This window comes from Microlunatus endophyticus (assembly GCF_014646195.1).
In the GTDB taxonomy this organism is placed as follows: Bacteria; Actinomycetota; Actinomycetes; order Propionibacteriales; family Propionibacteriaceae; genus Microlunatus; species Microlunatus endophyticus.
Window position 1 is genome coordinate 1 of sequence record NZ_BMMZ01000006.1, and the last position, 56,451, is coordinate 56,451.

Genomic DNA, 56,451 nt, shown 5'->3' on the forward strand with positions numbered 1-56,451 from the left:
GGACCAAACCCGCCGACGAAATCCTGCCTCACGCCACCCGTCAACGAACTTCAGACGCGCGACACTAGCTGCCGTCAGGCGGAGAATCCACCGTCGGCCTTGATCAACTGGCCGTTGATCCAGGACCCCTCGTCACCGACGAGGAACGCCACCACGGCACCGATATCGTCCGGTGTCCCGAACCGGTGGCTCGGCTGCTGGGCCAGACCGGCGGCGCGTACCTCATCGGTCATCCAGCCGGTGTCGACCGGCCCGGGGTTGAGCACGTTCGCGGTGATGTTGCGATCTGCCAGCTCACGGGTGCAGGCCAGGACCAGGCGGTCGAGAGCACCCTTGGTGACGCCGTACGGAAGATTGTGCACGTAATGATCACTGGTGAGCGCGATGATCCTTCCCCAGCCCGGAGCCTGCTGGGCGAATCCCTTGATCAACAGCCAGTTCGCGCGGACATTGACCGCATAGTGGCGGTCGAAGCTCTCGATAGTGGTGTCCATGATCGACGAGTCGACGCTCTCCGTGTGGGACAGCACCAGCACCGAGGCCGGCCGCCGCAACGCCGCTAACACATCATCGATCGAATCCGGCTCGGCGAGATCGGCCTCGACCAGCGTCACCGCCGATCCCGCGGACTCCAACTCCGCACGGATCGCGTCGGTCTGGCCGGACTCGCCGTGCACCCGGTTGTCGTACGCGCTGGAGTGGACCAGCACCAGGTCATGGGTCGGCGCGAGCCGACGCGCTATCCCGGTGCCGATGCTGCGTGCCCGTCCCACACCAGTGATCAGTGCGAGCGGACGACCTGGGCCTTGGACTGCCGACATGAACCGGAACCGTAGCTCAAACCGCCGACGTCACCCACCGGTTTTGCGATCAGGGCAAGATCGTCCGGCCGGTGAGCCTCAGCCGTCGGTTTCGGCACTGATGATCACGAAGTTCGGCAGTGCGACGTAGGACTCGGTGCCTTCGACACCGCTGTCCGCGGCGACCTGCGGATCGAGTCCCGGCTCGCACACCTCCGTGATCCGACAGCCCAGGGAGATGATCTGGTTGAGGTAGGCCGACAGCGGGCGGTGAAAATCGGGCGCATAGTCCCCAGGCATCTCATAGTCATCCAGATACCGGTCGAGCCGGTAGTGCCCGTACTTGCTCCAGATCCCGAAGAGGTCCTCGAACGCCGGATGAGTGAGCGAGAAGACGAATCGACCACCCGGCTTCAGTGCCGCGACGCACGCCGCCATCGCCGCCTTCCAGTCGGGTACGGCCAGCAGCACCATGCTGCAGACCACGGCGTCGAACGGTCTGCCGAGATCGGGCAGCTCCGCCAGGTCGGCCTGCACGAACGTGATGCCCTGACCGCGGTCCCGTTCGATCTCCCGGGCTCTCGCCCGCAGCGCGTCCGCCGGCTCCACCGCGACCACGTCGGCTCCGCGATCAGCCAGCAGCCTGCTGAAATAGCCTTCGCCGCTGCCGGCATCGAGAACCCTCCGACCGTCGAGGGCACCGAGCATCCGGAGCAGGTTCGCGTTCATCAGGTGGCGCTTGGGATAGTCACCCTGATCGTCATAGGCGCTGACCACATCGGCCGGCATCGTCGACCACGCGGCGATCGCCTCGGCGTTACTGATCTTGGACATGCGGACACACCTCTGCATTCAGAGTCAGCTGGCGGGATGAGCCCTCAACCTATCGCCACTCGCGCCGGATCACCGTGCTGACATCGAACGGGTCGCTCCCCCGCTGGGCAGCGAGCACACCGGCACCCTCGGGACTGCCGGTGTAGATCGCGTCCCCGCCGCCGATCCAATGGTCCCAGGCCTGGGCGAAGAGCCGAGCCCGGGCCGCGTTGGTGCCGAGCACCGACGGCACGGAGTGCCACACCACGCCGTCGGGCACGATCGACTTGCCGGCCCCGATCCGGGCCAGCTCCCGCCACGTTCGCTCCCGGGTGGTCACCACCCAACGCGGCAGGACGTAGCGAGGCTCCGCGATCGGGGCCAGCAACTCCTCCAGCGCCCTTGCGAAAAGCTCCGATTCGCTTTCGGTCACACCGTCCAGCCGGGCCCGGTACTCCCCGTCGGACTCCATCGACACGACCAGAGCGTCTGCTGCCCGCCGGACGAGCCCAGCCTCATGGAGCGCATCGGCGAGAGCCGACGCGATCCGGGCGACCGACGGTTGCTCAGTCGCTGCGGCGACCACCCTGCGGCCCTCCGCACCCTGCGCCCGGACCCGGGCGGCGTACGCGAGCGGCAGCGCGATCAGGGCGAACAACGACCACCCGTGGGTCAGGACGCCGGCCAGCACGCCGATGACCAGCACAACCAGGCTCGGCACCACCATCCGGGCGAACCACGGCGCCGGGGTGGGGTGCCGGATCTCGATCGCGGATTCCCGGATGACGACCTCGGCAGCCGCGTTGGCGGTGCCGAGACGTTGCCCCGGACCGGGCCGTACGCGGACGGTCCGGCCGGCCACATCGTCGTACGGCTGCCCGACGCGCCACCGCTCGCGGACCTCTTCGCGGTTGTCGGCCCGTACGGCCATCCGGGCGTTGATCGTGTCGAAGTCGGCACGGGATGGTGGCGCATACGGAGAGAACGCCGGGTCGATGTGGGCAACCCCGTCGACGACGACACCTGACTCGTCGACACCGAAGAACCCGGTGTGTTTGCGCACCAGCCGTTGCCAGTCGTTGTCGCCGCGCGGGTGGCCCTCGGCGACGCAGACGACCGTCCAGTTCAGGGCGACCTTGTCCGGTGCGGCCGGATCGATCCGCAGTGCCCGCCCGCGGGTCTGCACGACCGCCGTCGGGGTCGTGGCAGCGGTCAGGTCGACGACGCCGGTCACCCGTTGCGCGTCCCAGCCCTCGCCGAGCAGGCCCCTGGTGCCGACCAGCACATGACAGCCGCCGGCCTCGAAGAAGCGGGTCACGTGCGGCACCCAGGCGCGACTGCTCCACGGTCCGGTCAGGAGACAGAAGCCGGGCCCGTCGTCGATCTTCAGCTCCACGTCCGGAACCGTCTGCGCGAGCCGGGTGAGCGTGTCGCGTGAGCCGGCGATCGTCGAGGCGGTGACCAGCAGCGCGTCATCAGCCTCGAGATCGTTATCTGTGAGCAGGGCTTCCAGCACCGCGTAGGCGGACCCGGACTGCTCGTCGAGTACGCCGTCGAGATCTGCGGGCAGGGTCGCGCTGGCCCGCTCATGATCGGTGAGCACCAGCAGGCGTAACCGCTCGCCGAGGGCCAGTCGCTCCTGGGCGACGATCGCCGCGGTGGCGACGGTCTTCGACTCCGACCGCGCCAGCACCCGGTCGACCGGTGAGCGGCCGGCCCGGATGCCGTTGCGGGTCAGGACCTGGCCGACCGACGGGAGCGCGGCGCGGATCGCACCGAGGACATGATCATTCCCGGCTGCCCTGCGCAGACATCCGGTCACCCAGTCGTCGATCAGCAGCACCCAGTCCTGTGAGGTCGGGTCCCGCCGGTGTTGTTCGACCAGCACCGCTCCCTCGGGCATCGCCAGCAGCCCGGCGTGATGGAGGCGAAGGGCGGCGTCTGCGAGCTCCGGCTCCGATCGCATCAATCCATCCCACGACGACCCGCCCGAGCGGGTCACGAATCGCCGGTCCAGCCACACCAGGAACGGTGTCGTGCCGAACGCCGGATCCGTCAGCTGGGTGACGAGTTCGGTGAACCGCTCCGCGCTCTCGGCCAACCATGTCGACTCTGCCGCCGTCGGTTCGGTGAGCCAGACCAGCTCCGCGAACGGCGCCAGGTCGCCCTCCCGGACCACTGCGGGAATCGATGCCTCGAAGACCACCGCGCCGAACAGCTCCTCGACCAGCTCCGCTTCACCGGCGGTCATCGCCGCGGGCGGGGTCGCGGTCAGTCCGAGGACGCGCGCCTGCGGCAGCATGGCCAACAACTCGGCCAGCAGTCTGCCCCAGACCTCCAGCAGGTGGTGACACTCGTCGAGCACCAGCAGCAGCGGACCAGCGTGCTGCAACCGCCGTACGAGCTCCTTGCCGTTGTCATGCAGCTGCTCGATCAACGGTGCATCGTCCTCGGCCGCCGCATCGAACACGGCCAACGACTGGTAGGTCAACGAGCTCAACGCCGTGGCCAGGTCGCGATCGTCGCCGGCCTCGAGACCGGCCTGCGCCGACGCGTCGACCCACTGGTTCTGGATCGCCGTGTTCGGGCTGAGCACCACCGTGGGCAGCCCGAGCAGGTGCGCTGTCTCCACACCCAGCAAGGTCTTTCCGGCACCCGGAGGCAACACCACCCAGGCGCGGCGGCGGCCTTCGGACCAGGCCCGGTCGAGTGCCTCCATCGCGAGCCGTTGGTGCTTGCGCAGCGTCATGCCGCCATTCGAATCAGTCACGTCGGATCAGTCGCGCCGGTCAGTCGGCCTGGGGAACACCGGTCAGGATCTGCTCCAGCTGATCCCGGTCGGCCAACCGGTCGGGGCGGATGATCCGGTCCTCGGGCACCGAGTAGAAGATCGCGTCGACCTGATCGACATCGACACCGGACAGGCCAGCCCAGGCGACCCGGTAGATCGCCAACTGCAGCGGATCGTGGCTCTCGCCTCTCGAGGTCTTCCAGTCGACGATCCGATAGCGCACGGCACCGGACTCGTCATCGGCGACCCGGTAGACGGCGTCGATCCGGCCGCGGATCACCCGGCCGCCGAGCACCAACGTGAACGGCGCCTCGAGCGCGTACGGGCTGGACTCGCCGAACTGCCCGGCGGCGAACTGCTCGCACAACTCCCGGAATTCGGCCTCGCCGTCGACGTCCAGGTCGGCCCGATCGGCGAGCTCGTCGGGATCCAGCAGCGACGGCTGGCCGAGCATCCGACTGCCGAGCCGCTGCTCGATCCACTGGTGGAAGCGGGTGCCGAACCGCTGCCGGCGGGACGGCCGTCGCGGCATCGGCCGGGCCAGGTCGGTCGCGAATCCGCTCTCGTCGGCCCGGAGCTTGATCAACTCCGTCGCCGACAATGATTCCGGCAGGGTCACCGCGCCGGCTCCCCTGCGGGCGGCCAGGCTCTCGGCCAGCAGTCGATCGATATCGGAATCCCAGGCGGCAACGGTCTCCTCATCGTCCAGCAGCAAAGGTTCGGTCGCACCGGGCGACGGCTCGTAGCTGCCCGCACCGGACTGCCGGCGGCGGGCAGCCTGCACCAACTCGGCGGCGTGCCGGCGCCGGTCGAGCGCTTCCGGATCGAGCGGCCTGGGCCACGGCACCGGTGGCGCCTGGGTGTCGTGCGGGTTGGCGTCGCCGGGCGGCGGCGCCTGCGCGCCGACCCGGTCCTGGCGTACGGCCTCGGCGATAATCACCTGGAGGTAGCGGGACGGCTTGCGTGGTTTGACCAGCTCGGGGCGCCAGTTGTGGCCGCTGCCGACCAGCACCCTGCGGGCGCGGGTCGCGGCCACATAGGCCAGCCGGTCCTCGGCCAGGATCTGCTGGTCCTTCAGCCGCTGTTTGTAGTCGGTGATCGCCGGGTTGGCCGCCTCCGACAGTTGTGGGATCGACGCCCGATCGCCGCGCAGGTCGGCCGGCAGCACGCCGGCTGCGGTCACCCAGTTGTCGGTGACCCGATCACTGGGGAAGGTGCCCTGCATCAGGGCCGGCAGGAAGACCATGTCCCACTCGAGTCCCTTGGCCTTGTGCATGGTGAGCAGCTTCACCGATTCCCGGTCGGTCGGTACGGCCTGTTCGAGCCCGACACCGTGCTCGGATTCGGCACGCAGATAGGACAACAGACCGGACAGCGACGCCCGCCCGTCGACATCGGCGTAGTCGGCGACCGCGTCCAGGAACGCGCCGAGTTGATCACGTCGTTGGGTGCGGCCGAAGTCCGGTGTCGCCAGCAGTTCGACGTCCAGTCCGAGCACGCCGACCACCCGGCGGCACAGGTCGAGCAGCGGCTCGTCGCAGTGGGCCCGCAGGTAGCCGAGCTCGCCGGCGAAGTGGGTGAACCGGTTCCGGGTCTCCTCGCTGAAGCCCTCGCCCGGATCCTCCACCGCGTCCAGCAGACTGATCACCTCGGTGGGGTCGATATCGGCGACCGCCTCCTCCAGCGAGCCGAGCAGGCCGCCGACACCGTGATCGCCGTCCTCGTCGTCATCGTCATGATCAAGAGCGCGACCGTGATCATCGACCTGGGCCAGCTCCCGGGCGCGGCGGCCGAGCTGGGCAAGATCACCGGGGCCGACGCTCCAGCGCGGTCCGCTCAGCAACCTGATCAGCTCCGGGTTTGCGGTGACATCGTCGACCAGCCGCAGTGTGCTGACCACATCCATCACCTCCGGCAGCCCGAGCAGTCCGCCGAGGCCGACGATCTCGGTCGGCACGTCACGGCCGACCAGCTCGGCATACAGCGGTCCGATATCGGCGTTGCGGCGGGTCAGGATGGCGATCTCCGACCAGTGGTCGACCGTCCGGCTCTCGCGGGCGGCGATCACCTGGTCGGCGATCCAGCTGACCTCCTCGCCCCAGGTCTGGAAGGTGGCGGCCCGGACCTCTGCCGCACCGGCCTCGGGCGGTGCGAACAACATGCCGAGTCCGGACTCCTGCCCTTCGACAAGCTCAGGGCCTGTGAGTGAGTCGTCGGCGCGCAGCGGTTCGGAGAGTACGTTCGCCACGTCCAGGATGGTCTGGCCGCTGCGCCGGTTGACGGTCAGGGCGAAGCGGCGGCTGCGTCGGCCGTCGGTGCGCGGGAACTGGTCGGCGAATTCCAGGATGTTGCTGGCCGCCGCACCGCGCCAGCCGTAGATCGCCTGGAACGAATCGCCGACCGCTGTCACCGGATGCCCGCGTCCAGTGCGCTCGTCCGGCCCGGAGAACAGCCCGCGGAGCATGATCGCCTGGGCAGCCGAGGTGTCCTGGTACTCGTCCAGCAGTACGACCTTGAACTCGTTGCGGAGCAGCGCCGACACCTCGGGCACCTGGGTCGCCAACCTGGCCGCGACCGCCATCTGGTCGGCGAATTCGACGACGTCGAGACGGCGCTTGAGCGCCTGGTAGTCGTCGACCAGGCTGGCCAGCTCCAGCCGTTCGTCGAGGGCAGCCAGCGCTCGCTTGACCTCGGCGTACACCGCGCCGCGGTTGTTGACCGGAGCGGCCTCGAAGGCCAGCCGCCAGTGCCGGGCATGGCGATCCAGCGCGGAGGTCGGCACCAGATGCTGCTGCAGGTCCGAATCCAGTTGCAAGACGCGTTCGGTGACGGTCTGCGGTCGCAACCGCGAGATCTGTTCGAAGGGACCGGCGGCGGCCTCCACCACCCGAGAGGCCAACCGGAACCGCGCCGCGCCGGTGATCATGGTGCTCTCCGACTCCACACCCAGCCGCAGCCCGTGCTCGATGACCAGCCTGGCGGCGAATGCGTCATAGGTCATGATCACCTGTTCGCCGGCCTCGTCGACTCCCTGCTCGTCGATCACCGCGGCGCGGAGCAGCGCGGACCGCACCCGGGCCGACAACTCGGCGGCCGCCTTCCGGGTGAAGGTCAGCCCGAGCACCTCCTCGGGACGGACCTGCCCGGTGCCGACCAGCCACACCACCCGGGCCGCCATCACGGTGGTCTTGCCCGACCCGGCACCGGCAATGATCACGCCCGGCTCCAGCGGCGCGGTGATCGCGGTCAACTGCTGCAGCGAGAACGGGATGCCGAGAGCTTCGATCAGGTCGTCGGTGGATTCGAACCGACGGGGACCGCCGGCCGGCACGGCCGCCTCGGCTGTCACGAGACCACCTGCTTCCCCTCAGACTGGGCCGGGCAGCTGCCGCGGAACGGGCAGTACCGGCAGGCCGGACCGATCTTGGCGTCGAACGCCTCGCTCTGTACGATCCCGGCCGCCTCGGTCAGTCGCTGGTGGACCCAGGTCGGATAGCGGTCCCGGTCGGTCGGGTCGTCTGGCTCGATCGGGAACGGCACATCCGACAGCGCCGCCTGCTCGAACACCTTCGGCAGCGGCCCCTGGCCGTCGGGTAGCCGGAGATAGACCAACTCGGCTCCCCCGGTCTGGGCACCGGCCCCGGTGACCTCGGCGAACGCGCCCTCGGCCACCGCCAACTGATAGACACCCAGTTGATCCTGGACGGCGATGTCGGCGGCGGTCGGTGGACGCTTGCCGGTCTTGAAGTCCACGATCCGGATCCGGCCCAGCCGGTCGCGTTCGACCCGGTCGGCGGTCCCGGTCAGCCGCACCCGCTGGTCGCCGAGATCGATCTCGGTGCTGAAGGACACCTCGGTGCCGAGCAGCTCCCGGTCGGTCCGCGAGGACTGCCAGAGCGCGAACCGCTCCAGCGCCGACTCCGCCTCGATCCGCTCCGTGGCCGACAGCCAGTTGGCGTCGAAGTCGAGTTGGTCCCAGACCGAGTCCAGGTTGCGGGCCAAGGTCTGTTCGTCAAGTTCCTGCGTCGCGCCGTGTTCGGCCAGTACGTGGACGACCGAACCGAAGCTGGCGGCCGTGCCGCGGACGGATTCGCCGCGCGCCTTGCGCGCCAGGAACCACTGCCGCGGGCAGGCCAGCAACAGCGCCAGCTGGCTGCCCGACAGCTGGACCGGCGCATCCGGATGCTGGACCGGACTGATCGCCTCACTGAGCGGACGCATCCCCCACCAGCGCGACGGCCGGGCCGCGGGCGCCAGCGGCCGACCATGATCATCTTCGGCATCGGTCAGGCGTGCCAGCCGGACCGCGGCCGCATCCCGCAGCCGCGGCGGCGCCTGCGGATCGACGCTGATCCGACGAAGATCACCGATCAATGCCGGCAGCGACAGCGGCCGGGCCGGGCGGCCCGCCAACCTGCGGACCGTCACACCCAACTCGGTGATGAACCGGGACGGCTGGTCGTTCTCGCCGTCGGTGCCCTCGACCGCGGTGACCACCAGCCGCTGCGACGCGCGGGTGCAGGCGACGTAGAAGAGCCGCCGCTCCTCGGCGATCCGCGCCGCCGGCGGTTGTTGATCAGCCAGCCCGTGCCGGCTCAGCCGGTCGGCCTCCAGCAGCGATCCGCGCCGCCGGATGTCCGGCCAGCTGCCCTCCTGCACCGACGCGACCACGACCAGCGGCCACTGCAGCCCCTTGGCCCGGTGTGCGGTCAGCACCCGGACCGACGAGCCTCGGACGCCGGCCTCGTTGCGGGTGTCGGCCGGGATCTGCTGCCCCTCGACCTCGGCCAGGAAGCCCGTCACGCCCCGCAGCCCGGAGACCTCCTCGGACCGTCCGGCGACATCGAACAACGCAACGGCGGCGTCAAGATCACGATTGGCCCGTTGGCCGGTGTCGCCGCCCAGCCGGGCCTCGGCCCGCAGCCGCTCCGGCCAGGTCGTCCCGGACCACAGCGACCAGAGCGCCTCCTCGGCGGTCGCGCCGCCGACGATCTCCTCGCCGACCTGGCGCAACAGCACGGCCAGCCGCCGGGCGGCGTCGATCTCGGGCGCCTCCGGCAGCTCGTCCAGCCGGGACGGGTCCTGCAATGCTTCCTTGATCAACTCCGGCGACCGCCGGGGCAGGCCGGCACCGGCGAGCTCCTGCCGCTCAGCATTGCGGAGCATCCTGCCGAGCCGACGGATCGCCATACTGTCCAGCCCGCCCAGCGGCGAGGTCAGCAGCGCCTGGGCGTCCTCGGGTTGCAGGGTCTCGAGGCCGGCCGCGATCCGCAGACCCAGCAACAGCGGTCGGGTGGCGAGCTCGGCGGCCAGCGGAATCTCGTCGCCGGCCACTTCGACCGGCACGCCGGCCGCGGTCAGCGCCCGGGTCAGTCCCGGGATCCGTTGCCGTCCGTGCCGCACCAGCACCGCCATCTCGGACCAGTCAAGTCCGTCGGTCAGGTGCGCGCGGCGCAGCAGGTCGGCGATCTGCTCGGCCTCGGCCCCCGCCGTCACACAGGTGTACGCCTCTACCCGGCCGCGCGGCAGCGTGTCGGCCGAGACCGGCCGCCGGAGACCGTCGAGGACCGTCGCCGGAAGCGCCCGCTGGATGCCGAGCCGGTCGGCCAGACCCCGGCTGGCGGCCTGCAGCGCAACCCCACCGCGGTGGTTGGTCGGCAGCGCGATGACCGGTGCCGGCCTGCCGTCGGTGCCGAACCGGTCCGGGAAGTCGAGGATGCCGCGGGCCTCGGCTCCACGGAAGGCGTAGATCGACTGGTCCGGATCGCCGAAGACGATCACCTCCCGACCGTCCCCGGCCAGTTGGTGCAGCAGCCGGAGTTGGGCCGGGTCGGTGTCCTGGATCTCGTCGACCAGGACGGTGTCGATCTCGCTGCGCAGCGTGCCCAGGATCGCCGGGTCGGTGAGCAGGATCCGGCAGCGATGGGTGAGTTCGGCGTAGTCGATCACGCCCTCGGCATCCAGCACGTCGAGATATTCGTCGAAGAACTCGCCGATCGCCGACCACTCCGGACGGTCGGCGGCCTGACCGGCGTCGACCAGATCCTCCGGATCCATCCCCAACTGCCGGGCCTTGGCCAGCACCGCCCGCACCTCGGCGGCGAAACCGCGGGTCCCGAACGCCCGCCCGACCGATTCGGGCCAGCCGACCCGACCGGACTGCAGGCTGCCCTCGAGCACCTCACGCACCCGGAACTCCTGCTCGGGGCCGGTCAGCAGCCGCGGGCCGACCCTGTCGCCGGCGGATTCGGAATCGGCGAAACGGCGGATCATGGCATAGCAGAAGCCGTGGAAGGTCATCGCCCGGGGACTGCTGACCGAGCCTCCGAGCCCGGCGGCGATCCGGACCCGCAGGTCACTCGCGGCCCGGCGCGAGAAGGTGAGCGCCAGCACCCGCTCCGCGCTGCTGCGCCGGATCCGGTCGACCGCGGTCTCGACCAGGGTCGCGGTCTTGCCGGTGCCCGGACCGGCGATCACCAGCAGCGGGCCGCCGCGATGATCGACCACCTGCTGCTGGACCGGATCCAGCGTGATCTCCTGCCTCTCGGCGGGACGCCGGACGAGCGCGTAGGGCCGGCCAACGCCCGGCGCCGACGGCTGCTGCTCGGTCCGCGTCAGGCTCATGGGGCTATTGGAACATCCGCCGCTGACAACTGTCGGACCGGCGCACCGAGAGGTCCCGCTGGCGACACCGGTCGCTCAGTCGCAGGACCGTACGGGTCCGCAGGTTGTTCCCGACCGGGCGGAAGGGCCGGGCGGGTCAACCGGCACGGTGGATTCCCGCTGGCACAGTGACGAGATCCTCGCCCCGGTAGAGCAACGGCTTGCGGAGCCGCTGGTTTTGTGACCGAGGATGGTCTGCCCCGGGGCGACACGCCGTGGCGGCTCGATCGTCGGCGACAGAATCAGCGGAAATGGAAACAGCGACGTTGCCCGGACCAGGATCCGGTGCGGGCATCCGAGGGGGCGGCTCGGGTTCTCCGGACGCTGGTCAGATGGGGCCGCTCTCCGGACTGCTACAGATGTCTGGTCGGGTCCATGCGTTGGTGCAGGATGCGGACAATGTCGACGGTCTCGGCAGTCTCGACGTAGAACAGCAAGTGGCTCTCGATCCCGTAGCGGCGGTAGCCCTCGCGGATGTCGTCGCAGGGGCGTCCGCGTTCGGGATCTGTGGCAATGCGTTCGATTGCCGTGCGGATCTCGGCGGTGTACTTCTCGGCCTGGTTCGTGTCCCAGTGTTCTTCGGTGAAGTCCCAGATGTCGGACATGTCATGCTGCGCGGCGGGTGTCAGCCGATAGGTCTTCACTGCTTCTTCGAAGCGACGAACGCGTCAAAGTCGAAGGTCTCGGGCGTTCCGCTTGTTTCGCCGGCGACAAGGGCGGCGCGCAGGCTGGCGAGGTGCGTCTCGTGGTCCTCCAGCAGGCGCAGGCCTGCTCGGACGACCTCGCTGAAGGAGCGGTAACGCCCCGAAGCGACTTCGCGGGAGAGGAAGTCGGTGAAGTGGTCGTCGAGGCTGACTGAGGTGTTCTGAGCCATGCGTCGAGAGTACCAAAGATTGGTACTCATCGTTCGCTGGTCCGGCGACAGGTCGGGGTTCGATGGGCTGAGCAACATCGCGTTGCTTCCCCGGCTGAAATGCCGGGGTTTGCTCAGGGGGCTGACTGATGACGGAATTGCTGGTCGGCTATGCACGGGTGTCGACCGAAGATCAGGATCTGACCGGCTGGCCCGGTCAGTGCCGGATGCGTGGGCGATCGGGGAGGAACTGACGGCGACTGGTGTCCGGTTGAGTCTGGGTGGCAACTCGGCATACAGGCAGCGCGGACCAGGCGGGCCGGCTGAGCGTACGGTATCGCCTCACCCAGGCTGCCCGGGCCGACATCGTCTCGATTCTGGCGTGGTCTGAGGAGCAGTTCGGTGAGGAGTCACGACGAGCGGTACCAAGCCTTGATCGCCGCTGCCGCTCGCGATGCGGCGTCGCGCCCCGACTCTGTCGGTCGGAATGACCGTGCGATGATGAAACCGATGATGTCGATGATTTGATCGGCCCGGGTTCGACAGCTCGGGCGACGACGGAGCTTTGCGCAGACACCGAGTCTGCTGCCAGCACGTGGACCACCTGGAGTCCACATGTCCGATCCGTTGTCCCCAATGCCCATACAGAGCCACCCCGGTCGTGGGTGCCGAGCAGACCTTGATCATCTTCCAGGAGCCAGAAAACATGTCACGCAATCCATCCATCCCGCCCGTCCCGCATGGGTATGAGCTCGACCCGGAGCTGCATCGCATCCTGCGCGGAGACCCACCTGCCGACGCGTTGGCCTGGGTGTGCCGCCAGGTCGGCGCGTCCCAGGTCGTCGACGTACGGCCCCTGCCCGGTGGGACGTCGTCGGCGGTCCATTACGTCCTGCTCCGCAGTCGGGGCGGGACGATGCTGCCGGTGATCCTCCGCCGATACGTACTGAACTGGATCGCCGAGGAGCCCTGGACCCCAGCGAATGAGGCCGACGTGTTGCGGCTGCTGGCAGACAGTTCGATCGCGGCGCCGCGACTGCTGGCCGCCGACCCGGACGGCAGCGCGACCGGTACGCCGACGATCGTGATGTCGGCGCTGCCCGGCGAGGTCGACTGGCGACCAGCTGATCTGAACGACTGGTTGCGGCGGCTCGCCGAAGCGTTGCCGGAGGTGCACTCGGTCCCGGTGGCCGCAGGGTTGCGCCGGTTCGCCCCCTACCCGCCGGAACAGCGGCTGCCACCCCGGTGGAGCAAGCACCCGGCTGCGTGGGAGCGGGCGATCACCCTCTTCGAAGGCGACCAGCCCGAGGTGCCGCAGGTCTTCATCCATCGCGACTACCACCCGGGCAACGTGTTGTGGTCCGGTGGACGGATCAGCGGGATCGTCGACTGGACCAGTGCCTGCATCGGCGGCGCAGCGGCCGACGTCGCTCACTGCCGGGCAAACCTGGTCGGTCATTTCGGTCAGCAGGTCGCAGATCGCTTCCTGAGCATTTGGATGTCGGTGTCCGGGACAACCGAGTACCACCCCTTCTGGGATCTGACCGACGTCATCTCCTGGACCGGGGATGACGACAAGCCGGACCCGGCACTGGACGAGTTCGTCGCCGCGGCGGCCGCGAAGCTCTGAGGCCGGCTGACGGTCGGAACGGCGTGAACACCGATACGGTCGGCGCACCAGCTGGATCGATCAGCCGGCTGCTGGCGTCTCGTGAGCTGGCAGCCGTGAGGTCAGGCCGTGCTCCCGGCTGTAGCCGGTCTCCAGATCGCTGATCCGGGCGGAGATGATCCCGCTGGCGTCGACGGCGGCAGCGAAGCCGTACGCAAGTTCGACGCCGGTGTCGGCAACCACACAAGGGAAGTAGTCCTGGGTATCACCGTCGGAATCGGTGAATCCCAGCACCGGGTAGTTGCCCCGGTCGACACCACGGGCCCAGGGTCCGATCGGGCGAAGGTATGGCACTGCCGTTGCATGCTGGTTCCCGGACCGTTACCCGCGCCGTGTGCAAGTCAGCTGACCTGCGTGATGTCTGTCTGCGCGAAGTCGCTGCCCTTGAAGAGCAGCGGTGCGCCGGAGATCTTGGCCAGGGCGTAGGAGAAACAGTCACCGAAGTTCAACGCCGCGGGATGACGGCCCTTGCCGAATCGCTGCCAGGCAGCAACGGCGACCAAAGCCGTCTCCCCGTCAACAGGCACGACCTCGGCACCGATCTGTTCGATCAGCAGCCGAAGGTCCTGAGCAGCGCCGTTTCCCTGCCTGGCCTCGACCACGATGGCCGCCTCGACCAAGGTGGCTGCACTGATCAGACAGTCACCGGCATTTCCAAGCATCGCGGTAGTGAACCTCTCTGCATCGGATTCACCGAGGATGACGGCCACCAGCGCGGAGGTGTCGAGCGTGATCGTCATCTCAGACGGGTATCCCGTGCCGGTCGTATCCAAGGATGTCTTCGGCAGAACGCTGGTCGAGCATGGGGCGTGCCCTGCCGCGCTGGACGATTGCGTCCAGTTCTGCGGCCTGGGCAGCGGTGTTGCTTCGCGCGCGAACGCGCGCAAGCCGCTCCGCAAGAGCAACTCGGGCGGCGACGGTGATGCTCTCCCCGGTCGCCTGCGCCAACTCGCGGGCCAGCCGATCAGTCTCGGCATCCTTGATGTTGAGAGCCACGATTCCACCGTATCAGGCAGAAAGGAACATCTGAAGGTGGAATGGCCGCAACGTCAGCGCGGTAGCCGTCCGTCCCGCAGCGCTTCGATGAGGGCGGCCAGCACCGTGGCCACCAGCGCGGTGCCGACCAGCCAGTCACCCAACGATGCCCACTGACCGCTGTCCGGGATCGCCGCCGGGACCACCCGCGCCATGGCGCCGAACGCGACCACCAGCAGGCCGAAGACGCTGTTGGCGAACAGCAGCATCACCCGCGACGGGATCCCGATCCGCCGGCCGGCCGTGTTGGCCCACGCCGAGCCGGTCAGCAGGTCCCAGGTCAGGCCGAACAGCGCCAGCCCGACACCGGAGTAGCCCAGGACGGCGCCGACCGGGTCGGAGATGAAGTCCCGGGAGGCCACCAGCCCGGACAGGACGACGGCGACGGTCAGCACGGCCGCCCGCTCCCGGGTCAGCCGGCGGGCGACGGCCAGCGCGATGATCGTGATCAGGATCCCGGCACCCGCGACCAGATCGAAGACCGAGAGGTTGAAGCCGTCCTCCTGCCCGAGCCCCGGCACGAGGGCGAGCAGCCCGGCCCCGAGCAGTATCGCCGTCGCACCGAGCAGCATCGCGATCCGCCGGTTCCCCCGCCGGGCGGACCTGATCGCGACGGCAAGGACAACGGCGCCGACCACGGCACGCAGTGCTCGGACGACATCGGGCGAGCTGATCCGGGCGATCAGTGCGGTATTGAGCCAGCCGATCCGCCCCTGCGGGTCAAGCGCGATCACGATGGTGAGGCCGAACACAGCGATGGTCAGCGGCAGTTGGACCGCCACCAGACCGACGCCGATCGGAAAGGCGGTCCTGCTGGCGTGCTCCGACAGGTCGGCGAGCTCCTCATGATCATCGCGTTGCCGATCATGAACCGCGATCCGGTCAATCATCAGGAGCGCCGCCGCGAGCGCGATCATCACGACAACGGAGCTGATGATCGTCGGCGCCGCGATCTCGACCCGGTCCCAGCGGCTGAAGTCGTACACCAGCTTGGCCAGCCGGGCTGCGGCCACGACGCCGAGGATGGGATAGAGCACCCTGCGGCCGGCGATCCGTTGCAGGAGTTTTCCGGCGGACACGCTGGCGCGGACGGTCAATTCGGCGACCGCAGTGCCGGCCGCGAACAGCGCCGGGACGGCCAGCACGCCCAGCAGGCTGAGCGTTTCGAGCAACGAGGTGCGGGCCAGGTCGAATCCCAGCGGCGCAACACCGAAGGAGTCCTGCAGCACACCGCTGATGATCGCGGCCCCGACCAGCACCAGCACCAGCGGGAATTCCCACCAGGCGTAACTACGGCCGGCTCTGATGATCACCAGCACCAACATCCCGATCATGATCAACACGACCGGGACGAACAACAACCGTGCGGGGCCGAACCCGGTGACGTGCAACCCCCAGATGCCGATCACGATCTCCGTCACGGCAAGGCTGAGCAGCCGCAGCCACCAGGGACCGTGCAGCCCCGCGGACTGGACCAGCGCGACGATCCCGATCAGCATCACCATGATCAACCCGAGCAATGGTCGCGGCAGCGCGGATGCCGGCAACGACGGGTCGACGCTGAGTGGCAGGGCCGTCCGCGAGGTCGCGGCCAGCACGGTGGTGATCAGCCCGAGGACGTACAGACCGCTGCCGACGACTGCGACGCCGGCCAGACCGTACGGCCAGGACCGATTGCGGAGCCTGCCCTCAAGGATCGGCTCGACGATGACCATGATCACGAACGACCGCAGCACCACCATGATGCGATCGCGGAGCCGCGGCCGCAGACCCGGCCGAGATACCGGCGCCGTACCCGTGGTCACGACGCTGTCCAGACGTGAACACTGGCCCAGTCCGCGCCGAAGATCCAAGCGCCGGTGGGATCGACCAGCGGTCGCGGATCGTACGATCCGGCCGGCACCGGGATCGTGATGGACCTTGCCGTACCGTCGGGATGATCATGGACATCGACGGAACCCTGCCGCCAGCCCAACCAGCTACGACCGTCGGCCGACACCGCCGCGTACGCCGGTCCGGTCCATTGCGGCACACCGTTGCCGGAGAGCAGCGTCGTCCGGCTGGTGCCGTCGACGAGGAGCCGGGATCCCAGCGCGAGGACCTGCCGTACGGAGCCCGGCAGGCCCCGGCGCCACAGGTGGGCACCGGTCGCTGCGTCGAAGGAGTGCACGTTGTGGCCTTCGGCCACCACGAACCGGTTCCCGGCGCTGATCAACCCATCGACGGCGGGCAGGCTCACCTGCCAGCGCTGCCGACCGGTCTGTCGATCAAGTCCGACGAGTCCGCCCGGACTGGTCGGGACGGCGATCACGCCGGCTGCTGCGGCGAGTGGCATCCCCGGAACAGCACCCACATGCTGCCGCCAGCTGACCACTCCCCTCGCGCTGTCGATCATGACGACCGTGCCGTTGCTGGTCAGGGTGGCCACCGCGGAGTTCGGTCCCGGGATGATCACCGGGGCGGCGACTGCGACGTCACCGAGGTCCTGCCGCCACAGCAGTCGGCCGTCGGAGCGATAGCTGACCAGTTGCCGCTGCGAGGTCACCACGACGATCTGATCACCGGAGGCCGTCAGCCCGATCACCGTGCCGCCCGGATGCACCCGCCAGGCCGCGACCTGGCCGCCGGCGCGATCGTTGCTGTCCGATCGCAGTCCGACCAGGTCGCTGCCCTGCTGGGTGGCCCGGACCTGGACGCCATCGGCGGTCCGCACCGGCTGCAGCGTCGACGGCTCGCCGAGCAGAGCGGCTCGCGGATCACCGGGAGCGGGTTGGACGGGGACGACCCGTTGCGCCGACCAGTCGGCACCAAGTGGCCACAGGTCGTGGGTCTGGTGCGTGTCGACTCCGCCCACGCCGGGTGCTTGGACCAAGTGCAGCCTGGCCGGATCTGAGCCAGCTCCGACGGCGACGACGCCGCTTCCCGGACACCAGGTCCGGGTGGAGTCCTGGCGATGATCACCGAGGCGCTCGGTGATCGTCACGGAGCCGGTGATCTCGACGCAGTCGTGCGGGATCGGCACGCTGCTGAACGTGCCGGAATAGCGGCCCGCGTAGGCCTCGGGGCCGTCCGTGCCGGTGATCGTGCCGCGGACGCTCCATCGGTCCGCCGCACCGCCGCCTGGTGCTGTCAGTTGCAATGCCGGACTGTAGGAACGCAGCCGGTCACCGTCCGATTCGGCGATCAACGCGATCCCGTGATCGGTCCGATAGACCGAGACCGTCGCCGGCCGGTTGTCCGTTGCGGCGGCCGGCGCGGACCGGGTCCGCCACAGCTGCCCGCGGTAGCCGACGCCAACGGATCCGAGCACGGCCCGGGACAGACCCGGTTCGACCGACTGGGCGGCCTCCCCCACACCCAGGACGGCCGTCTCCACGCTGGTCACCTGGGAGGTAGGGCTCGCGCCCAGGTACTTGACCTCTCCGTCGGGTGGCACATAGGCCGACTGCGGCCGACTGGACCAGGCCGGCACGTCGGCCGCGTACAGACAAACCGCGACGATCGCGAGGCAGGCCAGACAGAAGACGACCGGGAACAGGCTCTCAACCGTGAGCCGGCGCGTGCGTCGTTGACCAGTCGCCCCCGGCCCACTCCCGTCCCCCACGGAATCCACCTGCTCTTGATACTTCATCGGAAGGGCATCCTGGGTGCCGATTCGGCAGATTGGGTGAACTGCCGCGCAAGCGTGTCAGAACCGCCGGTTGGCCAGCACCGGGATGATCTTGCGGACCTCGGAGACCTGACCCGGATCGATATCGGTGATCAACAACTCCGGCTCCGCCCCGGCGCCGGCGATCGCACCGCCGGACGGGTCGATCACGGCGCTATAGCCGACCCCGGTCGGCGCACTCCCGGCCTGGCGGTGTCCCTGGGTCGCGGGGTCGGCCTGTCCGGCCGCCAGGATGAAGCAGGTGCTGTCCAGCGCCCTCGCCTGGGTCAGCAGCTGCCACTGCTCGACCTTCCCGGGCCCGGCACCCCAGGACGCCGACACGATGATCACCTCGGCACCACGTTCGGCCAGGGTTTGGTAGAGGCCGGGGAAGCGTACGTCATAGCACAGGGTCAGGCCGATGCTGGTGCCGGCGACCTCGATGATCACCGGTTCGGTGCCGGCGACGACCGTGTCGGACTCGGCGAAGCCGAAGGCGTCGAACAGATGGATCTTCTGGTAACTGGCCAGCCCACCCGGCCCCGTCGCGACCAGGGTGTTGATCACCTTCTGCCGTCCGTCCGGTCCGGTCTGACCACCTGGGGTGAACATGCCTGCAACGATCGTCGGCCCGTACGTCTGGGCGATCGTCGTCAGCCGGCCGACCCATGATCCGTCGAGCGGTTCGGCGACGGTGTCCAGGCGATTTCCGAAGGCGCACATCATGGCCTCGGGGAAGATCACCAGTTCGGCACCCCGCTCGGCAGCCCGCCGGGTGGAGTCCTCGACCAGGTCCAGGTTGGCCTGCGGATCGGCGGTGCTGGTCAGTTGGGCGAGCGCAACGCGCATCAGGCCACTTCTCCTTTGTCGACGTCGGTGCCGCGCAGTCCGAGCATGAACAAGATCGCATCCAGATACGGGACCGAGACCGTGACCGCAGCCTGTTCGCGGACGGCGGGTTTCGCATTGAATGCGATGCCCATCCCTGCTGCGGCCAGCATGTCCAGATCATTGGCGCCGTCCCCGACCGCGACGGTCTGGGACAGCGGAACCCCTTCCACGGCGGCGATCTCGGCGAGCAGCGCGGCCTTGCGGGCACGGTCCACGACTCCTCCCAGGACCTCGCCGGTCAGCCGGCCGTCGATGATCTGCAGAGTGTTGCCGAATGCATGATCGAGATCGAGTTGCTGTTGCAGCCACTCGGTGAAGACCGTGAATCCGCCGCTGACGATCGCGACCGCGAAACCCAACCGCTTCAGCGTCCGAACGAAAGTCCGGGCGCCGGGGGTGAATTCGATCCGTCCCTGCACCCGCGCGATGGCGACCTGGTCGAGCCCGCGCAGCAGCCGGACCCGTTCGCGCAAGGAGCCCTCGAAATCGAGCTCGCCGCGCATCGCCCGCTCGGTGATCCCGGCCACCTGGTCCGAGCAGCCGGCCTCCTCGGCCAGCAGGTCGATCATCTCGTTCCTGATCAAGGTCGAGTCGACGTCCATCACGACCAGCCGTTTGGCCCGGCGCTCCAGACCTCCTGCCTGGACAGCGATGTCGATCTGTTGATCACGGGCGATCTGCAGCAGTTGCCGGCGTAACCGGTCAAGATCACCGGCGATCACCGAGAAGTCGTAGGCCGTCACCGGCTCAGTGGCCAGCCGCAGGATCCGGTCCACGGTGCCACCGGTGTCGGCGACCGCACCCGCGACCGCGGCCAGGGCCTCCGGGCTGAGCCGCTCGCCCAGCACGGTGATCGCCTGCCGCGGCAGCATCGAACGTTGCGAGGTGGATTCGACGTGCTCGAATTCGACCGACAACGCGTTGGTGTGGCCCCAGTAGAGGATGTCGCGCACCAACCCGGAGTCGGCGCCGTCGATCCGGGCCAGCACGTCCAGGGTGAGCCGCTCGCGGACCACTAGCTGTTCCATGTCCTCCACGGCAGCACCGGCATCGGCCAGCAGGGTCAGCAGCCCGTGGATCACCCGAGGCCGGTCCCGGCCGGAGACCCTGATCAACAACGGCACCGCGCTCATCCGGCCAGCTCCCAGGCCAGCAGTTCACAGTCGGTTGCCGCGGTGATCGTCAGCGGCTGGGCTTCGGTGATCCGTACGGCATCGCCCTCGGCCAACGCGCCCACCGCCTCGACCTCCACCGCACCACGAGCGACGTACAAGTGCACACGGCCTCCGTCGACCGGCAGCGTCCGGCTGAGGCCCGGCGCCATGATCGTCGACCACAGCGTCGATCCGCGACTCTTGATCGTGATCGCGGCGTCCGCGCGGGATCCCGACGCCACCGGCACCCACTCGGCTGAGAGTGCAGCCGCCGGCACGTCGTGCTGGTCATAGGAAGGATCCAGCCCGGATTCGTCCGGCAAAATCCACATCTGGAGATAGTTGGCCGGCTGCACCACCCGGTCGGGCTCGATCCGCCAGCCGTCGGTGCCGCGGTAGGCGTCATTGCGTTCGGAGTGCAGGATCCCGCTGCCGGCGCTCATCCGCTGTGCCAGACCTGGATAGACGATCCCCGAATGGCCGCGAGAGTCCTGGTGCACCAGTGCTCCGGACAGCACCCAGGTGACGATCTCCGCCTCGGCGTGCGGGTGCGTGTCGAATCCGGCCCCGGCGCCGACCAACTCGTGGTTGTGCACCACCAATGGACCGAAACCGACATTGTCCGGGTCGTAGTGCGGGCCGAAGGAGAAACTGCTCGCCGACCGCAACCAGTCGGTACGGGTCTCGAAGCGGCCGTCCGCGCGGCGGATCTGGATCGTCGGTGCGGGCACGGCCCGATTCTCCCATGCGACTCCACACCCACACGCCTGCAGCCGAAGGATGGGAGGATGAGCGCGTGCGCGAGGACTTCGTCGAGGCGGTGCTCAATGCGGTCGAGTCGATCCCCGCGGGCCAGGTCGCGAGCTACGGCGACATCGCCGAATTCGTCGGAGCGGGCGGGCCACGGCAGGTAGGCAGCGTGATGTCCCACTACGGCGGCGCCGTCTGCTGGTGGCGGGTTGTCCGGGCCGACGGCAGGCCGGCTGACGGACTCCAGGAGCGGGCACTGGCGCTACTGGCCGAGGACGGGGCGCCGATCCGCAACGGCCGGGTGCTGATCCGCCAGGCCCGCTGGCAGGGTCCGCGCCGAGTTGAACCCGCCTGAACCCGCCTGAACGGGCACGTACGGACAAAGCTCACGTCCTGTTCCGGACACGGCCGGGTCGTCCAACCGCTGTGGGGTTCCGCCTGGTTCGATCTTGTGACAGGCTAGGCCTGCTGTTGCAAGTGCTCTGTGTCGTGGTAAGTGCTACGCCCGGTGACTTTTGCATGGGCCCCCGAGACCCCGAAAGGGTCGAGACCCAACCCGGGTGGGTGCCCGGCAGCGCTGGAGTCGTGAGGTGCGGCTCTGGATGCAAGATGCTAGGAGATGTATTCATGGCGCAGGGAACCGTCAAGTGGTTCAATGCCGAAAAGGGTTACGGCTTCATCGCCGTTGACGGCGGCGGCCCCGACGTATTCGTGCACTACAGCGCGATCGAATCAACCGGCTTCCGTACCCTTGATGAGGGCCAGCGGGTGGAATTCCAGACCACCCAGGGTCCCAAGGGTCCGCAGGCCGACCAGGTCCACGCGATCTGAGCAAACCACACACACGACGAAGCCCCCGGTCACCGCAGTGCCGGGGGCTTCGTCGTACGGGCCGGGCTGATCAGTAGCAGGCCACTGATCAGTAGGACGCCTGGGATGGGTCGATCTGGGAGACCCAGGCCGAGACTCCGCCGCCGACGTGCACGGCGTCCTTCAAGCCTGCACCGTGCACCAGCGCCAGCACCTCGGCCGACCGGGTGCCGGCCTTGCAGTAGAGCACGACCTGCTTGTCCTGCGGCAGACCCGCCAGTGCGGACCCGTTCTGGAAGTCGCTCTTGGGAATCAGCACCGAACCGGGGATGGTGTTGATCTCCCGCTCGACCGGCTCCCGGACGTCGATCAGCTCGAAGTTGCGCTCGCCCTTGTCACGGTCCTCCAACCACTCCTTGAGCTGCTGCACGCTGATCGTGTTGCCGGCAACGGCCTCGGCGGCCTCGTCGGTGATCGCACCGCAGAAGGCGTCGTAGTCGATCAGCTTCTCGATCGGGTCGGCGTTGGGATCCTTGCGCAGCTTGAGCGTCTTGTAGCTCATCTCCAGCGCGTCGTAGACCATCAGCCGGCCGAGCAGCGGCTCGCCGATGCCGGTGATCAGCTTGATCGCCTCGGTGACCATGATCGAGCCGATCGAGGCGCAGAGCACGCCGAGCACGCCGCCCTCGGCGCAGGACGGCACCATGCCGGGTGGCGGCGGGACCGGGTAGAGGTCACGGTAGTTGGGGCCGTACTGGTCCCAGAAGACCGACACCTGGCCCTCGAACCGGAAGATCGAACCCCAGACGTACGGCTTGCCCAGCAGCACCGCCGCGTCGTTGACCAGATAGCGGGTCGCGAAGTTGTCGGTGCCGTCGACGATCAGGTCGTAGTCGGAGAAGATGTCCAGGACGTTGTCGTTGTCGAGCCGGACATCATGGGTGATCACGTTGACAAGCGGGTTGACCTCGGCGATCGACTCCTTGGCCGACTGGGCCTTGGACTTGCCGATGTCGGACTGGCCGTGGATGATCTGGCGTTGCAGATTCGACTCGTCGACGGTGTCGAATTCGACGATCCCGAGGGTGCCGACGCCGGCCGCGGCGAGGTAGAGCAGCGCCGGGCTGCCCAGGCCGCCGGCGCCGATCACCAGGACGCGCGCGTTCTTCAGGCGCTTCTGGCCGATCATGCCGACATCGGGGATGATCAGGTGGCGGCTGTAGCGCTCCACCTCTTTCTGGGTCAGCTCTTCGGCTGGTTCCACCAGCGGCGGTAGGGCCACCATTCCTCCTGCAGTACGAGCGTGGGCCGCCTCATCCGGCGACCATCCGATCTTCGTTGCCAACATGCCACCGCGGACAACTATTCCGCCATCCGGACGAAGCGCCGGCCTGGGCCTGCCGTCCGCACTCCCTCGCCGCCAGTCGGTGCCCGGGCCGCCCGAAACTCCAGTTGTCACGGATTCCACGACCGAACCGGGCCGTATGGCCCCGAAACTCGCGTCGTCACGGCTTCCACGAGCGCCAGGGTCGGGTCCCCGTCCTGCTGACCCTCCGACCGGCGGCTCGGGCTATAACATTCTCCAATGGCCACCAACATGACGCGGATGCCGCGAGAGCAGCGCCGCGCCCAGCTCCTCGACTCGGCCAGCGAAGTCTTCACCCGCAAGGGCTACCACGCTGCGGCGATGGACGACATCGCTGAGGCCGCTGGCGTGAGCAAGCCGGTGCTGTATCAACATTTCGGCTCCAAGCTCGACCTCTATCTGGCACTGCTCGACCAAGCGTGCGACCGGCTCGTCGACCTGGTCAGCGAGGCGCTCGCCTCGACCGACGACAACGCCGAGCGCGTGGTGGCGACGATGACCGCCTTCTACGACATGGTCTCCAGTGAACGGGCCGAGTTCCGGCTGATCTTCGAGTCCGACCTGACCGGTGAGGCGGCCGTCGAGGAGCGGATCTGGCGGGTCAACAACGACATCGCCGACCGGATCGCGGCCGTGATCGCCGACGACACCGGCCTGGGCTGGGACCAGTCCAAGCTGCTGGCGATCTCGCTGGTGGGGATCGGCCACGTCAGTGCTCGGTACTGGGTGACGGCCGGTCCGGTCCCGGTCGCCGAGGCCCGACAGCTGGTCAGTGACCTGGCCTGGCGCGGGATCAGCGGCTTCCCGCTGACCCAGGATGCCGAGCACCATCACGGGCATCACCCGAAGGACCGCCCGGCCGAGCACGCACCGGTCGAGCAGGAGGAATCATGACGACCCACCCCGAGGACCCAATCCAGGACAGCCCAGTCCAGGACAGCCCAATCCAGGACAGCCCAATCCAGGACAGCCCGATCGCCCGGGCGATCGCGGCGGCCAACACCTGGGGGGTCGAGTTGGCGGTCGATCCTCACTGGTACGCCGAGCAGAAGGTGGCCGATCCGCTACCGGCCGACGAGCCGCTGGTCTTCGCGCTGCGTACGCCGAACGCCCTGATCGGGCGCCGGTCCCCCAGTCAGAATCCGACTCCGGAGATCGACTGCGGCGAGGACGGCGGCGTCAGCCGCCGGCAGGCGCAGCTGTCCACCGACGGCAAGCACTGGTGGATCGAGGATCTGGGGTCGGTCAACGGCACCTATCTGAGCACGCTGGACGACCAGGACGCCGGGGCCGGGCTGCCCCAGACGCCGCTGGAGATCGGCATCCGGCACGCGCTGCAGCCGTACGACCGGATCTATCTCGGCGCCTGGACCCGACTCACCCTGTTGCCGCCGATGGACGCTCGGACCGAGGCGCTGTAGCGCTTCGGCCACCAACTACGCTGATTCCCGGCCCGCAGAACGGGTCAGCCCAGGCACAGGAGGAAGTAGTGGAGATCAAGGTCGGCATCCAGCACATCAACCGCGAGGTCGTGTTGGAGGTCACGCAGTCCGGGGCGGAGATCGAGAAGGCGGTCAACGACGCCTTCACCTCGTCCGACCCGGCGAAGGCTGTCCTGGTCCTCACCGACGAGCACGGTCGCAAGGTTTTCATCCCGTCGGACAAGATCGGCTACGTCGACATCGGCGAGGAGAACGGCCGCCGCGTCGGTTTCGGCGCCGTCTGATCGGATCCGGGTGCTGAGCCTGTCGAAGCGCTTCGACGAGCTCGGTGCCCGTTGTTCAGCGCCGATAGGCCGCGGCCTGGATGCCGTACAACTCGGCATACAGGCCGCCGGCCGCCATCAACTCCGCATGTGACCCCGCCTCGACCAGCCGGGCGCCGGACAGCACCAGGATCAGGTCCGCCATCCGGACGGTCGAGAACCGGTGCGACACCAGGACGGTGATCCGGCCGGCTGCCTCACCGGTACGGGCCTGCCCGGCGAACGACTCGAAGAGCGCATGCTCGGTCTCGGCATCGAGGGCCGCGGTCGGTTCGTCCAGGATCTGCAACAGCGTGCCGTCCCGCATGAAACCCCGGGCCAGCGCGACTTTCTGCCACTGGCCGAAGGACAGGTCGACACCATCGGGCCAGGTCGGACCGAGCTGGGTGTCCAGCCCGTGCGGCAACCGGTCGACGACGTCCTCGGCGCCGGCCCGCCCGATCGCAGCCACCACCGCCGCTCGATCGTCGGAGCGGGGCAGGTCGCCGAGCCCGATCGACTCGCGGGCGGCCAGTTCGAAAGTGAAGAAGTCCTGATATGCCCCGGTCATCCGGGCACGCCACGGTTCGGCCGGGATCTGCTCGAGATCAAGCCCGTCAACGGTGATCCGACCGGTCGTCGGCTGGTAGAAGCGCGACATCAGCTTCATCAAAGTGGACTTGCCGGCACCATTCTCCCCGACCACCGCCACCACCGAGCCGGCTGGGATCCGTACCGAGATGTCACGCAGGGCGTACGCGTCGGTGCCGGGATAGCAGAACGAGACGTTCTCGAACACGATGCCGTCGGTGAGCCGGTCCGGAATCGGGCCGCTGGCCCGGTCGGCGTGCCGGGTCGCGTACGCCTCCAGCCAGACCAGCCGCTGCGAGGCGTCCAGGCACATCCGCAGGAAGTCGGCATTGCCGGCGGTCATCGCGACGTACTGGGAGAGATGGCTGCCGGCAGTCACGACCAGCAGCACCTGGGCGGCAGTGCCACCGAACACTGTCGCCGTGACCACGATCGCGGCGATGTAGGCGACCGCGAAGACCGTCCAGCCAGCTGCCTGCCAGCCGGCTGAAGCCCACCGGACCCGGGCCAGTGGTGCATACCAAGACTCCCAGGCTGTACGACGACGCCGGACCACGTCAGTGCCGATGTTCCAGATCCGTACCTCTTTGGCAGCCTGCTGGGTGGTGCCGATCATGAAGAAGTGCCGATGCCGGCGTTCGTGCGGCGCTACCCGTTCGGTGGCCTGCTGGGTGATCGCCGACCGCTTGCTGGAGATCCACACCGTCGGCGCCGCGAAGATCACCAGCACTGTCAACAGCGGATTGACCGACGCCACCAGTCCCAGCGTGATCACCAACCGGACCAGCGATCCGACCACACTGAAGAACGCCAGATACAGATGATCAAGCTGCCAGACCTGTTCCTTGAGCACACTCAGCCGGTCGAGGTACTCGGGGCGCTCCTGATGCTCGATCGTCGGGACACTGGCCTGCAGTCCCGCGACATGCGCTTCGAGCTGCGCTCCGACCCGCATCCGGAAGGTGCGCTGGACGCGGGATCCGACCGTCTGCAGCAGCCAGGCGCCGACCGCGGAGGCTGCCAGTCCGAAGCAGCCGACCATGATCATCGGAGCGCTGCCCTTGCTGGCACCGCTGCCCAGGATCATCAACCAGACGGCGAAAAGGCTGTCGGGAACCGCTTCCAGGAGTGCCATGGCCAGCGACAGCGTGATCAGTCGCGGCTCGGCCCGATAGGCCAACTGCATCGTCCGTGCCAGGGTCCGTACGGTCCCGGGCAGCTTCTGCTCCGGTTCGGTGGCCGGGTCGGTGATCACGGTCGCGGTCATGCGAGCTCCCCCTGATCATCGTTGAGGCCGTCGGCGAGGTCATCATCGAAGTCATCATCGAACTCATCGTTGAGGTCATCGTCGAACCGCGAGGCCTGCAGATCGAACATGGTCCGGTAGCGCCCGTTGATCGCCATCAGGTCGTCGTGGCTGCCCGATTCGATCACCCTGCCGTGCTCGATCACGCAAATCCGGTCGGCATGTCGGACGGTCGAGAACCGGTGCGAGACCAGGATCGTGGTGATGTCCCGGGTGGCCTGGAGGATGCGCTCGAAGACCTCGGCCTCGCCGCGGACATCCAACTGCGCGGTCGGCTCGTCGAGGATGATCAACTTCGCTCCGGCCCTGACCCTGGCCAGCGCCCGGGCGAGCGCGACCCGCTGCCATTGGCCGCCGGACAGGTCGGTGCCACCGGCATACTGTTTGGACAGGACGGTGTCCAGGGCGGCGAGCCGGGACGCCCCTGCCTGTTCCAGCGACTCCATGATCAACTCGTCCGATCCACCGGCGGGGGCCACGTTGTCCCGCAGCGGCACCTGGTAGCGGACGAAGTCCTGGAACGCCGCCGAGACCTGGCCGCGCCAGGAGTCGACGTCCAGCTCGCGAAGATCAACTCCGTCGACGGTGATCCGGCCGGCGGTGGGGTCGTACAGCCTGGCCAACAGCTTGACCAGGGTGGTCTTGCCCGCCCCGTTCTGCCCGACGATCGCCAGCGACTGCCCGGCCTCGATCGTCAGGTCCAGTCCGTCCAGGATCAGTCCGCTGCCGTGTGGGTAGCCGAAGCTGACATTCTCGAAGCGGAGCTGGGAGGCCGGCAATCCGGCGGCGGCGCGGTGGCCTACGGGCAGCCCCCCGGCGCCCTGCATCCGTCCGAGCAGACCGTTGACCAGCGGGACGGGCCGGGACGCATCCGAGAGCCACCAGTCGAAGTCGAGATTGGCCAACGCACTGACGCCCATCGCCGTGCCGGCGTAGGCGATCAGCCGGGACAGATCAAGATCACCGTTGATCGCCGCTCGTGCCAGCGTTGCGAAGACGATCCCGTTGCCGACCACGAGCGCGAGCAGTGACAGCCCGACCGAACGTTCCCGCATGCGGAACGCAGCGAGCGCGATCTCCAGGAGCTTGGTCCGTCGATCGCGGAACCGTCCGGCAGTCCAGCCGGCAAGTCCGAACAACCGGATCTCCTTCGCGGCCGGGGTGTCGACCGCCATCCGGTAGGCGTACTCGGCGTGCCGCTGGTGTTCCTTGATCTCCGCCGAGCCCCAGTCCTTCCAGGCCAGGCTGTCCCGCAGCAGGAAGTGCGGAGACAGCCAGACAACCAGCAGCACCAAGCCGGCCCACCACGCGAACCCGCCGACGACCACGGCGGACACGATGCCGGCGCCGAAGCCGGCGAATCCGGACCCGATGTTGGGCATCGCATCCCGCATCCGCACCGCGGTCAGCCCGAGATCGAAATCCCGCGCCAGCGTGAAGTCGGAAGCGAGATCAGGATCCTCGAGGTGGGCGATCCCGGCCGGTCCGGTGGTCGCGACCATCAACCGGTCCTGCAGCGCCGCCGACGTCCGGTCTCCCAGGTTGGTCGCCAGCTGGGTGTGCAGCGGACCGAGCGTCTGCATCGCGACGAACAGCACTCCGACGGTGACCAGCGGCGGCAGCAGCCGGTCATGATCACCGACGACGCCCACCAGCCAGCCGATCGACACCGAGAGCCCGGGCGGCAGCATCGCGCGCAACACGACCAGGGCCCACCAGCCGACGGTCAGCTTGCGATCGGCTGACCAGATCGCCCCGAAGAGGAGCTGCCACTCCGGCGAGTCCCGGAGCTTGTGCCACCATCGCGCGACCATGATCAACTGACTCTGGCGATCGGTCCGTTGAGGGTCAGCGCGTTCCCGTCGGGATCGGTGAGGTTGGCCTCGCGGACACCCCACGGGGCATCGCTCGGCTGCTGGGTGATGGTGAAGCCGGCCGACTGTGCGCGGGCCGCGACGGCATCGACGTCGTCGACGGCGAAGTAGCCGAGATACTGGCCATGGGATTCCTCGGTGGCCGGATGCAGCAACAACCACGCACCCTCGGCGTTGCCCTTGGTCGGCAGGTGGAACTGGACGTGGTGGTCGTCCTCCCAGTCGCGGGCCAGGCCGAAGGCCTCCTCGTACAGCTTGGCGGCCTCCCGGACGTCGGCCGTGAAGGCGATCAGCCCGGTGAAAGTGAATGTCATCGCACCCCTGTCGTATGCAGCTTGCGCATTGCGCATACTAGTCACATGGGTACGACACTTCCAGAGTTCGTCGCAGCGGCACGGCCGCGGACGGTGCTACGAGTCGGCGCACCGAGCCTGGCCGCAACGGTCCCCAACGCCATGCTCCTGGTGGACTACGCGCTGCACCAGAACGCGATGCCCAGCTCGGAATTGGCCGCCCTGGCGCAGAGCCTGCCGGACGACCTCGTCGATGCGACTCGGACGATCCGGGTCGCACTGGCGCACGGTGCCGTCCTGCGCGGCGTGCTGCTGCACCAGCTCGACCCGGATGATTTCGGCCACCGGCATTGGGATGCGCTGCGCAGATTCATCGCCGGCTGGTCCGACGGATTCGTCAACGCGGTGATCGACCACGGGATCGACTCCAACCTCCGCTGGGAGCATCCCGAGCTCGGGCCCGGGCCGAGCGCCGCGACCCTGATGCCGATCGATCAGCCGACCGATCTCGTACGCGACCGGGGCCTGGAGGTGCTGCGCAGTTGGCGGACACCGGATGCCGAGGACCGCGCGCCCGAACTGCTCGACCCGGCGGGTCTGCGATCAACGCTGCTGGAACTGCTGGACGCCATCTGGGACGGCTGGCTCGGTACGGCCTGGGCGGATCAGCTGCCGGCACTGCAGTCGGCCGCAGCCTCGGCACCGACTCCCCCGCCCGGCTGCGGGGCGACCCAGTGGATCAGCCTGGTCACCGGACTGCAACCGGATCCGTCGTATGCGGACGCTGCCGAGCAGGCGGCCGAGTTGATCATCATGCCCTCGGTTGGGCTCGGGCGGAGCCTGTCACTCTTCGCCGACCAGTCGACCTGGGTGCTCTACAGCCCGCAGCCGACTGATCATCGCCGGACCGGGATCTCGATCGGCCGGCTGGGTCAGCTGGCACCGGCCATGACCGCGCTCGGCGACCGGACCAGGCTGTCGATCATCCTGCAGCTGCTCGATCATGGTCCGCAGACCATGCAACAGCTCGCCGACGCCCTCGAGGTGCACCAGAGCACGATCTCCCGCCAGGTCACCGTGCTCCGCAAGGCCGGCGTGGTCGCCGTCCGGGACGATCGCCGGGTCGAGGCCGACCGGACCATGATCAGGAGCACCGCGGAGACGCTGCTGGCGACGCTGGAGTGATCAGCGCCCGGGCGTGCGGCTCGCCCTCGGTAGCCTCGAGGCGACGACCAGCGCAAAAGTCAGGAACAGGATCCCGATGCCGGTCAACAGGCTGCCGGTCACCGTCTGCGCGGCGAGGGTCTCGAGGACGGTGTCGTCGTCCGCCCCGACGAGCACCCTCGAGAGGAGCAGTTGGTAGGCGTAGCGATTGAGCACGCCCAGCAGCAGGAATGCCGATCCGATGATCCCGGTCACCTTGGCACGGCCGTGGATACCGGCGGCCAGCAACCACACCGCGACGACGACTCCGAGCGCGGACAGCCCGAGCGCGACGAATTGACTGGCGGGCATCAGCTGCTGCTCCGGAATCGTCGGTGCCGCCGGTAGACGACCAACATCGCGGACACGAGCAACACCAGTCCGGCCGCACCCACGACGGCGATCACGATCGAAGCGAGCCCGTACGCGTTCGCTCCGTACATCGCTGTCAGCCAGGCCTGGACCGAGCCGTTGAGGGCACCGAGAACTGTGCTGGCGAAGAGCGCGAGCACTCCAGTGACAGCCAGTGCCCGCGAGGTGCCCTCGGCCTGGACAAGGATCACGATCAACGCGATCAGGTAGCAGACGCCCAGCACCGCGCAGGCGATGACATCCGCCACTGGAATCAGGTCTGCAGCCATCGAACAGACCATAACGCCTCTGGAGGGGCCGCACCTCTCGATATTTCGGGCCGGGCAGCATTCGGTGATCAAGCAGTCGTGCTCGACCCCAGGATCTGCCGGATCGCATCGGCGGCCGAGCCTGCGATGACGGAAGGGCTGACGTCGATGCCTGGATGTGCTCCCGATGGGCGGACCCAAGCGGTCCGCAGGCCGACGGCGGCACCGCCCGCGACATCCAGGTGCAGGCTGTCCCCGACCATCCACCCGTCCAACGGGCAGCCGAGTTGCCGGGCGAGCGCGTGGAAGATCGCCGGGTCCGGCTTGCGCACGCCGACCGCCTCGGAGATCACCCAGCCGTCGACCAGATCCGACAGGCCGGTGGCCCGGATCTTTCCCTCCTGATTGTCAGCCATCCCGTTGGTCACGATCCCGATCGTCCAAGAGGACTCTCGAAGTGCCCGTAGTCCGTCCTTGTCCTCATCCGTGCACCGCACGAGTCCGGGCATCCGGTGGCGGTACGCGGCCCAGATCTCGGCCCCGCTCACGGGCAGTTCCCAGCGCCGCGCCAGCTCTGAGAAGACGTCCCCCTTCGGCCGGGTCTCGGACAGCGCGCGGCCGATCTGCCCAGAGGCTCCGTCCGGCAACTGCCACTCCGTGGCGAATTCCGCGGCCCAGGCGCGGGCGGCGCGACCCTGATCGACAAGGGTCCCATCGAGATCGAACGCAACCAGCGGCACCGGCCCAACCTAGAGCATCCCGTACCGCTGATCCCCGGTCTGGAAGGATGCTGGACGTGACTGCCCGTACCTTGATCGTCTTCGACTGCGACGGCGTGCTGGTGGACAGCGAACGGCTGATGCAGGACATCGATCTGCGAATGATCGCCGACCTCGGCTGGCCGATCACCCGCGAGGAGATCTTCGAGCAGCACCTCGGGCGCTCCGAACCCTTCGTGGATGCCAACATCGCCCGACACATCGGACATCCCGTACCGGAGTCGTTCGTCCTGGAGCGCCGCCAGGCCCATGCCGAGGCATTCAGGCAGAGCCTGGCCGCGGTCCCCGGTGTGGAGACCGTGATCGCGCGGCTGCAGGCCGCCGGATTCGGTACCTGCGTCGCGTCCTCCGGCACTCACGAACGCATCCGGCTGGTCCTCGGCTTGACCGGTCTGCGGCACTACTTCGCCGACCGGATCTTCAGCGCCGATGACGTCGAGCACAGCAAGCCGGCCCCCGACCTGTTCCTGCACGCCGCGGCAAGTCTCGGCTACGAACCGAGTGCCTGCATCGTCGTCGAGGACAGCCCATCAGGTGTGACCGGGGCGAAGGCGGCCGGGATGCGAGCCGTCGCCTTCTGTGCGCTGACGCCGGTTACCGCCATGCGGAGCGCCGACGTGGTGATCACCGGAATGGCACAGTTGGGGGCGACGATCGAGAACTTGGTCGGACAGCGCCAAGCACCGTCCTCCTCAGCGACTCGGACGGATGGCACACTCCCGTGACGGCGATCAGGCAGGCGGATGCCGCGGATGCCGGAGACGTCGGCGGCCTTGCCCTGTTGCTGTGGCTCGACACGCGTGACGAGGAGCCGACCGGGCCGTCGCTCGACGCATTCACCGCCGAGCTGGACCGTTGGTGGACCCGGCACCGCGATACTCATCGGGCATTCGTGGCCGCGCTTCCTTCCGGCCGGGAGGGCGGGGCCGAGATCATCGGGATGGCCTGGGTGGCGCTGGTCGACCGCATCCCGAGGCCCGGGGCGACGAGCCGGATGTCAGCAGATATCCAGACTGTCTTCGTGATGCCCGACCATCGGGGTCGCGGAGTCGGCTCGGAACTGGTCGAAGCCGCAGCCGCCCACGCGACCCGGCTCGGAGCGATCCGGGTCACCGTCCACTCCGGCAGCCGGGCGGTACCGGTGTACGAGCGGCTGGGATTCGCGTCCTCCCGACAACTCCTGCAACGACCGCCGGGCTAGCCCGGGCGATCGGCTGAGTCGTGCGAGTCGAGCAGACATCGCTGCATCAACAGACACTGGCATCGGTAGAGGTAGGTACGCCCATCAGGAGACTCCTGCTCCCACTCGGCCGCCTCGGTGCCGAACACGTCGTAACCCAGACGACGATACAGGCGCAGAGCGCCATCGTTCGATTCCTCCACCGCCAAAGTGCAGCGGTCGCACCCGTGATCCCGCACGACCTCTTCGGCGTGCATCATCAACGCAGCGCCGATGCCCTGCCCCGCAACTCCTCCACGACATCGAATTGGAAAAGATTCCCGGCACCCGGGTGTTCGTCGTAGCGGATGCCGATCTTGCCCACGATGCGGCCATCTGACATCACTGCCGCCAGATAGTCACCAGAGTTCTCCAGTGCATCCTGCAGCTGGGCTCGTTGGAGCTCGGTACGAGCCCAGCGGTCGACATCATCCATTGCGAATGGTCTGATCTGCAGGCTCTCGATGCCGGTCACGGCCCGGAACTTTGCCACAGCTCGTTCACGATCACCAAGGGATATTGCGGCACTGCGGCTCATGATCACCGGCCGGTCGCCCATACTGGGCTGATGCATGTGGCTCCCGGCTCGTCTGAACCGACCGTCACTGATTGGCGGCCTGTCACGGTCGACGAACTCGTCGGCGAATTCCCGTCCGCCGGGGCAAGTACGCGGATCGTTGCCGTCGATGGTCGGAGCGCGAGCGGCAAGACCACGCTCGCCGAACGGCTCAATGCGGCGATCGCCAACTCTGCGATCATTCACACCGACGATGTGGCCTGGTGCTATTCGATGTTCGACTGGTCACAGCTTCTGGAGGACAAGATCATCGATCCGGCGCGGCAGGGCGAACCGGTGCGTTATCAGCCGCCCGGTTGGGAGCCGAACGGCCGATCCGGTGCCCTCGAGTTGCCGGCCGGACTCGACACGGTGATCATCGAGGGCGTCGGCGCGGGTCGCCGGGAACTCAGTGCGGTGCTTGACGTCCTGGTGTGGGTGCAGTCCGACTTCCCGACCGCGCATGTTCGGGGTCTGGAGCGCGACATAGCCAGCGGGGTCAATGGCGGACCGGTTGAGTGCCAGGAATTCTGGGACCACTGGATGAGGTCCGAGATTCCCTTCCTCGACAACGATCGTCCCTGGGAACGGGCCGACTTCATTGTCGCCGGAACGGGCGGCCCTGTCGGACCCGACGCTGGGGACCTGACCGTGGCGGTTCACCCGACGACACCGCCCTCCGACCGGTAGGCTTCAACCATCGCTTGTGCCACGGTCGACTGCCAGCGGCGACTGGCCTCCCACGCTGCCGTCAACGAACAGGTCCCGTGCAACTGGCCGTCGCCGCGTACCGCCGTCACCCGGACCCCCGCGGACCGCAACCGTTCGGCGTAGGCCTCACCTCCGTCGCGGAGCGGATCGAATTCGGCCGTCATGATCACTGTCGGCGGTAGGCCGGCAACGTCGGCCTCCAACGGCACGGCGTACTGATCAGGAACGCCCGCGGACAGGTACGCCTCCCCGGCCCCTGTGATGTCCTTCGGCGCGACAGCGACCGGGCCCTCGTCGAGATCGAATTCGCGCATCGAGTCGCCGAATGGTTCGAAGATCACCAGCGGCACTTCCAGGAGCTGATGCACCAGCGGCGCAGTGCGCGTGTCGCGGATCCGCAGCGCCGATGATGCGGCGATCGTCGCCCCTGCGGAGTTCCCGCCGATCCCGATCCGCTCCGCATCGACCGACAGTCGCTGATCCTCGATCGCCGCATCGAAGACCGCAAGCACATCGTCGATCGGTGCCGGGTAGGCATTCTCCGGCGCGAGCCGGTACTCCACCGACAGCGTCTGGACCCCCGTTGCCGCGGTCCGCGACGCACACAACCGATCGTTGACCAACTCGTCGACCTCCCCGAACGCGAACCCACCGCCGTGCATCCAGATCTGCGTCGGCAGAGCACCCTCGGCAGCAGACGGCCGATACCGCCGGACCCGGAGCCGCCGGTCAGGATCAGCCGCGATCGTGAAATCTTCGATGACAACCTCCGTCGGCGCAGGGGCTGTATAGATCTGCGCCAGCTGATCGGAAAGCTGCCGGGCGGCTGCGCGGACGACTGTCAAGTCAGTCGACTGCAGCCCAGGCAGGGCAGAGCGGAGTCGGCGGGCATCGCTGATCCATCGCGGACCGGCTCGGCGACACTCGCGCCCGGCACATCAGGTTTCGGATCGGACGTCGTATCGGACATGCGATCAGCTTAAGCATCGGACCATGGATCGGCGGCGGCTCCGTACTGGTGCCGCGATCGCAATCCTCATGACGGCTGCGCGGGGAGAACCTGTGTAGCCGGTTCGGAGCCCGGGTAACGTCCGGCGTGATCGATTCGAAGAATCTCAGGACCGTCGGCGTCGAGGAAGAATTGCTGATCGTCGATCCCGAGACCGGCGCACCTCGGGCCGTCGCGGGCACGTTGCTGCATCGGGCGACTCAGGACGCGCCCGCGGACGGTGACATCGAGTACGAGTTGCAGCAACAACAGATCGAGGTCGAAACCAGCCCCAGCAGTGATATCTCTGAGATCGCACGCCAACTCAAGCAGTGGCGCCGACATACCGACGCTGCGGCACGGGAGACCGGTTCCCGGATCGCGGCGCTGGCAACCTCGCCGCTGCCGGTCGATCCGCAGACCACGTTCAAGCCGCGCTACCAGACGATGGTGCGGCGGTTCGGGCTCAGCTCGATGGAACAACTCACCTGCGGATTCCACGTGCACGTCGGAATCAACGACGAGGACGAAGGAACGGCTGTCGTCGACCGGATCCAGCGGTGGCTGCCGATCCTGGTCGCGCTATCGGGGAATTCGCCGTTCTGGCAAGGCCGGGACAGCGGATATGCGAGCTTCCGGACGCAGGTCTGGTCCCGGCTTCCGACGGCGGGGCCGACCGACCGCTTCGGAGAGGCCGCCGAATACCACCGGGTGGTCGACCGACTGCTGGCATCAGGAGTGCCGCTGGACAAGGGAATGATCTACTTCAACGCCCGGCTCTCCCACCGGTATCCGACTGTCGAGATCAGGGTCTCCGACATCTGTGCTCGGGCCGACGACGCGATCATGATCGCTGCACTCTGCCGGGCACTTGTCCAGACCGCCGCCCAAGATTCCACCGATGGCATACGCCATGATCATCCATATGGAGAACAGCTGCGGCTGGCCCAGTGGCGGGCCAGCCGTGCAGGCCTGGCGGAACCGCTGCTCGACCCGTGGACTTTCACTCCGCGGCCTGCCGAGGAGGTGGTCGAGGCGCTCCTGGACCACGTCGGACCGGCCCTGGCCGCTTCCGGCGATTCTGATCTTGTGGCGGAGAGCATCGAGCGGCTGCGGAAGTCCGGCACCGGCTCAGATCTGCAGCGTGCAGCGTATGAGGCCGGAAACGATCTTGGTGCGGTCGTACGAAGACTGATCGACGTGACCGCGGAGCGTCTCGACTGATCAGCTGGAACGTTTGCCCGCCTGACAGATGTCGGGCCTTGGCGTTCGTGACTGCCCTAGGATCTGCGGGATGACGACGAAGTCGGCGGACCTGGAGGAACTCGCGCAAGAGGACCGAACCTGGCTGAAATCCGTCTCGGTTGCCGAGACTCTTCCAGCTGTGCCCCAAGACACCGAACTACTGCAGGTCCTCGGCGATCTTGCGGTACCCGGGCCAGAGCTCGACGAAGCCATCCGGCTCCGCGCCCGGATTGACGATCATGAACTCCGATACGTTCTCGAGCGCGTACTGACGATCCTCGTCGGCGGGATCGGATCCTCGACCGGGCCGGATCGACTTCCTGATCTGAGCGGTTGTGACGACCCATTGGCCCGGTATCTGTACCTCTACGCCTTTGCCGCCTGCTTTCCGCTGACGCGGCAATGGCACCGGGACCGCGAGATCCCGGACGAGGTCGGGCGCCGGACACTTGCCGATCTCGGACGACAGATGACCCACCAGCGACGGAGGCACGGCCGGAGTGGACTGATGATCAATACGGCCTGGCTCACCCATCATTTCCAGGGCAGGCTGTTCCAGCTCGGCCGGCTCCAGTTCGAACTGGCCGGACTCGGTCGCACCACCAGCACGGAGATCCGGGCTGCTGGCACCGACGTGGCGCCCGGAGCACCGACGCTCCTCGTACACATCCCGGGCTACTGCGGGCCGATGGACCCGGCGTCGGTCAGGGAATCCATCGAGGCAGCCCGCCGGTTCTTCGGCAGGCACTTTCCCGAGCACCAGCCGGCCACCCTCACGTGCCACTCCTGGCTGCTCGACCCGCAGCTGGCCGGCTATCTTCCGGCGGACTCCAACATCATCAGCTTCCAGCGGCTGTTCACGATCAATCAGCGGCCGACCAGACCCACCGCCAGCGACGCCGACACCTTCGAGTTCGTGTTCGGCCGAAGAGACGTCGAGGCGCGGGATGAGCTGCCGCGAGACACCACACTGCAACGGGCTCTGATCGATCACGTCGACGGTGGTGGCCACTGGTACGGCGGTGTCGGATGGCGACCGTTCCAGGCAACCGAGGCGCGTGAGCTGTGAGGGTGCTCGAGGCGACCGGATCGATACCGATGGATCACACCAGGTGAAGGAGCCCGGACTGCGGAGGCGATGAACCGCTGGATGTGCGGCATCGCCCGGAGAAGTTCGGCACCCTCGGATTTCATCGCCTCGAGAGCCGGCGTCGACGTCGGTTCCGCGAGGACGGCCCGCCACAACCGCTCCTCCGCGGCCAGCCAGTCGGGGCGGGCACTGATGCGGACACCGGTCCAGCCAGCGTCGATCAGCGCTTCCTCGATCGGCGATGTCGCTGTGTCCTCCAACCACGTTCGGCGCATCGCGCCGGTCAGGACGAGTCGTCCGCCGGGTCGGGTGATCCGCCGCGCTTCGGAGAACAGCGCTCCCACGGAGGATGCGAACTGATACGAATCGATGCACACCACCGCGTCGGCGATCCCTTCGGGAAGTCCGGTCGCCTCGAAGTCGGCCACCTGGAAACGGATCGGTCCGGTCACGTCGTCCTGCCGCAGGTCCGCGCGAGCCTGACCGATCGCGACGGCCGACGCATCGATCCCGATCAGCTCGCTGTCGCCGACACGCGCGATCTCGCGACTGTAGCCACCGCGCCCGCAGGCCAGGTCCACCAATCGCTGTCCCCGGGACAGCTGCAACGTATCGATCACCTCGGCCAGTCCCGCCGCGGACAGCAGGCCGGTCACCCGCATCGACGCCGGCAGCCCCAGACTCTCTGCGACCAGGCGGTGCCGCAACTCGTCGTCGGCCATCTCCTCGTACCAGCCGTCGAACCTGTTCCTGCACGGGTCAGCCATGGTCCGATTCGATCATGATCCTGGGGTGCCCGCACGTGCATTGCGGAGGCCCGGCCCGAGCCAACCCGAGGCCGCAGTGATCAGTCGTCCTGCTTCGACCACGTCCAGGCAGGGACTTCCCGGATCGGGTGCAACTCGTCGTCGTTGGTGGCATTCGAGTTCTGCATCGCCACCTCGGTGCCGAATTCGACATGTTCGACCACGGCTTCGCGGAATTGCGGGTCCTCAGGCATCCCGACCAGATCGAGTGCCCGCAGGTAGAGCTCGACGAACCGCCGGCGTTGTACCTCGGTGATGTCCAGACCGCGGTGGACGTCGATCAGGTGCTGGAATCCCAGCTCGCGGCTGAAGCGGTCCGACCGCCGAAGGACTCGGCCGTGAACCAGGTCAGATCGTCGACATGGTGCGGCTTACCTGCACCGAAGAGCGGCTGCAGCACCGGATCGGCGAGCACGCTCGTGTAGAACACGTCTTCCAGCCGGTGGAGCGCGTCTTCCCCGCCGGCGAATTCGAACAACGAGGGCACGCCGCCGAACTACGCCTGCCCAGCGCGGGCGGGCTGACGTTCGAAAAGCCTTCGGATGAACAGATCGCGCCAGGTGGTGCCAAACGCACACCCCGGCTACGCGACCGAGTGACCATCCACGCCACGTGGCACCAAACGCACGGGCGGCGTACGGAATCCGACCACGGCCGGGAATGTCCGCCAAATCGCGGGAGAACGCGTGCGTGATCCGACCAGTGCGGAGAGGTGTGTCCGCCGCGGTGACGCAGGAAGGCGACGCCGATGCGAAGCCGGAGCGCGCGCTACGCCGAGAGCCCCAGCCGGGCCATCCGGGCGGTGTGATTCTCCATCAGCCGGGACATGATCCGACTGACCTCGGCGAGGCTGCCGTCGGGAGCACCGGTGAGCAGGCCGGCCAGGGCCGGCCGCTCGGCGAGCACTCGCTGTGCCTGGCTCATCGCCTCGCCGACCAGCCGCCGTCCCCACAGCGCCAGCGGTCCGGCGATGTCCGGATCCGCCCCGATGGCGTCCCGCACCCGACCGACGACGAAATCGTCGAACGCCTCGTCGGACAGCACACGGTGCACGAGTTCCCGGGTGGCCTCGTCCGCCAGGTCGGAAACCTCGCGGTAGACGTCGGAGGCCAGCCCGTCGCCGATGTAGACCCCGAGCAGACCCTGGTGCCAGTTCTTCGGCCGGGTCAGTGCATGGAAGTCGTCGAACGGTCGGCGGAACGGCTCCATCGCGGCCAGGACATCGCCGCCGAGAGCGACGATCCGGTCGGCTGCCGTACGGAAATGGCCGTACTGGACCGCTGCCATCGTGGTCATTTCCACCCGGTCGGCCAGCTCGGGAGCAAGTCGGGCATCCTCGGCGAGCCGGTCGAATGCCGCCAATTCGCCGTAGGCGACCACACCCAACAACTCCAGCGCGCCAGCGGGCGCCACATCAGCGGACATGTCGTGAAGCTTAGAAGCTGGGCCTGACAAGCTAGAATGCGTTCGGACCACAGACTTTGAAAAGGCGAGACTCTGACTACCGAAACCAGCAGTACCGAATCCCCCAGCGATCCCCAGCCCGTCGCGCAGACCACATTCGCCGACCTGGGCATCCTCCCCGACATCGTCGACGCTCTGGCCGATGTCGGAATTGTGCACCCGTTCCCGATCCAGCAGATGGCCATCCCGGTCGCCCTCACCGGTGCCGACCTGATCGGCCAGGCCCGGACAGGCACCGGCAAGACCCTTGCTTTCGGCACCACGATCCTGCAGCGGATCGTCGTTCCGTCCGACCCCGATTTCGAGTTCCTGGCCGAGCCCGGTGCCCCGCAGGCGCTGGTCGTCGCTCCGACCCGGGAGCTCGCCAGCCAGGTCGGCAAGGACCTGCAGACCGCATCGGCCCGGCGCAAGGCCCGGGTCCTGACGATCTACGGCGGGGTCGCGTACGAGGACCAGCTCTCGACCCTGAAATCAGGCGTCGAGGTGGTCGTCGGCACCCCGGGTCGGTTGCTCGACCTGGCCGACCGCGGCGCGCTCGACCTGGCTCACGTCAAGGTGCTGGTGCTGGACGAGGCCGACGAGATGCTCGACCTGGGCTTCCTGCCCGATGTCGAGCGGATCCTCGCCAAGACCCCGGAGCTGCGGCAGACCATGTTGTTCTCCGCGACGATGCCGTCGGCGATCGTCTCGCTGGCGCGACGGCACTTGCGGCATCCGCTGAACATCCGCGCCGAGTCCGCGCACGAGCAGCACACCGTGCCGACCACGGCGCAATTCGTCTACCAGGCGCACGATCTCGACAAGCCCGAGATCGTCGCGCGGATCCTGCAGGCGGAGTCGCGTGACCGCGTGATGATCTTCTGCCGCACCAAGCGCAGTGCACAACGGCTCACCGATGACCTTGTGGAGCGTGGCTTCAAGGCTGCCTCGATCCATGGTGATCTCTCCCAGGTCGTCCGGGAGAAGGCGCTGCGCCGCTTCCGCGAGGGCTCCGTCGACATCCTGGTCGCCACCGATGTGGCGGCCCGTGGCATCGACGTCTCGGGTGTCACCCACGTGATCAACAACGAGTGCCCGGACGACGAGAACACCTACGTGCACCGGATCGGCCGCACCGGTCGGGCCGGCGCCTCGGGTGTCGCGATCACCTTCGTGGACTGGGCCGACCTGACCCGCTGGAAGGTGATCAACAACGCCTTGGGCCTGCCCTTCGAGGAACCGCAGGAGACGTACTCCACCTCCGAGCACCTGTATCACGATCAAGGTATCGACCACTCGGCCAAGGGGCGGATCGTGCCGCAGCGCGAGCAGCCCCACGATGATCACCAGCCCGACCGCGACCGCAGGCGCCGGGATCGTCCCCGACGCAACCGGACGCGACTGCGCAACGGTGTGCCGGTCGGTGACGGCGATGCGGCGACATCCGAGGCTGCAGCATCCGAGGCGGGCCCGGCGTCGGAGCAGTCCACCGACACCGAAGCGACCACGTCGTCGGCCCCGCGCCGTCGCCGCCGGCGTCGCAGCTCCACAGGCCACGGCACGAGTGCCTCCGAAGCCTCCTCGGATGAGACGGCTTCGGACGGCGCGGCCTAGCCGATTCGCCGAATGATCTCGGCCAACACCTCCGGTGCGGTGGTGTTGACGCCGAGATCATGATCGGTCTTGCCGGTCCCGTGATAGTCACTGGACCCGGTGGCGAGCACTCCGAGCCGGCCGGCGAGCGCCCGCAGTTCAACCCGGGTCTGCGGGTCGTGATCCTGGTGGTCGACCTCGAAGCCGGCGAGGTCGTGGTCACGGACCAACTGCTCCAGATAGTCCGGCGGCAGCACGTGCTCGCGTCCGCGGCCCCAGGGATGGGCGATGATCGGCACACCCCCGGCGCCGTTGACCAGATCGATGCCATGCGGCAGATCGATTGTGTAGCGCTCCACATGCGCAGGCCCGCCGTCGGCGAGGAAGCGATCGAAAGCCTCTGTACGGTCCTTGACATAGCCCGCCGCGATCAGCGCGTCGGCGATGTGCGGCCGGCCGACGGACGGGCTGTCCCCGACCTGGGCCAGCACTGACTCCTCGGTGAGTGGGTATCCCAATTCGGCAAGCTTGGCCAGCACCGGACGCAACCGGTTGGAGCGACCCTCTCGCACCTTCGCCATCTCGGATTGCAGCGCCGGGTCGTGCTCGTTGCCGCCGTACATCAGCAGGTGCACGCTCTCCCGATCGGTGCCGCAGGACAGCTCCATCCCCCGGATCACCTGAATCCCGATCCGCTCGCCCTCGGCGACCGCCTCGTCGAGCCCGTCAAAGGTGTCGTGGTCGGTCAGCGCCACTGTGTTGAGCCCGGCGGACCGGGCGTTGCGGACCAGTTCGGCAGGAGTGTCGGTGCCGTCACTGACGTTGGAATGGGTGTGCAGGTCGATCGTCATGCCTGCCATTGTCGCTGATCGATCACCGATCACCCGGAACCGCGTGTTGCCGCTCGTTCTACGTTATGTAGAATCCTGCGGACGGCACGTTGTCGGCGAGTACAGGGAGGACCGGTCATGATCACTTCGGTGGCACCGCTGATCATCGCGCTCTTCGCGCTGACCGGTGGTTACTACCTGGTACGGCTGGTCCGCGATCGGAGCTGGGACGACAGGATCCTCGACACCACCCACCTGCTGATGTCGATCGTGATGATCATGATGCCGCTCGGCGTCTCGACGAGGATCCCGGCGGGGGTGCAGATCCTGGTCTTCACCGCTGCCGCACTCTGGTACGCCTATCTGATCCTCTTCCGCCCGAGCGCGGTCTCCGAGACCGTCGGCAGCCACCACTCAGGTCGGCCCCGGCTGCTTTATCACGCGGGCATGATGCTGGCGATGGTGTGGATGGCGGTGCTCATGGCGCCGTTGCCGGGCACCGGAGCCGCAGCCGCCCCGTCGATGCCCGGTATGTCGATGCCCGGTATGTCGATGCCCGGTATGTCAACGTCGGGCACGGGTGCAGCACCGACTCCCGCCGCCCCGGCCGTGCACGGCTGGTCCGATCCGGTGTCGATCATGATCGGCATCGGATTCGCGATCGCGACGATCTGGTACGCCGTCCGCCTCGTGCTCGTCGGCGGTGCGCCGGGCCGGGCGGACGTACGGAAACTGGCCGACAACGGTGCGGCCGCATTGATGGCGGCCGGGATGGCCCTGAGCAATCTGGTGGTGATCACATGATCCGATACGGCTCAGGCCGTCGGACTCCTTTCCGGATCCTCCTCGCTTCGGCTGCGGCGATCATGATCATGATCGGCCTCGCGCCGGCAGCGTCGGCCCATGTCCGGCTCAGCGCCACGGATGCGGCTCCGGGCGGCTACGGGTTGCTGACCTTCAGGGTGCCGACCGAATCCGACACTGCCACCACGACGGAGATCGTGATCAGCTTCCCCAAGGACACCCCGATCACGTCGGTCTCCACCGCCGCGGTGACCGGATGGACCGCAACCGTCGTGACCGCCAAGCTGGACAAACCGATCCGGACCGACGACGGGCCGGTCAGCTCCTACGTCACCCGGGTGGACTGGAAGGCCGATTCGGGCCGGACGGCGATCCCTCCGGGGCAGTTCGGCCTGTTCAACCTCACCGCCGGGCCGCTCCCCGAAGCAGCGACGGTCGCCTTTCCGACCGACCAGCACTACAGCGACGGGACCGTGGTGCACTGGAACCAGCTCCAGACCGGCAGCGCGGAGCCTGATCATCCCGCGCCGCTGCTGCAACTTGCCTCCGAAGCGACCACCTCACCGTCACCGAGTCCGGCCGCCGCGAGCCCGGCCGGCAGCAATTCCGAAACTCTCGCGGTGATCGCCATCGCCCTCGCGGCGGCTGCTGTCGTGATCGCGATCATGGCCCTGCTCCGCACCCGCCGGGCCGACTGAGCGCCACGAACGTGCTGCCCAGGACCATCAGGATCATCGGTGCGCTGCTTGCCACGGTGCCGGTGGCACTGCTGATCATCGTCGCCGGCTCGCCGGCCGCGTCGGCGCACGCCGTTCTGGTCGGCAGCGACCCGCTGGACGGCAGTCGGCTGGCGACCATCCCGGCGCGGGTGACGTTGCGCTTCGATGAACCGGTACAGATCATCGATGGCGGGACCACGGTGATCTCGACCGCAGGCGGTCGCGTCGAGACCGGCGCTCCGGTGGCGGGCGACGGTGGCCGATCAGTGATCATCAACCTGGATCCGGCACCGGGGAAAAAGCCCGCGACCTACCTGGTCAGCTACCGGATCGTGTCGGCCGACAGCCACGTCGTCGTCGGCTCCATCCGCTTCGGAGTGGCCCAGGATCCCACGGCCATCGACCAGCCGGCGCAGGCCGGTGCCGGCCCGCCGGGGGTGGTCTCGGCGATCGGCACCGGCCTGACCTATGCCGGAGTCGTCGGCGCGATCGGCTGCCTGGCGGCGGGATTCCTGCTCTGGCCCTCCGCGCTGCGGTCCCGGCGCCTCAATCCGGTGATCATCGGCGGTCCGGTGCTGATCATGGTCGGTACGCTCGCCCGGCTGATCGCCGCGGCGCCGGCGGCCGAAGGCACCGGCTGGTCGGGAATGCTGCAGCTGGAGGGGCTGCCATTCACCCTGATCGGCTACCTGGGGCGGATGCTGGCGGTCCAGTTCACGCTGGCCGCTGCGCTGCTGCCGCTGTCGCGTGCGATCCGACCACGGCGGGGCGACCAGGCGGCCGATCCGGTCATGCAGACGGGGTGGGCACTGGCCGCGATCGCACTCATCGGCGTGATGGCCGCGTCCGGCCATGGTGGCGCCGGGAACGGGCGGTGGTTCGCGCTGCCGGCGACCGCGCTGCATCTGGCCGCAATGGCGATCTGGATCGGCGGAGTGATCGACCTGCTGCTGGTCGTACGGCCCCGGCTGCGGACGCTTCCCCGGACGACGGGAATGATCATCGACCGCTGGTCGCGGCTGGCGTTCGCCGCGGTCGCAGCCCTGGCACTGTCCGGCGAGCTGCTGGCCTGGCGCCAGATCCAGCCGATCGAGGCGTTGTGGCGGACGCCGTACGGCATCACGTTGTTGATCAAGCTGGGATTGGCCGCGGTCGCGGTGATCATCGGCTGGTTCGGGAGCCGGGTCGCGGCTCGGCGCCGGGACCTCACACACACTCGGCGGATGTTGGTCGCGGAGATCATGATCATGGTCCTGGTGATCGCCGCCGCGACGGTGCTCAGTGCCACCCCGGCGGCCAGGGATCAGTACGGTCCGTCGGCCCAGCTGTCGGCGCCGTTCGGCGGTGACCAGCTCAACGTGCGGGTCGCCGGCACCCGCCGCGGACCGCAGCAGATCATCGTACGGGCGGTGGACGCCGCCGGCCGACCGCTGCCGATCCGGTCGCTGTCCGGGCAGCTGTCCTCGGTGCAGGCCCAGGTCGCTGCGGTCGATGTCAGGTTCCGATCCGGGAGCGGGGAGTGGCACAGCACGGACGCCACCATGCCACTGCCCGGGCTCTGGCAGTTGACCCTGACTGTGACACCGGAGTCCGGCCCGGCCTACGTCACGGAGGTGTCGTACCGGGTCTGGTGATCGAGCCTGGTGATCGAGCCGGGCGATCAGCCGAAATCGGCGGCTCGGGCGGATTCCCATGCCTGCAAGCGTTGTTGGACCTCCGCGCCCAGCCGGTCCAGCACCCGGGCGACCAGATACTCCACCAGCAGCAGCCCGCCGGCCAGGGTGTCCAGCGGCGACGGCGCGTCGACATCGACGATCAGCCGGACCGCAGCCTGCGCGCAGGCGGGCGACCCCGGATCGTCGGTGACCACCACGACGGCCGCGCCCCGGTCTGCGGCCGTCGCGGAAAGCCGGGCAAGCACCGATTGGTAGCGCTGGACATCGAAGATCACCAGGACGTCCCGGGGTCCGAGGTCGACGACCTCCGACAGCGAAGCCCCGAGCGGGTCGACCAGCAGCCGGGCACCCGGCCGCAACGCCTGCAGATTGGTGATCAGGTGCTGGGCCAGGACGGTCGAGAACCGGCCGCCGGCGGCAAACACCTGCCCGCGCAGATCGGCCAGCAGATCGACCGCCGCCTCGATGCCGGCCGCCGGGATCCGCTCGAAGGACTGCACCGCCCGATTGCCGACGACCCGGGCGAAGCCGGCGAGTTCGGCGGTCTCGCCGACGGGTCGGCTCTGCAGTTTGGCCAGTGGTCCGGCGACGGTCCGCAACTCCTCGCGCAACGCCTCCTGAAGCTCGGCGAAGCTTCCGAAATCCAGGGCCCGCACGAATCGGATCACCGTCTGGCTGCTCACCCCTGCTGCCTTGGCCAGGTCGCCCGCTGTCGACAGCCCGGCCGTCGGATAGTCGGCCAGCAGGCGCAGCGCTACCCGGCGTTCACTCGGTCGCAGGGTGGCCGTCTCGATCCGACCGCGGACTCCTGCCGGATGTCCGGGAATCGCTTCATGAGCCGTCTCCCCCGCCATGCCGGCCTCAGGCAGCCTGCGGGTCCCGGGCGATCTCCGGGCCGCCGATGGGACGGAACTCGACCGCCAGTGTCGCCAGATCGACCCGTGCCGCGGTGTCGTGCGCCATCGGCGTCCAGCCGTCGGTGTCGAGCCCGCTGGAGCTGAAGACCACCGATCCCGGATCCTGCCGCCAGGACAGTTGGTAATAGTGATCGAGATGTCCACGAGGCAGGTCGGCACCCCGCCCGGCGGCCAACAGATCGGCGGTGGGATTCAAGGCGCCCTGGTTGGCGTGCACGGCGATCAACTCCACCGGCGAGGCAATGAGCAGGTTCAGCGCCGCCCGCGGGAATCGCGTCCGGAGCCTGGCGATGACGTCGACCACGGCGTCGAATAGGGGAACACCCCGCTCGAGCTCGCGGACCACCAGCGCGAAGACCATGGCCGAATCGGTGCTGCCGCCGATCAGCTCGAGTTCCTCGGGAGTCACCAGCGCCCGCAGCTCGGTGACCGGCGAGACACTGCCATTGTGTGCGAGCACGACGTCGCGCCACTGGAACGGGTGGGTGTTGCTGACCTGGTTGGCCATCCCTGTGGTCGCCAGCCGGAGATGGGTCACCCGCAGCCGGCTCGGCACCCGGGTCAGCGACTCGGTCAGGGCTGCTGCGGCGACCGGGTCGCCCGGATCGCGCAGCCGCGCCATGCCCTGCTTCCCCCAGTCCCGGTCCTCGGCGAGCCAGGCGGTGCCCCAGCCGTCGGCATGCAGCCGGCCCAGCTGCTGGAAGTCGGCACAGCTACCGGCGCCGATCACGTCCAGGTCGGTCAGCGGCTCCAACGATGCGCGTCCGAGCAAGCGGCACATCGCACTCCCTTCGCCTATCGGCTCGGTACCCGACGGTTATCATCCGGCCCGGTGAAGATGTTACGGATCCAACATAATGAGAAATCTGTCGGGTACGTAACACACCCGACACGAATTTGTCAGAGTATGGGGCCATGACCGCTACGCCGTCCCACGCGCCGCTCGCCCATCGTCTGGCCGACCAGGACGTCCGTTTCGTCGTGGGCACGATCTGGAACCCGAACGGGTTGCTGCTGGCCAAGACGGTCCCGGTCCAGCGGGCCGACTCGTTCGCCGAGACCGGTCTGGGCGCCTCACCGACCTGGCACGGGTTCGCGATCGATCACGGCGGTATCGCCTTCACCGACACGATCAGCGCGGTCGGTGACCTGCGCCTGCGGATCGATCCGCAGGCGATCCGGGTCCTCGACGCCGGTTTGGCATGGGCGCCGGCGACGTTCCACACCCAGGACGGCGGGCCGGTCGACGAGTGTGCGCGGACCGCGCTGCTGAGGGTCGAGGCGGCGCTGGCCGAGGCCGGGCTGAGCGCCCGGGTCGGCCACGAACTGGAATTCCAGCTGGCCGCAGCGGACGGCAGCCCGCTGCCCTCGACCGGCTGGGCCCCGTACTCGCTGGCCGGGGTGCTCCAGCACGAGGACTTCGTCCGGGAGTTGTACGCCGCCGCCGACCAGGCCGGTCTCAAGATCGACCAGGTGCACCCGGAGTACGCGGTCCGCCAGTTCGAATTCTCCCTCGAGCCCCAGTCGCCGGTGGCTGCCGCGGACGCGCTGGTGCTTGCACGGCTGATCGTCCAGCGGGTCGCCCGGCGGACCGGTCATACGGTGTCGTTCTCCCCCAAACCCCAGGCCGCCGACGCCGGGAACGGCGCCCACCAGCACTTCTCCCTGACCCGGGACGGCGAGCCGCTGTTCTCCGGCGGCGACGGCATCCGGGGGCTGACCGCCGACGGGGCCTCGGCGATCGGCCGGGTGGTGGAGCTGATCGGCGACCTGCAGGCGGTGCTGGCCGGGTCGGTGCTCTCGACGATCCGGATGGCGCCGGGCACCTGGGCCGGCGCCCACGCCGCCTGGGGCCTGGAGAATCGTGAGGTGGCCGTACGGCTGGTCGCCGCCACGCCGAGCAACCCGCGGGGCGCCAATGTCGAGGTCAAGATCATCGACCCCTCGACGTCGGCCTACATCGCCTCGGCCGCGGTGCTGGCCGCGATGCTCGACGGCATCAGCACGAGCACCCCACTTCCGCCGGAGGCGGACCGGGACCCCGGGTCGCTGACCGAGGCCGAACGGGAGGCTGCCGGGATCGCCGTGCTGACCACCGACCAGCGCGCGGCACTGGACCGGCTGGATGCCAGCACGGCGGTCCGCGGCCTGCTCGGTGACCGGCTGGTGGACGCGATCGTCGCCGGCCGGCGGTACGAAGCCGACCACTACGGCGATCTGGATCCCGAGGACCTGGCCGAACGCTTCCGCTTCGCCTGGGGCTTCTGATGACTGCCTCAGGACCGGACCCGGTCGCCGAGCAGATTGCCGGGCGACTGCGTACGCTCCCGCTCGTCGATCATCACGTGCACGGCTGCTGGCTCGTCGACGGCAGCCGGGGCCGGTTCGAGAATGCGCTCAACGAGGCCGACACCGATCCGCTCCCGGACTGGGACTCGGCCTTCGACACCCAGCTCGGCTTCGCGATCCGGGCCCGCTGCGCGCCGCTGCTCGATCTGCCGGCCCATGCCGAGCCGGACGCGTACTGGCAACGGCGTACCGAGCTGGGCGAGTCGGAAGTGGCCAGGCGGCTGCTGCCTGCCGCAGGGGTCGGGGCCTGGCTGGTCGACACCGGCTTCCAGGGTGAGACCTGCACGCCGCACGAACTCGCGTCGGTCGGCGGCGGCAACGCCCGGGTCGTGCTGCGGCTGGAGGTACTGGCCGAGCAGGCGCTGGCCGCAGGCGGCCACTACCGGACCACCTTCGCAGAATTGCTCGAGGCCGAGACCGTCAGGCACCAGGCGGTCGGCTTCAAGACCGTGATCGCCTACCGCACCGGTTTTGCGATCGACTGGTCCCAGCCGACCCCGGCGGCCGTCGATGAGGCCGCCCGGCGCTGGGCCGGCGTCGGCGGCCGGCTGCTGGATCCGCTGTTGTTGTGCTTCGGCATCCGGACCGCGCTGGCGCTACAAGCCCGCCGCGGTGGCCTGCCGCTGCAGTTCCATGTCGGCTTCGGCGACCGCGACGAGGATCTGCACAGGACCGACCCGCTGCTGTTGTTGCCGCTGTTGCGCGACCCGCTCGCGACGAACGCCTCGATCGCCTTGCTGCACTGCTATCCGTACGAACGCCAGGCCGGCTACCTCGCGCAGGCGTTCTCCGGAGTGCATCTGGACGTCGGGCTGGCGATCAACTATCTCGGCGGCCGCAGCCGGTCGCTGATCGCCCGCAGCCTGGAGTTGGCCCCCTTCCGCAAGCTGCTCTACTCCTCCGACGCCTTCGGCCCGGCGGAGCTGCACTACCTCGGCGCCGACCTGTGGCGGGAAGGCACCGCCGCAGCTCTGGCGTCCCTCGTCTCCGACGGGCACTGGTCGGTGGCAGACGCCCAGCGGGTCGCCGATCTGATCGCCTCCACCAACGCCCGCCGGCTCTACCAGCTCTGAACATCCAGTCCACAGGAGCACCCATGTCCGAAACGTCCAGCGCATCACCCGGCATGACACCAGCCGCTTCGTCGGAGGCCACGACCTCCGGCAGCGGGCTGAAACGCAATCTCAGCGTCTGGGAGGCGATCGGCGTCAGCTTGGCGCTGATGGCCCCGTCGATGGCTGCCAACATCAACCCGCAAGGTACGGCGTCGGTGCTCGGCCGTGCCGTCCCGCTGGCGTTCGCACTGGCCACCGTCGGGGTGCTGCTGATCGCGTACACCTTCGTCCGGCTCAGCCAGCGTTTCAGCCATTCCGGCAGTGTTTACGGCTTCGTGGGCGCCACGCTCGGCCCGCGGGCCGGGATCATCGCCGGCTGGCTCAACGCCGGCACCTACATCTTCTTCGGCGTGGTCACCTCGATGGCAGCCGGCCGCTTCATCAACGACCTGCTGTCCACCTCCGGCTTGTGGTCGGGCGCGCCGGACTGGATGGCCTACATTTTCTCCTGGGTGGTGCTGCTGATCGTCTGGTTCCTGGCCAGCAGGCAGGCCAAGGGCGGCACCCGAGTACTGCTGGTGGTCGAGACCGTCACCGTCGCGCTGATCCTGATCGTGACAGTGATCGTGCTGGTCAAGCTGCTGGGTGGTACGGCGCCGCATGGGCGGACGTTCACCCTGTCGGTCTTCAGCGTCGCCGGGCACGGCGCCTCGACTGTCTTCCTCGGCATCGTCTTCGGTTTCCTGTCCTTCGCCGGCTTCGAGGCTGCCGCCACCCTCGGTGAGGAGGCCCGCGAACCCAAGCGCGACATTCCGCGCGCGATCCTCGGTACGGCGATCTTCGGCGGCGTCTTCTTCGTCGTCGTCACGGCGGTCGAGGTGATGGCCTACGGCACCGATTCCGCCGGCATCCAGACCTTCATCAACTCCGGGTCGCTGATCGGTGATCTTGCCTCCAACTGGGTGACACCGTGGCTGGGAACGATCATCACCATCGGTGCGACCTTCTCCGCGGCGGCCTGCTGCCTGGCCAGTACTGTCGGTGCGTCCCGGTTGATCTTCGCCCTGAGCCGCGACGGCCTCGGCCCCAAGCCGCTCGCCCAGGTCCATGATCGTCACGGCGTGCCCCATCGCGCCGTCGGCGCATCGATCATCGTGATGTTCCTGATCGAGGTGATCGCGCTGCTGGTCTTCCGGTCGTCGTCGCTGAATCTCTTCATCAACAGCGGAACGTCCGGCACGCTGGTCCTGCTGATCGCCTACGGCCTGGCAACGCTCGGTTGCGTCCGGCTGCTGTTCTTCTCCGGTAAGCCGGCGCCCGGTGTGAAGCCGGTACGCCGCTGGGAGCTGGTGATCCCGATCCTGGCGATGGCGCTGCTGGTCTACACCCTGTTCCGCAATGTCGTGCCGCTGCCCAGCGGGGCCGCGCTGTGGGGCCCGGGACTGGCGACCGCCGTCCTGGTGATCGTGCTCGTCGTGGTGCTGGCCCGACCGGCGGCAGCCCGGCGAGCAGGCGAGTTGCTCACCCAGTCGGAGGGACTGCAGGCCGCCCGGCCGTCCACGAGCGATCAGTAGTCCCGTCGTTGGAAGTTGTGCACGGTCCTTGCTCCACGTCAGCTCCGGCCCAGTCATCAGATCGTCATGACGCCCTCGAGCTGCTGGCCGGCAACAGCCCGGCCAGCAGCCCGACGATGATCATCAGACCGGCCAGGATCGCAGCGGACACAGCGAAAGCAGCTCCCAGACCATGATCGACAAGACCGAAGAAGACCACCCCGATGACGGCGACGCCGAGTGCCGAACCGACCTGCTGGACAGTCGCCTGGACACCCGCCGCCGAAGCGACGTGCTCGGGGTCGGCGCCCGCGACGATCAAGGTCACCAGGGAATTGAGGCCAAATCCCTGACCCAGCCCGATCAGGAACAGCCCCGGCAACAGCGCGATGATCGAGTCGCCGGTGCCGATTCCGGCCAGCGTCGCCGACAGGACGACGAAACCCGCAGCCAACACGATCGCGGCAGCCATCAGCACTCGGCGCCCGAACCGGTGGATCAGCCCGGGAGTTGGCAGCAAGGTGATCAAATAGCCGGCAGCGAGAATCCCGAACACCAAACCGGAAGCGACCGGGCCCAATCCCCTGCCCTGCTGCAGATACAGCGCCAGGATCAGGTAGAGCGACGCCTGGCTCGGCTGGTAGAGCAGCATCGCCACGAGGCCGATGCGGACATTGCGGGAGGCGAAGGCCACCGGCTCGAACAACGGCGCACCCCGCGCGCGGCCAGTCGCCGCTGCTGCGCTACCGTGACCGCCAGCAATGCGGCCGCGCCGCCCAGGCTCAGCCAGGACCAGAGCGGCCAGCCCTGCTCGCGTCCCTGGACCAGCGCCAGCATGATCGCACCGAGTGAGGCTCCCACCAGGACCAGACCCAGCAGGTCGATCGGGCGCCGTACGGCCGCCCGGGACTCGGGCACGATCCGCAACAGCGCCAGGGCCAGCACCGACAGCGGCAGATTGATCAGGAAGATCGCCCGCCAGCCGGAGCCGAACAGATCGGCGTTGATCAACAACCCACCGATCAGCTGGCCGCAGATGGCAGCACCGCCCATCACCATCCCGTAGATGCCGAGGGCGCGGCGGCGGTCCGGGCCGGCGTACAGGCCACCAATGATCGCCAGCACCGTCGGCGACATCAGCGCACCGCCGACGCCCTGGACCAGCCGCGCAGTGATCAAGAACGCCGGACCGGCGGCCATCCCGCAACCCAGCGAGGCCAGCGCGAAGAGCGCGATGCCGGCCGCGAGCACCCGGCGACGCCCGACCCGATCGGCCAGCCGGCCACCGGCGATCAGGAAGACCGCCATGGTCAGGCCGTAATTGACGATGAAGAAGTCCTGAGCATCAAGACGCTGCGGCACTATCACGACATCGGACTGCTCCGACCGGCCGAGATCGACCCTGACACCAGCTACCGCCGTTACGACACCGACCAGTTGCCAGAGGCCCAGGTGATCCTGCGGTTGCGTGGTTTCGGGATGCCGCTGGAGGAGGTGCGGCAGGTGTTGCAGGCGCCTGATGCCGCCACCAGGAACGCGGCCATGATCAGCCACCTGGAGCGGATGGAGTCGCGACTGGCCGAGACCCAGTCGGCCGTACGATCACTGCGACGACTGCTGGAGGCCGACGAAACACCGCTGGTGGTCGAGCACCGGCGGATACCCGAGACCTGGGCGATCGGGGTGATCAGCAGGTCCTCCCACCGGCTGAACGGCCCGCTGCTCCCCACGGCCCGGCGGCTGGTCGGCGATGCACTGGCCGAGACCGGGCTGCGGCGGACCGGCCCGGACGGCTCGCTCTACGACGCGGACTTCTTCACCGACGGTGGCTACGCCGAGTTGGGTGAGGTGGTCACCTCGAAGGTCGCCGTCTTCATCCCGGTCGAGCTGCCGGCAGGCGGCCGGTCGGTGGATCTGCCCACCGACCAAGCCGTCAACGAGCGGGTGATCCTGACCCGGGTGCCGGCGGCGGACCTGGCCGTGACCACCCACCTCGGCAGTTGCTCGGAGCTGGATCGCAGTTATGCCAAGCTCGGCAGCTACGTCACCCAGCGGGCGATCGGCGTCGCCGGCCCGATCCGCGAATACCACCTCGATCCGGTCGACGCCCCGGATCCAGGATTGCGGACCGAGGTGGGCTGGCCGGTCTTCCCGCTGCAGTGATACTGGAATCGCGCATCGACAAGCCCAGCGATCGTCGGAGGATCACTGCTGACCGAGCAGGGAGCGTACAGCGCGCAGTCCGACCGACAGCCGGGCGAGATCGGGTTCGGACTCGCTGATCGCCGAGATAGTCTCGATCTCCCGGGCCGCGGTGCCGATCGACGCCTGCCAGCGCTCGAAGAGCTCGTCCGGAGAGGTTGCGTCGTCGCCGAGGCCGAGCAACTCGGCGGTCAGCCGGGCCTGGACCGCGTGCAGATCGTCGCGCAATGCGGCCCGCGCCATCGTCTCCCAGCGATCATCGCGGGGCAGACCCGTGATCTTGTCCAGCAGCCGGTCCAGACCGAGCCGCTGCCCCAACGTGAAATGCACGTCCGCGACCCGGACCGGATCATGATCATCCCGGTTGGCCGTCTGGGTGATCGACAGCGCGGCGTACGCCTGCGGCAGCAACGCGATCGACCCGGCAAGCCCGGCGTCGACGCCGGCCAGTTCGGAACGGGTGCGGTTGCGGTCGTAGGCCTGCTCATCGCGTCCGGTCAACAGCTGCGGGAGCGCGTCGAGCACAGCATCGACTCCGGCTGAGAAGGTGTCAACGACCTCGCAGATCCGCAGTGATCCGCGACGGTTGACCACCAGCCAACGAGTGGCGCGCTCGAGGAGCTTGCGCACCTCAAGCCGGAGCCTTGTCTGCTCGGCGGCGTCGACCTGGTGATCAAGTCGGCCGATCCGCTCCTCCAGGTCATCGGCGCGGAACAGGATCCGGGCCGCGACCTGGGCCCGCATCAGATCGGCGATCGTGGCCGGCGTCTCGCTGCTGAGTCGGTGGAAGCAGGTGATCCCGGCCTGGTTGACGAACCGGTTGACCGCGACCGTGGCGATGATCTCCCGGTGCAGGCGGTGGTTGTCCATCAGCCCCGCATACCGGCTCCGCAGCTGCTCGGGGAAGTAGTCGATCAGCAGGTGCCGCAGGTCCGGATCGTCGGGCAGATCGGTGTCCAGGACTTCACGGTCCAGGACGATCTTGGTGTAGGCGAGCAGGGTCGACAACTCCGGCGTCGTCAGGCCGCGCCGCTGCTTCCGGCGTTCGGCCAGTTCGGTTGTGCTGGGCAGGAACTCAAGCTCCCGGTCCAGCAGTCCCTGACCGGCCAGTCGCTGCATCCAGTCCTCGTGCACGCCGGCCATCGACGGCGCCTCGAATTCGCTGTTGGCCAGGGCCAGATTCTGCGCCTGGTTGTTAGCCAGCACCAGTTCGGCGACCTCGTCGGTCATCGCCGCCAGAAGTGCATCTCTGTCGGTGTCGGTCAGTCGGCCGGAGGCCACCTCGTCGGCGAGCAGGATCTTGATGTTGACCTCGTGATCGCTGGTGTCGACACCCGCCGAGTTGTCGATGAAGTCGGTGTTGATCTTGCCGCCGGCGGACGCGTACTCGATCCGGCCGAGCTGGGTGAATCCGAGATTGCCGCCCTCCCCCACACATCGGGCCCGAAGATCAGCGCCGTTGACCCGCAGGTAGTCGTTCGCCTTGTCGCCGACGTCGGCGTGGCTCTCCCGGGTCGCCTTGACATAGGTGCCGACACCGCCGTTCCAGAGCAGGTCGACGGGGGCCTTCAGGATCGCGCTGATCAACTCCGCGGGTGACAACTTGCTGACATCCCCGGCCAGGTCCAGCACTTCCCGCATCTCGTCGGTGATCTTGATCGCCTTGAGGTGCCGGGCGAAGATCCCGCCGCCCGGCGACAGCAGGCTCTTGTCGTAGTCGTTCCAGCTCGACCGGGGCAGGTCGAAGATCCGCTTCCGCTCGTCCCAGCTGGCAGCGGGATCCGGGTGCGGGTCGATGAAGATGTGCCGATGGTCGAAGGCCGCGACCAGCTTGAGGTGTTTGCTGAGCAGCATTCCGTTGCCGAAGACATCGCCGCTCATGTCGCCGATACCGACCACGGTGACGTCCTGGCTCTGCACGTCCACACCGAGCTCACGGAAGTGCCGCCGGACCGATTCCCAGGCGCCCCGGGCGGTGATCCCCATCTTCTTGTGGTCATAGCCGGCCGAACCACCGGAGGCGAAGGCGTCACCGAGCCAGTAGCCGCGGTCGACCGCGACCTGGTTGGCGATGTCGGAGAAGGTCGCGGTCCCCTTGTCCGCTGCCACGACCAGATACGGATCCTCGTCGTCGTAGCTGATCACCCGGTCCGGGCGGACCACTTCCTGGGCAACGATGTTGTCGGTGACGTCCAGCAGACTGCCGACGAAGATCTTGTAGCAGTCGATTCCCTCGGCCATCCAGGCGTCGCGGTCCGCACTCGGATCCGGCAATTGCTTGCAGTAGAAGCCGCCCTTGGCACCGACCGGGACGATCACGGTGTTCTTGACCATCTGCGCCTTGACCAGCCCGAGCACCTCGGTCCGGAAGTCTTCGGAGCGGTCCGACCAGCGCAGACCGCCGCGCGCCACCGGGCCGAAGCGCAGATGGACCCCCTCCACCCGCGGCGAATAGACGTAGATCTCGTACGCCGGCCTCGGCTCCGGCAGCCCGGGAATCTTGCGAGGCAGCAGTTTCAGCGCGATCGCCGGTCGGTGGGACTGGTAGAAGTTGGTCCGCACCACGGCGTTGATCACCGCCAGATACGACCGGATGATCCGATCATGATCAAGACTGGCAACGTCGTCCAGGCCTGACCGGATCCTGGACAGGATCTCGTCGGCCCGCTTCTTCCTGGTCTCCTGGTCCTCGCCGGCCTCCGGATCGAAACGGGCTGCGAAGATCGCCACCAACTGCCGGCTGATCTCGGTGTTGTCGGCCAGCGCCGAGGCGATGAAGGTCTGGCTGTAATTGCTGCCGCCCTGCCGGAGGTAACGGCCGATGGCCCGCAACAGGCTCACCTCCCGCCAGCCGAGATCGGCACCCATCACCAGTGCGTTGTACGGGTCCGCCTCGGCCAGCCCGGTGTAGGAGGCCCGGAACGCATCCATGAACGACGCCCGGGCGGCGCTGTTCCAGCGCTTCTCGACCCCGGTCCGCCCGCCGGGCACCCGAAAGCCGAATTCGTACACATGGGCCGTCAGCGGGCTGCCGTCCGCAG

General features: G+C 68.2%; 55 protein-coding genes (1 of these 55 only partly in view). 20 read left to right on the forward strand and 35 right to left on the reverse strand.

Translation table 11 applies throughout. The features are described 5' to 3' along the window. Positions 1-74: 74 nt before the first annotated feature. The 7 genes from IEY07_RS12810 to IEY07_RS12840 all read right to left on the reverse strand — a co-directional run bounded on the left by IEY07_RS12810 (position 75) and on the right by IEY07_RS12840 (position 11,941). On the reverse strand, positions 75-821 hold the full coding sequence (locus IEY07_RS12810) for an SDR family oxidoreductase (RefSeq protein ID WP_188895789.1): 747 nt from the start codon (positions 819-821) through the stop codon (positions 75-77). 78 nt (positions 822-899) lie between these two features. Further along, the gene (locus IEY07_RS12815) at positions 900-1,634 is read right to left on the reverse strand and encodes a class I SAM-dependent methyltransferase (RefSeq protein WP_188895790.1); all 735 of its coding nucleotides are present in this window, start codon (positions 1,632-1,634) and stop codon (positions 900-902) included. 49 nt (positions 1,635-1,683) lie between these two features. Further along, a complete protein-coding gene (locus IEY07_RS12820; protein WP_229670051.1) occupies positions 1,684-4,383 on the reverse strand; it encodes a DEAD/DEAH box helicase family protein in 2,700 nt (899 codons plus the stop codon). Positions 4,384-4,402: 19 nt separating this feature from the next. Then, entirely contained in the window at positions 4,403-7,753 is a 3,351-nt protein-coding gene (locus tag IEY07_RS12825; protein ID WP_229670052.1) for an ATP-dependent helicase, read from the reverse strand. Next, on the reverse strand, positions 7,750-11,028 hold the full coding sequence (locus tag IEY07_RS12830; protein ID WP_188895791.1) for an ATP-dependent helicase: 3,279 nt from the start codon (positions 11,026-11,028) through the stop codon (positions 7,750-7,752). The genes IEY07_RS12825 and IEY07_RS12830 overlap by 4 nt, the downstream gene beginning before the upstream one ends. A gap of 392 nt (positions 11,029-11,420) precedes the next feature. After that, a complete protein-coding gene (locus tag IEY07_RS12835) occupies positions 11,421-11,711 on the reverse strand; it encodes a type II toxin-antitoxin system RelE/ParE family toxin (protein WP_188895792.1) in 291 nt (96 codons plus the stop codon). Then, on the reverse strand, positions 11,708-11,941 hold the full coding sequence (locus tag IEY07_RS12840; RefSeq protein ID WP_188895793.1) for a type II toxin-antitoxin system ParD family antitoxin: 234 nt from the start codon (positions 11,939-11,941) through the stop codon (positions 11,708-11,710). Before IEY07_RS12840 ends, IEY07_RS12835 begins: the two co-directional genes overlap by 4 nt. 685 nt (positions 11,942-12,626) lie before the next feature. Between IEY07_RS12840 and IEY07_RS12845 the strand changes: the two genes are divergently transcribed. Continuing rightward, positions 12,627-13,550, forward strand: a complete 924-nt coding sequence (locus IEY07_RS12845) for a phosphotransferase family protein (RefSeq protein WP_188895794.1) — start codon at positions 12,627-12,629, stop codon at positions 13,548-13,550. A gap of 60 nt (positions 13,551-13,610) precedes the next feature. Here IEY07_RS12845 and IEY07_RS12850 read toward each other — a convergent pair whose 3' ends face one another. From IEY07_RS12850 to IEY07_RS12885, 8 genes are read right to left on the reverse strand one after another with little or no spacing between them, the layout of a single operon-like run. Next, a complete protein-coding gene (locus IEY07_RS12850) occupies positions 13,611-13,883 on the reverse strand; it encodes a hypothetical protein (RefSeq protein WP_188895795.1) in 273 nt (90 codons plus the stop codon). A 47-nt stretch (positions 13,884-13,930) separates the two neighbouring features. Further along, positions 13,931-14,329: a type II toxin-antitoxin system VapC family toxin gene (locus IEY07_RS12855; protein ID WP_229670053.1), complete on the reverse strand. Its 399-nt coding sequence runs from the start codon at positions 14,327-14,329 to the stop codon at positions 13,931-13,933. Between the two features lies 1 nt (position 14,330). After that, entirely contained in the window at positions 14,331-14,585 is a 255-nt protein-coding gene (locus tag IEY07_RS12860) for a type II toxin-antitoxin system VapB family antitoxin (protein WP_188895796.1), read from the reverse strand. A gap of 53 nt (positions 14,586-14,638) precedes the next feature. Beyond that, positions 14,639-16,429, reverse strand: coding sequence for a hypothetical protein (locus IEY07_RS12865; RefSeq protein WP_188895797.1), 1,791 nt, complete (start codon positions 16,427-16,429; stop codon positions 14,639-14,641). Continuing rightward, on the reverse strand, positions 16,426-18,255 hold the full coding sequence (locus IEY07_RS12870) for an outer membrane protein assembly factor BamB family protein (protein WP_188895798.1): 1,830 nt from the start codon (positions 18,253-18,255) through the stop codon (positions 16,426-16,428). The genes IEY07_RS12865 and IEY07_RS12870 overlap by 4 nt, the downstream gene beginning before the upstream one ends. A 57-nt stretch (positions 18,256-18,312) precedes the next feature. Further along, positions 18,313-19,122, reverse strand: a complete 810-nt coding sequence (locus tag IEY07_RS12875) for a carbon-nitrogen hydrolase family protein (protein ID WP_188895799.1) — start codon at positions 19,120-19,122, stop codon at positions 18,313-18,315. After that, complete coding sequence (gene serB, locus IEY07_RS12880; protein WP_188895800.1) at positions 19,122-20,297, reverse strand: phosphoserine phosphatase SerB; 1,176 nt, start codon at positions 20,295-20,297, stop codon at positions 19,122-19,124. The genes IEY07_RS12875 and serB overlap by 1 nt, the downstream gene beginning before the upstream one ends. Beyond that, entirely contained in the window at positions 20,294-21,049 is a 756-nt protein-coding gene (locus IEY07_RS12885; RefSeq protein ID WP_188895801.1) for a pirin family protein, read from the reverse strand. The genes serB and IEY07_RS12885 overlap by 4 nt, the downstream gene beginning before the upstream one ends. A 65-nt stretch (positions 21,050-21,114) precedes the next feature. On the opposite strand from IEY07_RS12885, the gene IEY07_RS12890 reads away from it, so the two are divergent. Next, positions 21,115-21,423, forward strand: coding sequence for an MGMT family protein (locus IEY07_RS12890; RefSeq protein WP_229670054.1), 309 nt, complete (start codon positions 21,115-21,117; stop codon positions 21,421-21,423). Between the two features lie 272 nt (positions 21,424-21,695). Beyond that, positions 21,696-21,899 carry a cold-shock protein gene (locus tag IEY07_RS12895; RefSeq protein ID WP_091413209.1) on the forward strand — a complete coding sequence of 68 codons (204 nt, stop codon included), beginning with the start codon at positions 21,696-21,698 and terminating at the stop codon, positions 21,897-21,899. Between the two features lie 88 nt (positions 21,900-21,987). Here the strand turns inward: IEY07_RS12895 and moeZ are convergent, their stop codons facing one another. After that, on the reverse strand, positions 21,988-23,163 hold the full coding sequence (gene moeZ, locus IEY07_RS12900; RefSeq protein ID WP_229670055.1) for an adenylyltransferase/sulfurtransferase MoeZ: 1,176 nt from the start codon (positions 23,161-23,163) through the stop codon (positions 21,988-21,990). 300 nt (positions 23,164-23,463) lie between these two features. Between moeZ and IEY07_RS12905 the strand changes: the two genes are divergently transcribed. The 3 genes from IEY07_RS12905 (at position 23,464) to IEY07_RS12915 (ending at position 24,970) form a co-directional block, all read left to right on the forward strand. Next, a complete protein-coding gene (locus IEY07_RS12905; RefSeq protein WP_229670056.1) occupies positions 23,464-24,138 on the forward strand; it encodes a TetR/AcrR family transcriptional regulator in 675 nt (224 codons plus the stop codon). After that, positions 24,135-24,665, forward strand: a complete 531-nt coding sequence (locus IEY07_RS12910; RefSeq protein WP_188895803.1) for an FHA domain-containing protein — start codon at positions 24,135-24,137, stop codon at positions 24,663-24,665. The genes IEY07_RS12905 and IEY07_RS12910 overlap by 4 nt, the downstream gene beginning before the upstream one ends. 68 nt (positions 24,666-24,733) lie before the next feature. Further along, positions 24,734-24,970 carry a DUF3107 domain-containing protein gene (locus tag IEY07_RS12915; RefSeq protein ID WP_188895804.1) on the forward strand — a complete coding sequence of 79 codons (237 nt, stop codon included), beginning with the start codon at positions 24,734-24,736 and terminating at the stop codon, positions 24,968-24,970. Positions 24,971-25,025: 55 nt separating this feature from the next. Here IEY07_RS12915 and IEY07_RS12920 read toward each other — a convergent pair whose 3' ends face one another. Genes IEY07_RS12920 through IEY07_RS12930 form a run of 3 tightly spaced genes read right to left on the reverse strand, consistent with a single transcriptional unit; the run spans position 25,026 to position 29,073 of the window. Beyond that, on the reverse strand, positions 25,026-26,846 hold the full coding sequence (locus tag IEY07_RS12920) for an ABC transporter ATP-binding protein (protein ID WP_188895805.1): 1,821 nt from the start codon (positions 26,844-26,846) through the stop codon (positions 25,026-25,028). Next, positions 26,843-28,699: an ABC transporter ATP-binding protein gene (locus IEY07_RS12925; protein ID WP_188895806.1), complete on the reverse strand. Its 1,857-nt coding sequence runs from the start codon at positions 28,697-28,699 to the stop codon at positions 26,843-26,845. The genes IEY07_RS12920 and IEY07_RS12925 overlap by 4 nt, the downstream gene beginning before the upstream one ends. A 2-nt stretch (positions 28,700-28,701) precedes the next feature. Beyond that, positions 28,702-29,073, reverse strand: coding sequence for a VOC family protein (locus IEY07_RS12930; protein WP_188895807.1), 372 nt, complete (start codon positions 29,071-29,073; stop codon positions 28,702-28,704). A 45-nt stretch (positions 29,074-29,118) separates the two neighbouring features. Between IEY07_RS12930 and IEY07_RS12935 the strand changes: the two genes are divergently transcribed. Continuing rightward, positions 29,119-30,237 carry an ArsR/SmtB family transcription factor gene (locus tag IEY07_RS12935; RefSeq protein ID WP_188895808.1) on the forward strand — a complete coding sequence of 373 codons (1,119 nt, stop codon included), beginning with the start codon at positions 29,119-29,121 and terminating at the stop codon, positions 30,235-30,237. Here the strand turns inward: IEY07_RS12935 and IEY07_RS12940 are convergent, their stop codons facing one another. The 3 genes from IEY07_RS12940 to IEY07_RS12950 form a co-directional block, all read right to left on the reverse strand. Next, positions 30,238-30,567, reverse strand: a complete 330-nt coding sequence (locus IEY07_RS12940) for a hypothetical protein (RefSeq protein ID WP_188895809.1) — start codon at positions 30,565-30,567, stop codon at positions 30,238-30,240. Next, positions 30,567-30,896: a hypothetical protein gene (locus IEY07_RS12945; RefSeq protein ID WP_188895810.1), complete on the reverse strand. Its 330-nt coding sequence runs from the start codon at positions 30,894-30,896 to the stop codon at positions 30,567-30,569. The genes IEY07_RS12940 and IEY07_RS12945 overlap by 1 nt, the downstream gene beginning before the upstream one ends. Before the next feature lie 68 nt (positions 30,897-30,964). After that, entirely contained in the window at positions 30,965-31,615 is a 651-nt protein-coding gene (locus tag IEY07_RS12950) for an HAD family hydrolase (protein ID WP_188895811.1), read from the reverse strand. Between the two features lie 56 nt (positions 31,616-31,671). Here IEY07_RS12950 and IEY07_RS12955 point away from each other — a divergent pair, with 56 nt between their 5' ends. Together IEY07_RS12955 and IEY07_RS12960 are read left to right on the forward strand one after the other, a co-directional pair. Further along, entirely contained in the window at positions 31,672-32,379 is a 708-nt protein-coding gene (locus IEY07_RS12955; protein ID WP_188895812.1) for an HAD family hydrolase, read from the forward strand. Continuing rightward, a complete protein-coding gene (locus IEY07_RS12960; protein WP_188895813.1) occupies positions 32,376-32,855 on the forward strand; it encodes a GNAT family N-acetyltransferase in 480 nt (159 codons plus the stop codon). Before IEY07_RS12955 ends, IEY07_RS12960 begins: the two co-directional genes overlap by 4 nt. Here IEY07_RS12960 and IEY07_RS24740 read toward each other — a convergent pair. After that, positions 32,852-33,094: a GNAT family N-acetyltransferase gene (locus tag IEY07_RS24740; RefSeq protein WP_188895814.1), complete on the reverse strand. Its 243-nt coding sequence runs from the start codon at positions 33,092-33,094 to the stop codon at positions 32,852-32,854. The two genes, IEY07_RS12960 and IEY07_RS24740, sit on opposite strands and share 4 nt — an antisense overlap. Further along, the gene (locus IEY07_RS12970; protein ID WP_188895815.1) at positions 33,094-33,447 is read right to left on the reverse strand and encodes a hypothetical protein; all 354 of its coding nucleotides are present in this window, start codon (positions 33,445-33,447) and stop codon (positions 33,094-33,096) included. The genes IEY07_RS24740 and IEY07_RS12970 overlap by 1 nt, the downstream gene beginning before the upstream one ends. Between IEY07_RS12970 and IEY07_RS12975 the strand changes: the two genes are divergently transcribed. Next, positions 33,442-34,119, forward strand: coding sequence for a uridine kinase family protein (locus IEY07_RS12975; RefSeq protein ID WP_188895816.1), 678 nt, complete (start codon positions 33,442-33,444; stop codon positions 34,117-34,119). The genes IEY07_RS12970 and IEY07_RS12975 overlap by 6 nt on opposite strands. Here the strand turns inward: IEY07_RS12975 and IEY07_RS12980 are convergent. Beyond that, positions 34,089-34,985 carry an alpha/beta hydrolase gene (locus tag IEY07_RS12980; protein WP_188895817.1) on the reverse strand — a complete coding sequence of 299 codons (897 nt, stop codon included), beginning with the start codon at positions 34,983-34,985 and terminating at the stop codon, positions 34,089-34,091. The genes IEY07_RS12975 and IEY07_RS12980 overlap by 31 nt on opposite strands. Before the next feature lie 251 nt (positions 34,986-35,236). Between IEY07_RS12980 and IEY07_RS12985 the strand changes: the two genes are divergently transcribed. Both IEY07_RS12985 and IEY07_RS12990 read left to right on the forward strand, forming a co-directional pair. Then, positions 35,237-36,352, forward strand: a complete 1,116-nt coding sequence (locus IEY07_RS12985; RefSeq protein WP_229670057.1) for a carboxylate-amine ligase — start codon at positions 35,237-35,239, stop codon at positions 36,350-36,352. A gap of 70 nt (positions 36,353-36,422) precedes the next feature. Then, positions 36,423-37,442, forward strand: coding sequence for an acyltransferase domain-containing protein (locus tag IEY07_RS12990; RefSeq protein ID WP_188895818.1), 1,020 nt, complete (start codon positions 36,423-36,425; stop codon positions 37,440-37,442). On the opposite strand, the gene IEY07_RS12995 is transcribed toward IEY07_RS12990, so the two are convergent. The 4 genes from IEY07_RS12995 to IEY07_RS13005 all read right to left on the reverse strand — a co-directional run bounded on the left by IEY07_RS12995 (position 37,364) and on the right by IEY07_RS13005 (position 39,694). Continuing rightward, positions 37,364-38,230: a class I SAM-dependent methyltransferase gene (locus IEY07_RS12995; RefSeq protein WP_188895819.1), complete on the reverse strand. Its 867-nt coding sequence runs from the start codon at positions 38,228-38,230 to the stop codon at positions 37,364-37,366. The genes IEY07_RS12990 and IEY07_RS12995 overlap by 79 nt on opposite strands. Positions 38,231-38,310: 80 nt before the next feature. Further along, a complete protein-coding gene (locus IEY07_RS24140) occupies positions 38,311-38,463 on the reverse strand; it encodes a globin family protein (protein WP_229670058.1) in 153 nt (50 codons plus the stop codon). 86 nt (positions 38,464-38,549) lie between these two features. Next, positions 38,550-38,756 carry a globin family protein gene (locus tag IEY07_RS24145; protein ID WP_229670059.1) on the reverse strand — a complete coding sequence of 69 codons (207 nt, stop codon included), beginning with the start codon at positions 38,754-38,756 and terminating at the stop codon, positions 38,550-38,552. 281 nt (positions 38,757-39,037) lie between these two features. Further along, complete coding sequence (locus IEY07_RS13005) at positions 39,038-39,694, reverse strand: ferritin-like fold-containing protein (protein WP_188895820.1); 657 nt, start codon at positions 39,692-39,694, stop codon at positions 39,038-39,040. Between the two features lie 216 nt (positions 39,695-39,910). Here IEY07_RS13005 and IEY07_RS13010 point away from each other — a divergent pair, with 216 nt between their 5' ends. Then, on the forward strand, positions 39,911-41,326 hold the full coding sequence (locus IEY07_RS13010; protein ID WP_188895821.1) for a DEAD/DEAH box helicase: 1,416 nt from the start codon (positions 39,911-39,913) through the stop codon (positions 41,324-41,326). Here IEY07_RS13010 and IEY07_RS13015 read toward each other — a convergent pair. After that, a complete protein-coding gene (locus IEY07_RS13015) occupies positions 41,323-42,156 on the reverse strand; it encodes a PHP domain-containing protein (RefSeq protein ID WP_188895822.1) in 834 nt (277 codons plus the stop codon). The two genes, IEY07_RS13010 and IEY07_RS13015, sit on opposite strands and share 4 nt — an antisense overlap. A 117-nt stretch (positions 42,157-42,273) precedes the next feature. Between IEY07_RS13015 and IEY07_RS13020 the strand changes: the two genes are divergently transcribed. The 3 genes from IEY07_RS13020 to IEY07_RS13030 all read left to right on the forward strand — a co-directional run bounded on the left by IEY07_RS13020 (position 42,274) and on the right by IEY07_RS13030 (position 45,292). Then, positions 42,274-42,939 carry a DUF5134 domain-containing protein gene (locus IEY07_RS13020; protein ID WP_188895823.1) on the forward strand — a complete coding sequence of 222 codons (666 nt, stop codon included), beginning with the start codon at positions 42,274-42,276 and terminating at the stop codon, positions 42,937-42,939. Between the two features lie 62 nt (positions 42,940-43,001). Beyond that, on the forward strand, positions 43,002-43,637 hold the full coding sequence (locus IEY07_RS13025) for a YcnI family copper-binding membrane protein (protein ID WP_188895824.1): 636 nt from the start codon (positions 43,002-43,004) through the stop codon (positions 43,635-43,637). 11 nt (positions 43,638-43,648) lie between these two features. Continuing rightward, positions 43,649-45,292 (forward strand): copper resistance CopC/CopD family protein, encoded by a 1,644-nt coding sequence (locus tag IEY07_RS13030; protein ID WP_188895825.1) that lies wholly within the window; start codon positions 43,649-43,651, stop codon positions 45,290-45,292. 26 nt (positions 45,293-45,318) lie between these two features. Here the strand turns inward: IEY07_RS13030 and IEY07_RS13035 are convergent, their stop codons facing one another. Beyond that, positions 45,319-46,188, reverse strand: a complete 870-nt coding sequence (locus IEY07_RS13035; protein WP_188895826.1) for a MurR/RpiR family transcriptional regulator — start codon at positions 46,186-46,188, stop codon at positions 45,319-45,321. Positions 46,189-46,195: 7 nt separating this feature from the next. Beyond that, on the reverse strand, positions 46,196-47,032 hold the full coding sequence (locus IEY07_RS13040) for a class II glutamine amidotransferase (protein ID WP_188895827.1): 837 nt from the start codon (positions 47,030-47,032) through the stop codon (positions 46,196-46,198). 134 nt (positions 47,033-47,166) lie between these two features. Between IEY07_RS13040 and IEY07_RS13045 the strand changes: the two genes are divergently transcribed. Genes IEY07_RS13045 through IEY07_RS13055 form a run of 3 tightly spaced genes read left to right on the forward strand, consistent with a single transcriptional unit; the run spans position 47,167 to position 51,229 of the window. After that, complete coding sequence (locus IEY07_RS13045; protein ID WP_188895828.1) at positions 47,167-48,519, forward strand: type I glutamate--ammonia ligase; 1,353 nt, start codon at positions 47,167-47,169, stop codon at positions 48,517-48,519. After that, entirely contained in the window at positions 48,519-49,673 is a 1,155-nt protein-coding gene (locus IEY07_RS13050; protein WP_188895829.1) for an amidohydrolase family protein, read from the forward strand. Before IEY07_RS13045 ends, IEY07_RS13050 begins: the two co-directional genes overlap by 1 nt. 23 nt (positions 49,674-49,696) lie before the next feature. Further along, positions 49,697-51,229, forward strand: a complete 1,533-nt coding sequence (locus tag IEY07_RS13055; RefSeq protein WP_229670060.1) for an APC family permease — start codon at positions 49,697-49,699, stop codon at positions 51,227-51,229. Positions 51,230-51,293: 64 nt separating this feature from the next. Here IEY07_RS13055 and IEY07_RS13060 read toward each other — a convergent pair whose 3' ends face one another. Then, positions 51,294-51,860, reverse strand: coding sequence for an MFS transporter (locus IEY07_RS13060; protein WP_229670112.1), 567 nt, complete (start codon positions 51,858-51,860; stop codon positions 51,294-51,296). Continuing rightward, entirely contained in the window at positions 51,821-52,576 is a 756-nt protein-coding gene (locus IEY07_RS13065) for an MFS transporter (protein ID WP_188895831.1), read from the reverse strand. The genes IEY07_RS13060 and IEY07_RS13065 overlap by 40 nt, the downstream gene beginning before the upstream one ends. Before the next feature lie 27 nt (positions 52,577-52,603). On the opposite strand from IEY07_RS13065, the gene IEY07_RS13070 reads away from it, so the two are divergent. Then, positions 52,604-53,371: a MerR family transcriptional regulator gene (locus tag IEY07_RS13070; protein ID WP_229670113.1), complete on the forward strand. Its 768-nt coding sequence runs from the start codon at positions 52,604-52,606 to the stop codon at positions 53,369-53,371. A 42-nt stretch (positions 53,372-53,413) separates the two neighbouring features. Here IEY07_RS13070 and IEY07_RS13075 read toward each other — a convergent pair whose 3' ends face one another. Next, a protein-coding gene (locus IEY07_RS13075; protein ID WP_188895832.1) for an NAD-glutamate dehydrogenase crosses the window boundary here: on the reverse strand, positions 53,414-56,451 show its 3' portion. The gene runs 1,900 nt beyond the window's last position; 3,038 of the gene's 4,938 nt are visible here — the last part of the coding sequence; its start codon lies beyond the right edge, outside the window — the gene reads right to left on this strand; the stop codon is at positions 53,414-53,416.

What these genes read in the sequence shown, in the direction of transcription:
- IEY07_RS12930 (WP_188895807.1), bottom strand. Translation starts at nt 29,073, where the DNA reads ATGACATTCACTTTCACCGGGCTGATCGCCTTCACGGCCGACGTCCGG.
- IEY07_RS12830 (WP_188895791.1), bottom strand. Translation starts at nt 11,028, where the DNA reads ATGAGCCTGACGCGGACCGAGCAGCAGCCGTCGGCGCCGGGCGTTGGC.
- IEY07_RS12870 (WP_188895798.1), bottom strand. Translation starts at nt 18,255, where the DNA reads ATGAAGTATCAAGAGCAGGTGGATTCCGTGGGGGACGGGAGTGGGCCG.
- IEY07_RS12910 (WP_188895803.1), top strand. Translation starts at nt 24,135, where the DNA reads ATGACGACCCACCCCGAGGACCCAATCCAGGACAGCCCAGTCCAGGAC.
- serB (WP_188895800.1), bottom strand. Translation starts at nt 20,297, where the DNA reads ATGAGCGCGGTGCCGTTGTTGATCAGGGTCTCCGGCCGGGACCGGCCT.
- IEY07_RS13060 (WP_229670112.1), bottom strand. Translation starts at nt 51,860, where the DNA reads ATGCTGCTCTACCAGCCGAGCCAGGCGTCGCTCTACCTGATCCTGGCG.
- IEY07_RS12925 (WP_188895806.1), bottom strand. Translation starts at nt 28,699, where the DNA reads ATGGTCGCGCGATGGTGGCACAAGCTCCGGGACTCGCCGGAGTGGCAG.
- IEY07_RS24740 (WP_188895814.1), bottom strand. Translation starts at nt 33,094, where the DNA reads ATGATGCACGCCGAAGAGGTCGTGCGGGATCACGGGTGCGACCGCTGC.
- IEY07_RS12855 (WP_229670053.1), bottom strand. Translation starts at nt 14,329, where the DNA reads ATGACGATCACGCTCGACACCTCCGCGCTGGTGGCCGTCATCCTCGGT.
- IEY07_RS12945 (WP_188895810.1), bottom strand. Translation starts at nt 30,896, where the DNA reads ATGGCTGCAGACCTGATTCCAGTGGCGGATGTCATCGCCTGCGCGGTG.
- IEY07_RS12920 (WP_188895805.1), bottom strand. Translation starts at nt 26,846, where the DNA reads ATGACCGCGACCGTGATCACCGACCCGGCCACCGAACCGGAGCAGAAG.
- IEY07_RS12975 (WP_188895816.1), top strand. Translation starts at nt 33,442, where the DNA reads ATGCATGTGGCTCCCGGCTCGTCTGAACCGACCGTCACTGATTGGCGG.
- IEY07_RS12840 (WP_188895793.1), bottom strand. Translation starts at nt 11,941, where the DNA reads ATGGCTCAGAACACCTCAGTCAGCCTCGACGACCACTTCACCGACTTC.
- IEY07_RS13010 (WP_188895821.1), top strand. Translation starts at nt 39,911, where the DNA reads ATGGCCATCCCGGTCGCCCTCACCGGTGCCGACCTGATCGGCCAGGCC.
- IEY07_RS13045 (WP_188895828.1), top strand. Translation starts at nt 47,167, where the DNA reads ATGACCGCTACGCCGTCCCACGCGCCGCTCGCCCATCGTCTGGCCGAC.
- IEY07_RS12935 (WP_188895808.1), top strand. Translation starts at nt 29,119, where the DNA reads ATGGGTACGACACTTCCAGAGTTCGTCGCAGCGGCACGGCCGCGGACG.
- IEY07_RS12940 (WP_188895809.1), bottom strand. Translation starts at nt 30,567, where the DNA reads ATGCCCGCCAGTCAATTCGTCGCGCTCGGGCTGTCCGCGCTCGGAGTC.
- IEY07_RS12895 (WP_091413209.1), top strand. Translation starts at nt 21,696, where the DNA reads ATGGCGCAGGGAACCGTCAAGTGGTTCAATGCCGAAAAGGGTTACGGC.
- IEY07_RS24140 (WP_229670058.1), bottom strand. Translation starts at nt 38,463, where the DNA reads ATGCCTGAGGACCCGCAATTCCGCGAAGCCGTGGTCGAACATGTCGAA.
- IEY07_RS13015 (WP_188895822.1), bottom strand. Translation starts at nt 42,156, where the DNA reads ATGACGATCGACCTGCACACCCATTCCAACGTCAGTGACGGCACCGAC.
- IEY07_RS12815 (WP_188895790.1), bottom strand. Translation starts at nt 1,634, where the DNA reads ATGTCCAAGATCAGTAACGCCGAGGCGATCGCCGCGTGGTCGACGATG.
- IEY07_RS13035 (WP_188895826.1), bottom strand. Translation starts at nt 46,188, where the DNA reads ATGGCGGGGGAGACGGCTCATGAAGCGATTCCCGGACATCCGGCAGGA.
- IEY07_RS12875 (WP_188895799.1), bottom strand. Translation starts at nt 19,122, where the DNA reads ATGCGCGTTGCGCTCGCCCAACTGACCAGCACCGCCGATCCGCAGGCC.
- IEY07_RS13005 (WP_188895820.1), bottom strand. Translation starts at nt 39,694, where the DNA reads ATGTCCGCTGATGTGGCGCCCGCTGGCGCGCTGGAGTTGTTGGGTGTG.
- IEY07_RS12810 (WP_188895789.1), bottom strand. Translation starts at nt 821, where the DNA reads ATGTCGGCAGTCCAAGGCCCAGGTCGTCCGCTCGCACTGATCACTGGT.
- IEY07_RS12845 (WP_188895794.1), top strand. Translation starts at nt 12,627, where the DNA reads ATGTCACGCAATCCATCCATCCCGCCCGTCCCGCATGGGTATGAGCTC.
- IEY07_RS12970 (WP_188895815.1), bottom strand. Translation starts at nt 33,447, where the DNA reads ATGCATCAGCCCAGTATGGGCGACCGGCCGGTGATCATGAGCCGCAGT.
- IEY07_RS12905 (WP_229670056.1), top strand. Translation starts at nt 23,464, where the DNA reads ATGGCCACCAACATGACGCGGATGCCGCGAGAGCAGCGCCGCGCCCAG.
- IEY07_RS13020 (WP_188895823.1), top strand. Translation starts at nt 42,274, where the DNA reads ATGATCACTTCGGTGGCACCGCTGATCATCGCGCTCTTCGCGCTGACC.
- IEY07_RS13055 (WP_229670060.1), top strand. Translation starts at nt 49,697, where the DNA reads ATGTCCGAAACGTCCAGCGCATCACCCGGCATGACACCAGCCGCTTCG.
- IEY07_RS13050 (WP_188895829.1), top strand. Translation starts at nt 48,519, where the DNA reads ATGACTGCCTCAGGACCGGACCCGGTCGCCGAGCAGATTGCCGGGCGA.
- IEY07_RS12990 (WP_188895818.1), top strand. Translation starts at nt 36,423, where the DNA reads ATGACGACGAAGTCGGCGGACCTGGAGGAACTCGCGCAAGAGGACCGA.
- moeZ (WP_229670055.1), bottom strand. Translation starts at nt 23,163, where the DNA reads ATGGTGGCCCTACCGCCGCTGGTGGAACCAGCCGAAGAGCTGACCCAG.
- IEY07_RS12995 (WP_188895819.1), bottom strand. Translation starts at nt 38,230, where the DNA reads ATGGCTGACCCGTGCAGGAACAGGTTCGACGGCTGGTACGAGGAGATG.
- IEY07_RS13040 (WP_188895827.1), bottom strand. Translation starts at nt 47,032, where the DNA reads ATGTGCCGCTTGCTCGGACGCGCATCGTTGGAGCCGCTGACCGACCTG.
- IEY07_RS13025 (WP_188895824.1), top strand. Translation starts at nt 43,002, where the DNA reads ATGATCATGATCGGCCTCGCGCCGGCAGCGTCGGCCCATGTCCGGCTC.